Origin of the sequence: Dechloromonas hortensis, assembly GCF_009469765.1 — a bacterium.
GTDB lineage: Bacteria > Pseudomonadota > Gammaproteobacteria > Burkholderiales > Rhodocyclaceae > Azonexus > Azonexus hortensis.
In genome coordinates this window covers 1-57671 of sequence record NZ_SSSQ01000006.1, presented here as the reverse complement: position 1 = coordinate 57671, position 57671 = coordinate 1, and the positions used below count along the sequence as shown (strand labels likewise).

Below are 57671 nucleotides of genomic sequence, written 5' to 3'. Positions count from 1 at the left end.
TACAAGTCGTTGGCTGTTGCAGTGAGCCAAAGCCGCTGCAAGGCAATCCCTGCCTGAAGGTAATCCATCAAACCAGTCGGTGCAGTTCGGGGTTGCATTAGGATATGCGCGGCACAAGAAAAACCGGGAATAAAATCAAGCTGTATGCGCGGAGCAATAGTTCCCAATAGATATCGATTGAAAAACTGGACTCGCCCCCAACTCCCCATTACCCATTTCATCAACTTAGCCGTAACCGGGTCAACACCAACAGCCTCCTCCGGCAAGCGGTCTTTGCTATAACGCTCCCCCCACTCAATTATCTCGCGATGGACCAAGTAAGCTTCAGGCGACCTCAGCCGAATATCCGCGCTATCCCAGAGAAGTTTAGCAACCTTCAATCGCTCAATTGCCCCCTCAAAAAAGCGCAAGGAATAATCCTTGCCAACAGCCTTTTCAAGACTACGTCGCTGAAGAGAGCCTAATGGCTGCGTCCGCATCGGCCGGCGCTGAACGACACGCTGTTCAATGTAGGGAAATAAAGGGTCTGGCTCCAAATCCGGCATATTGCGGAAGGTCACATCATAGACCGGAGCATCCTCTGGAGATCCGGCCCGAATCGTCCAATCGATAACATGGTAAAAACCAGTGGCGGCAATTCGGAGCGTTTCGATAAGTGCACCGTGAGCCATCTGACTCGGGCGACCGTTAAAATCGTATACGACATGTTTTCTGGTATCAAAACCGTGAATTGCAACTTGGTCCTCCCCAACAATCTCGAAACGCCATGGTTGAGTATTGTCGCCACTAGGAGCCCAGCGTGCTAAGTCAAGTATTTGAGCTAAGGTATCTCGATTCATTTTTATCTACCTTGGGCCATCTTCGCCAATTGCCCTCTAACCAAACTACGCATCAGACGCTGTAATGGATTTTTGTATCCACCAGGGCGCCAAGTACGCGAATATTGCATGCGGTAAGCATCGAACTGACTTCCCCAAGGGGCATATTTCACCCCGCCTCTGCCCAGCAGGAGCTTCAAAGTTTCCACAGCCGCCACCCCAGCACAAAGCTGGCAAGCAGCAATACTAGAAGGCCCACGACGCTCGGTCAGATTTACTCTGGTGGCGTCGACCACATAGCCTCGCTGAAGCATCGCAGGGGACAAGCCAACGAGAAATCGGATAGCCATCTCCTCCTCATCGCACCCATTGAATCCAAAGTAATCTTCATATGGCATTCCTCCCGGCCCGAATGCCAGCAATGCAACTCCCAAGCCAAGTGGTGCAGCGGTAACAATTGGAATTCCCTTTTTCTCACAAGCAGAGAAGGTTGCACGACGGGCTGAAAAAGCAAAAAAATCTAACCCATCTACATAGACATCCACCCCATCCAAAAAACTGTCAAGGGACTCGATTTTTACGCCGTCAGGAAATAACCGGAGATCAACCTCCGGGTTGATTTCGCGGGCCATATCGGACAGCACATCAATTTTCGGCCGACCAATCGTGCTGACTACGGCCCCCACTTGACGATTGAAATTGACAATATCAAACACATCGAAATCAGCAATCGAGAATTGTCCAATCCCAAGGCGTGCCAAGGTCAGCAAATGAACTCCACCCACCCCTCCGAGCCCCCCGATAGCCACCCGAGATTGTCGCAACTGCTGCTGCTCGCTCTCTGTTACCCAACCGATATTTCTGGAAAATGCCTCGTCATAATTAAAGACTCCCATCGCGCCTCCAGATCAAGTGTGTTTGGTATTAGAATCAATGCAACTACATTACCCGAAGCTTCTAACGGCGCCAATGAGCAATTTAATTACGGAGTTACGGATTGCCATCCGAAACCTGAGGCGCAATAGAAATCGGACCTTGGTGGCCCTTCTGACGGTTGCATGTGGTGTTATTGCATATCTGCTGGCAGGTGGTTTTATCGAATGGATCTTTGCCAGCATGCGCGAATCCACCATTCGCTCGCAGTTGGGACACATTCAGATAGTCAAGCCGGGATACATGGATAAAGGTATTGCCGACCCGTACAATTTTCTTCTACCAGCGAACTCAAGCGAACTGCAAAATATCGAACGAACCCCCGACATCGTCAATGTCGCCCAACGCCTTGCATTCAGCGGCCTGCTTAGTCATGGAGATGCAACAATCAGTTTCATCGGCGAGGGAATCGAACCCGAGCGCGAATCCGTAATCAGTGATCAAATTCATATTCGCACAGGGAAAAATCTTGAAAAATCGGATGAAAAATCAGTTCTACTAGGCGAAGGCTTGGCAAAGAATCTGGGGGTTTCAGCGGGAGACATGGCCGTCCTACTGGTAACCGCTGCTAACGGCACCCCCAATGCTATTGAAGTCAAAGTTTCGGGAACTTTTTTTACTGCAGCCAAGGAGTTTGACGACACCGCACTGCGCCTCCCCATCGACTTGGCTCGAAAATTGATGCGTGTACAAAGTGCAACTAGCTGGGTTCTTCTTTTGAACAATACAGAAAAAACAGCACAGGCCACCAATCAACTTCGCCAAACACTCTCCAGTAAAAACTTTGAAGTGATTCCGTGGACCGATCTAGCAGATTTTTATAACAAAACTGTCATTTTGTTTGGCAAACAGGTCAACCTGATGAAGCTTATCATCGCGGTTATTATTATTCTGACCATATCCAATACCCAAACCATGAGCGTTCTGGAGCGCACAACAGAAATTGGCACAATCATGGCTACGGGATCGCGGCGTTCCGAAATACTGCGTATGTTTATCATTGAAGGGGTCTTAATAGGAGCCATTGGCGGTCTAATAGGAGTTGCCCTGGGATACGGAGTTGCTGAAACTCTTTCGATTATTGGAATCCCCATGCCCCCACCACCAGGGATGGATACTGGCTTTACCGCAGCGATTACTGTCACGACAAATCTAGCGTTGGATGCCTTACTTCTAGCCTTAGTTACAACACTAATTGCCAGCATTATGCCCGCATGGAAGGCTAGTCGAATGAACGTAGTCGATGCCCTACGGTGCAACCAATGAACATCCGTACTTTTGGAGGATTTTCGCTTGCACTGCGCAATCTGCTACGTCACCGGGCGCGCACTGCCGGAACGCTGGCTGCAATCAGCCTTGGCGTCGCCAGCCTTATGCTGGCCGGAGGATTTGTGCAGGACATTTTCGTCCAACTTGGAGAGGCAACCATCCACTCTCAAACGGGGCACATCCAATTAGCACGCCAAGGCTTTTGGGCAACGCGCACACGTACGCCAGAAAACCACATGATCGAACAACCGAATGATATCAAGCGTTCTTTAGCAACATTTCCCGGAATAGAACAGATCGTTACTCGAATTAACTTCTCAGGGATGCTAAACAACGGCAAACGCGATCTAGGAATAATTGGTGACGGCATCGAACCTGACGGTGAAGCAAAAATCGGAAGCTTCATGCGATATATAGAAGGGAGAGCCCTAACGGACAATGACACGGATGGGATTGTGGTTGGCCAAGGGGTAGCGCGCACCCTGAATCTAAAAATCGGAGACCGAGTAACGCTTCTGATCAGTTTGGCTCAAGGCGCTGTTAACACACTAGACTTTGAAGTGGTTGGCATTTTTCAAAGTTTTTCTAAAGAATTCGATGCTAGGGCTGTACGTATTCCAATGGCTGCGACACGAGAATTACTCGATACTCAATCTGCACACTTATTGGTTATCTCCCTTTCCCAGACGGAGAAAACCGACATTGTTGCACAAGCCATTCGAGCGCAAGCCAATGTGAGCGGCCTTGAACTTTTGACTTGGCGTGAACTATCTGACTTCTATGAGAAAACAGTTCAACTCTACGATGCTCAATTCGGAGTGTTGCGCCTAATCATTTTTTTCATGGTCTTACTTAGCGTTGCCAACAGCATAAACATGACATTGTTTGAAAGGACCCGAGAATTCGGAACATTGTTGGCTTTAGGGGAAACTCCCGGGAGCGTATTTGCATTGATCATGACTGAAAGCGCCTTACTTGGTTTATTTGGAGCGTTACTCGGCGTCACCATCGGCTTTGTTTTTGCCTTCATCTTTTCAAGCATAGGTATTGAAATGCCGCCTCCTCCCAACTCAAATCTGGGCTACACAGCACAAATTCGCCTAGATCTTACGATGTCACTAACTTCAGGGGGAATTGGTTTTTTGGCAGCCTTTCTGGCCTCGGTTCTACCTGCTCACCGAGCATCAAAACTGAACATTACCGATGCTCTCCGTCACGGAGTGTAGTCTGCTGTGAAATAGTTCCTCAGGAACACTCTTTCTTTCACGTAATCTGCGCCTACTTTCCGCTATTATTATGCTCTATTGATTTACTTGAGCAGGCGCTCCTGCCACATGATTGAGGGAAAATTTATGTCAAAGACTCGTCAAACCGCCTTGTCGCTTTCCCAGCTTTTCTGGATAGCGCTTGCCGCAGCGACATTGGGAGCCTGCTCCAGTCATCCACCAGCTCCTAGCGCAGCGGCTTCGGCCGACTATAGCTACAAAATTGGCCCCGGCGACAATCTCAATATTGTAGTCTGGCGCAACCCGGAACTCTCCATGTCGGTACCGGTTCGCCCAGATGGCAAAATCTCCGCCCCGTTGATTGACGATCTCAATGCCATGGGCAAGGACTCCACAAGCTTAGCTCGCGATATCGAGAAGGAACTCGGAAAATTCATTCGCGACCCTGTGGTAACAGTCATCGTCACCGGTTTCGTTGGTCCGTACAGTGAACAAATCCGTGTAATCGGAGAGGCGGCAAAGCCACAGATCTTGGCCTACAAGCAGAAAATGACAATCCTTGACGTAATGATTGCAGTCGGGGGGATTACTGACTTCGCCGACGGCAATCGCGCGACAATCCTGCGCACATCTGAAAACAATGCCCAATACACGGTAAGACTAAAGGATCTCGTTAAGCGAGGCGACGTTTCCGCCAACGTCGAAATGAAACCTGGCGATGTTCTAATCATTCCGCAAAGCTGGTTCTGAACATCCCAATAAACCAAAGCCGTCCGCCCCCTCCCCCTAGGACGGCTATTCGTTTGGACTCATAGATGGAAGAGATTCTCCGCCAGGCTTTGGTTATCCTACGTGCGACGTGGCAGCATCGCCGACTGGGAATGCTGGTTGCCTGGGTGGTTGGTGCGATAGCTGCCGGTGTGATTTTACGCATCCCTGACAAATATGAAGCCTCGGCCAGAATATTTGTCGATACCCAATCAATCCTCAAGCCATTGATGTCAGGTCTCGCTGTCCAGCCAAATGTCGAGCAACAAGTCATGATGCTTAGTCGGACATTGATTAGCAGACCCAATGTCGAAAAATTGATTCGCATGGCCGATCTCGACCTAAACCTCAGCGGTAAGGGTGAACGGGAGGCGCTGATGGAGCGCCTGACCAAAACCCTGACTATCTCCAGCGTGGGTCGCGATAATCTCTATACCATTTCCTATAGAGATAGCGACCCTGGCAAAGCTCAACGTGTAGTACAAGCGCTAGTTTCAATTTTCGTCGAATCCAGTCTTGGTGACAAACGCCAAGACTCTGATTCTGCTCGAAAATTCATCGATGAACAGATTCGGAATTACGAGAAAAAGCTGCAGGATGCAGAGGCGCGCCTTAAGGAATTCAAGCTCCGTAATGTGGATTTATATACCGCAGATGGGAAAAACAGTACGGAGCAATTATCAGAGCTCACCAACATGCTGAACAGTTCCCGCCTAGCACTACGAGAGGCCGAGAACTCCCGGGATGCTATGCGCCGCCAGATTGTCGGTGAGGAACCTGTTTTATTACCGGAGGCACCCGGTGCGGACTCAGGTGTGTCGCTTCCGGAAATAGATGGGCGGATAGATACACAAAAAAGAAACCTCGATAATCTCCTGCAACGCTACACAGATCAGCACCCGGATGTTGTTGGCGCAAGGCGCCTAATCAAAGATCTGGAGGATCAAAAACGCCAGGAACTCGTCGCACGAAAGAAGTTCGCTGCCGCGAACCCAGGGTCTTCGGTAAGTAACAACCCCGTATATCAACAACTGAAGGTTTCTTTAGCGGAGTCTGAGGCCAATGTTGCCTCATTACGCGCCAGGGTTTCTGAATACGAGTCACGCTATCGGCGCGCGGTTGACTTGCTGAAGACTCAACCACAACTTGAGGCTGAATACACTCAACTCAATCGTGACTACGATATCCACAAAAAGAACTACGAACAATTGGTCACCCGTAGAGAGTCAGCGGAATTGTCTGGTGACTTGGAGTCGGCAGGCTCGGTTGCAGATTTTCGTCTAATTGACCCGCCACGCGCCTCCCCCAACCCCGTTGCCCCCAACCGTCTGATTTTGCTACCTACAGGCCTTGTTCTTGCACTTGTTGCGGGCCTTTTCGCAGCCTTTGTGGCCAGCCAGGTTCGACCGGTATTTTTCGATGGAAAGACATTGCGCGATGTCACGGGACTTCCTTTGCTCGGAACTGTTTCCTTGATCCCCAACGAAGCACGTCGTGCCAAAGAGCGTACTAGCCTTCACCGCTTCTTGTTGGCTACTGCGGGTCTTGTTATTGCGTATGGTGCAGGTATCGCGATGCTAACTTTCCTCTCTCAACGCGCTGCCTGAGGTAACTCGATGAGTCTGATTGAACAAGCAGCCAAACGTCTTGAGCAACTCCGGCAAGCCGGTGTTGAACTTCCAGAAGACAAACCTGAATTACAGCCCCCCCCGCGCCTCCATCCCCCACAAAACACGGATAGCATCGAGAGTGAGTCATCAGCAAGCCGGCAGTCCGACGCGACTATTTCTAACGTACCAAGCCATCCGCGAGGCAAGCGTGTTGACCTCAACCTTGAGGCGATAGCAGCCTCTGGTCTTCTGGTTCCTCATGCAACCCGCAGCCAGCTAGCAGACGAATACCGAGTGATAAAGCGCCCCCTAATCGCAAATGCGATGGGACGGTCGGCCACCCAGATTGCCAACGGGAATCTGATCATGATTACCAGCGCCTTGCCAGGTGAAGGTAAAAGTTTTACGGCCATAAATTTGGCCATCAGTATTGCGATGGAACTGGACAATACGGTAATGCTGGTCGACGCAGATGTTGCGCGCCCATCAATTCTGAACATGCTGGGCCTCCCACCGGCCCCCGGCTTGCTGGATGTTGTCGACAAAAATTCCGTTGACATCTCCAGTGTATTAATGCGAACCAACATTGACAAACTGTCTATCCTTCCCAGTGGTACGCAGCACCCTCGTGCAACAGAACTACTGGCCAGCGATGCAATGGTTCGCTTACTTGATGATATGTCCCGGCGATACAGCGACCGGATCATCATTTTTGACTCCCCTCCTTTGCTACTCACGACCGAAGCTCGTGCTTTAGCAACACATATGGGGCAAGTTGTAATGGTGGTCAATGCGGCGCAAACGACCCAAGCTGCTGTTAAACAGGCTGTTTCGACTATCGATGCCTGTCCAGTCAAAATGATGGTTCTCAATCAATCCCGCCAAACAGCCGGAGATGGATATGGTTACGGGTATGGCTACGGATATGGATATGGAAATGAGAGCTAGGAAAAATATTAAATCTGTACAGCCAGCATCGATTATTGGACTTTGTTGCTTTTGCTCACTAGCTTTCGCTCAAAGCGTTAGCACTGGTTCAGATTCCGGTTCTGCCTTTTCTGCCACAAATGCCTCTGCTGCCACCCAAACGCCACCTTCTGCTTTAGGAAACTCGACATCACAAGGGCGGGCCTGGGTCATTACCCCCAGAATCGGGGTAACCGAAACCTACAGCGACAATGTAAACGTCAACGCCAGCAACAATAAGAAGCAAGGGGATTTTACAACTGAAATTTCCCCAGGCATTCGCGTGGAGGCGAGAGCCGCTCGCCTAAAAGCCTATCTGGATTACACCTTGCGCGGATTATTCTATGCACGAGAGTCCGGCTATAATCAAACGCAAAACTCGTTGAATACATTCGGTACTTTTGAGGCTGTCGAGAAATGGCTATTTCTTGATTTCAGTGCTCTGATTGCACAACAGGCAATCTCTGCCTTTGGTCCTCAATCCCCCAGCAATTCGACAATCAACAATAACGTCACGGAAACCGCCACCTACAGGCTTTCTCCCTATATTCGTGGCCAGGCGGGAGGGCTCGTTGACTACTTGCTACGCTACAACCTTTCGACAACGCGATCTGATGCATCAGCTGTATCGGATACCAACATATCCGAGTGGACTGGCCAACTTCGTGGTTCTACCCCATTTCGAAACCTGAAATGGACAATCGATGGCAGCCAACAGAGCGTCGATTACACACGCGGGCGTGACACTGATTCCGAACGCATTAGAGGGATGCTGACTTATTCACTATCCCCACAGTTCAGAGTTTCGGCCAGTGCCGGACAGGAGTCGAATAACTATGCCTCATTGGACCAAAAAACCAATGACACCTATGGTTATGGCTTTGACTGGAACCCGACTGAGCGCACTCAGATATCTGCTTTCAAGGAACGTCGTTTTTTTGGTGACGGTCACAATGTTAGCTTTAGTCATCGTTTCCCGAGGAGCAGCATCCGTTTCTCCGACACAAGAGATGTTTCGGTTTTACCGAACCAGTTCACCACCGTCGGCTTTGGATCGGTATACGACCTGTTTTATCCCTTGCTGGCGAATGTCGAGCCTTATGCCAGCATGCCTCCCGGTGCGAAAGAAAGTGCCATTGCCAACGCCATCTACAGTCTCTTTGGCGTTCCGGCAAATACTCAAGTCACGAGTAGCTTCCTGACCTCCCGAGCCACTGTCCAGCGCAGGCAACAACTTGGTTTAACGCTCACGGGCATTCGAAATACGATTACGCTGATGGTTAGCCAAGGTGAAGATCAGTCTGCCTTGGCATCGGCAAGCAGCAATGATGACTTTTCACAAAGCAATATTGTTCGGCAGCGGGGTTTTAGCTTGAATTACTCACACCGACTCAGTGACATTTCCAATCTGAATGCGCTTGCCTCGCGCCAGGAAAGCACTAATTCCGGGACCATCACAGGCACGGGAAATCTCAAGGCCACAACAACGATCTACCAGATTAATCTATCTACCAAGCTTGGCGCCAAGACCACTGGAGCGCTTAGCGCACGCCGTTCAGAATTTGACAGCGCCACCAACCCCTATACGGAAAACGCCATCATCGGAAGCGTTTTCTTCGTGTATTGACCATATGTACGAAGCATACTACGGCTTAAAAAACAAGCCCTTCCAGCTAAACCCCGACCCGTCATTCTATTTCGGCAGCCGGCAACACCGTCGAGCCACAGCCTATCTTGAATACGGCATGCATCAGAATGAAGGCTTCATTGTCATTACAGGGGAGGTTGGCGCTGGAAAGACCACGATAGTCCGCGGATTACTTGAAAGCCTGGACCCGGAAAAAGTTGTTGCCGCCCACTTGGTCAGCACCCAACTTGATGCCGACGACACCCTAAGACTGGTCGGTGCCGCTTTTGGGCTGCGGACCAAGGATGTCTCCAAGTCTGACATTTTGATGTCACTTGAAGCCTTTCTGATCAGTATGACAAGCAAAGGAAAGCGTTGCTTGCTAGTGGTCGATGAAGCCCAGAATCTTACGGCCCGCGCCGTGGAAGAGCTACGCATGCTTTCAAACTTTCAGTTTGGGAACCACGCACTTCTACAAAGCTTCTTGATTGGGCAGCCAGAGTTCCGAGGCATCCTGCAAAGCCCGCACATGATGCAATTTCGGCAACGTGTCATTGCTGCCTGTCACATAGGCCCATTGGATGTTGCCGAAACGCAGGCCTATATTGAGCATCGTCTGAAATGCGCGGGCTCAACGGGCATTCCCAAGATTTTGCCGGCAGCTTATGAAGCGATCTTCAAGGCGAGCAGCGGTATCCCGCGACGTATCAATTCGGTTTGCGACCGGCTTCTGCTCTCGGGCTATCTAATCGGGAAAAAGGAGTTCAACGACTCTGATGTAGACGAGGTTGCCCGTGAAATTTATGAGGAAACCCTCGGCGATAGTACGCCCCTCCCAGCGGGCTATACGCCCGCGGTACCGCCCTCACCCTCCCCGTACACCAATCTCAACCTCCCCCGCTTTAGTAACACAGGGGAAACTTATGAAGACCCGGTTGCCTTGCTTGCCACCCTGAATGTCGAGCAATTTGGTGAGCGTCTTGCGCGCCTTGAACGCAGCCTTCTGCAACTGGAAAAAATCAATACCGCGACCTTGGGGCTATTGCAGCAGCTAGTCAGCAACGATATTCAGTTGAAACCCGCCGCAGTCCAAACAGAGAATACAAATGCCTGACCTTTGGCCAGTTGAACTCGGACCTGTTATCTGTGTAGTCGGGGCTCGTCCGAATTTCATGAAGATTGCCCCGATCTTGCGCGCCTTCGCAGCGAATCAGCCGGCCATTCCGACACTTCTTGTGCATACCGGGCAGCATTACGACCATGAGATGAACGACAAATTGTTTGAAGATTTGCGTTTGCCACTCCCCGACATCAACCTCGGTGTCGGATCAGGGTCTCATGCGGTGCAGACCGCCGAAGTCATGCGACGATTCGAACCGGTACTAGATGACAATAAGCCGTCCTGCGTTCTCGTTGTGGGTGATGTCAATTCGACGCTGGCCTGTACCCTTGTTGCAGTAAAGAAGGGCATTCCGGTTGCTCACGTCGAAGCCGGCCTGCGTAGCAATGACCGCAGCATGCCTGAAGAGATCAACCGCATTCTGACCGATCAGATTGCAGATCTTCTGTATACGACAGAAAGAAGCGCCGCCGACAATCTGGCCCGCGAGGGCATTTGTTTGGAACGCGTACGTTTTGTTGGCAATGTGATGATCGACTCTCTGCTAAATAATCGCGAATTAGCGCGTTCACCGGCGGACTCAATCCGCGCCACCGGCGCCAACCCTCAAATTATCGAGGGAACAATGGGTTATGGCGTGGTCACCATGCACCGACCGTCCAATGTTGATCAGCCAGAAGTTCTCACCGCGTTGCTGAAGGTACTTCGAGAAATTTCAACATCTATTCCCTTGGTCTTTGCCCTTCATCCAAGAACAAAAGCCAATATCGAACGCTTCGGACTGGCGGAACATATCGACACAGAGCGCATGATCATGCTGCCGCCGCAGGGCTACCTGGAAATGCTCGGGCTGATGGCCGAGGCTCGCATGGTATTGACAGACTCTGGCGGTCTTCAGGAGGAAACAACAGCGCTTGGGATACCCTGCCTGACAATGCGCGAAAATACCGAACGCCCAATTACGGTCGAACAAGGCACAAACACCATGGTCGGACGTGATGTTGTAATGATTCGACACCATGCTGCCGAAACACTTTCTGGACGCGGCAAGAGCGGACGGATTCCGGAACTTTGGGATGGCCACGCCGCCGAGCGGATCGCCGCTGATCTCTCCGAATGGCTGCTTTCCCGACACGGCAATGAAGTTCACTGATTGTTGCAGACGCCCATGCAAGCTCACCCAGCCAGCAATGCCCTGACCATTGATGTAGAGGACTACTTTCAAGTCTCTGCATTTGCGCCACATATCCCGCGTAGCGACTGGGCAATTCGTGAATGCCGCGTTGAACGCAATGTCGACCGCATCCTGGCAATGCTTGACGATCACCAAACCAAAGCAACGTTTTTTACCCTGGGCTGGATTGCCGAGCGCTACCCTGAGGTTATCCAACGAATTGTTTCCGGCGGTCATGAGTTAGCCAGTCATGGCTACGGGCATGAACGGGCAAGTGACCAAGGGCCGGAATCTTTTTTTGCCGACATTCAGGTTGCCAAGCTGATTCTTGAGGACCTCGCCGGTTACGAAGTCAAAGGCTATCGTGCCCCAAGCTTCTCGATTGGGGAAAAAAACTTGTGGGCCTTTGAATGCCTGGAGCGAGCAGGATACCGCTATAGCTCAAGCATTTACCCTATTCGCCACGACCATTACGGGATGCCAAATGCTCCCCGTCACGCCCATAAAATAGGCAACCTGCTGGAAGTTCCGGCAACTACTTTGCGTTTCTTCAACCGTAATTGGCCAGCCAGTGGCGGTGGGTATTTTCGCTTGATGCCCTATGGTCTATCGCGCTGGATGATTCGCCGCGTCAATGCAGTAGACAAACTTCCTGCAGTCTTTTATTTCCACCCTTGGGAAATCGACAGCGAGCAACCTCGCATCCCCAATATCAGCAGCAAAACACGTTTCCGCCATTACGTAAACATTGGCCAGATGGAGCATCGTCTGCGCCGTCTGCTGGCCGATTTTTCATGGACCCGGATGGATCACCTATTTCTTGGCAAGGCCTGATTCATCATGATCATCAAGCAGCTATCCCCTTCCGACCTAGTCGATGTGCAGCGCTGGGATGAGTTTGTCTTCGCCTGCCCAAGTGCCACGTTCTTTCATCGCGCCGGCTGGCAGAGCATTCTGCACGAAGTTTTTCGCCATCCGACCTACTTCCTCTACGCTGAAGATGGCGGCGAAATTCATGGGGTATTGCCGCTGGCGCATGTTAACAGCCTGCTTTTTGGCAATGCCCTGATTGCCCTGCCCTTTGCGGTCTACGGTGGTGTCGCAGCTAAAAACAAGGATGCCTTGCAGGCACTGGAAGAGGCAGCCAAGGCGCTCGCACAAAAACTTGGTGTCGGGCATCTTGAGTTCCGCAATATCGAGCCACATCACACCAATGATTGGCCGACCCAGGATTTATACGTTACTTTTCGCAAGGAAATCCTGCCTGAAGTTGAACAAAATATGCTCGCAATTCCACGCAAACAGAGAGCCATGGTCCGCAAAGGGATCAAAAATGGCCTTGTTAGCACGGTCGACCGCAGCAGTGAGCGTTTTTTCAAACTTTTCGCCGACAATGTGCATCGTCACGGCACTCCGGCACTGCCCAAGCGCTACTTCGATAGCTTGATGCGTGTTTTTGGTGATGATTGCGAGATCCTGACCGTTACCTCAGCCGATGGTCAGCTCTTGAGCAGCGTTTTCTCGTTTTACTTCCGTGACGAAGTCCTGCCCTATTACGCCGGAGATGATGAAAGCGCCCGCAACCTGGCAGCAAACGACTTCAAGTATTGGGAATTGATGCGCCGTGCTTGCGAGCGGGGCCTCAAGGTCTTTGATTACGGCCGCAGCAAGAAAGATACGGGCCCCTACGCTTTCAAGAAAAACTGGGGTTTTGAACCCCAACAACTACATTATGAATACTGCCTTTACAAGCGCGACAGCATTCCCCAGAACAACCCGAACAATGCCAAGTACAAACTGTTCATCGAAGCCTGGCGGCGCATGCCGATAGGACTCGCCAACTGGCTGGGACCGCATATCGTCCGGAATCTTGGCTAGGGGGATAGATGGCCAATATTCTTTATCTTGTCCATCGCCTGCCTTACCCCCCCAACAAGGGGGACAAGGTACGTTCGTACAATCTTTTAAAGCACCTGCTCAAACAGCACCGGGTCTTTCTTGGCACCTTCATTGATGATCCGGAAGATGAGCCGCACATTGCGACACTACGGAGCATGTGCGCCGATCTCCATGTCGCCAAGCTCAACCCACGCATGGCCAAGATACGCAGTCTCAATGGCCTCCTTGCCGGAGAGCCGCTAACGCTTCGCTATTACCGCGATGCGGCGCTGCAACACTGGGTGGACACGACCTGCCGATTGAACAAAATCGATGCCACGGTAGTTTTTAGTTCGGCCATGGCTCAATACATCGAAGACAAACGGCGCATGCCGGTGCTGATCGACTTTGTCGACGTCGACTCAGCCAAGTGGGCGCAGTACGCCCCCAAGCATCGCTGGCCAATGTCCTGGCTCTATCGGCGTGAAGGGCAACAACTGCTTGCCTATGAACGGCTGATCGCCGCCCAGGCAGTGCGCTCATTTTTTGTCACTGATGCCGAAGTTGCGCTCTTCAACCACTTGGCACCTGAATGCGGCGTGCGAACCGAAACCATGTGCAACGGCGTCGACACCGACTACTTTTCCCCCTCGCCGGAACGCACATCCCCTTACGCCGCAGAGGAAACCCCCATCGTATTCACCGGGGCGATGGATTACTGGCCGAATGTCGATGCCGTATCCTGGTTTGCCAATGAGGTATTCCCCGCCCTGCGCCAACGCCGGCCAGACGTTCGTTTCTACATTGTCGGTCGTTCCCCGACACCTGAAGTCCAAGCACTGGCCAACGAACATATCGTCGTCACGGGTACAGTCCCGGATGTACGGCCCTACCTGCAACATGCCAGCATCGTGGTCGCACCACTGCGCATTGCCCGCGGCATCCAAAACAAGATTCTCGAAGCCATGGCCATGGCTCGCCCGGTCGTCGCGACGACCGACTGTGCGGCTGCGGTCGACGCTGTCAAAGGCACGGAATTGCTGGTCGCCAGCAACGCAATCGAGTTCATCGACACCATTGATTCGCAGCTGGCTTCTCCTGTGACAGGCAACACCATTGGCGAAGCGGCTCGCTCTCGGGTGGTTGCACACTGCAGCTGGGATGCAAACATGAATCGTATTGATCCCTACCTCTCACGCCAGTCTTCTTCATGAAGGCCCTTAGCTCCCAAAATGGCACGCAGTGGCTGCAAGCTTGGGAGCTAGTATTTCATAGGGGAAGCAAACTGCATTTCGGAATGCCCTCCCGGGCGAAAGCAAGGCGCCCATCAATTGACATATTCGATGGTGAGCAATGAAAAGTGATACCCGACCGCTTGTCGCCCACGTGATGTACCGCTTTGATACAGGTGGTCTGGAAAATGGGATAGTTAACCTGATAAACCACATGCCAGCCGACAGCTATAGGCATGTCATCATAGCGCTGACGGAAGTCACTGATTTTCGCCATCGTATAAAGCGGGACGATATTCAATTTGTTTCGCTGCACAAGCCACCAGGCCACGGTATATGGCTGTTTCCAAAACTTTTCCGGCTTTTTCGGCAGTTACAACCAGCGATTGTCCATAGCCGTAACCTGGCGGCGCTTGAAGTTCAATTGCCTGCCTGGTTGGCCGGTGTTCCGGTCCGCATTCATGGAGAACACGGTCGCGACGTTGGCGACCTGGATGGCTCTAATATAACTTACCAGCGCGTCCGACGCTTTTATCGCCCATTCGTGAGTTATTACCTCGCACTTTCGCGAGACCTCGCCCAATATCTGAACGGTATAATTCGCATTCCTCAGAACAAGGTGCTCCAAGTTTACAATGGCGTTGACTGCTCGCGTTTTCATCCAGGCCAACCGGATCAATCCATTCCCGGTTGCCCGTTTACTCGTCCGACTCACTGCTTGCTGGGCACAGTAGGTCGTATGCAGACAGTCAAAGATCAGCCCACTTTGGTCCGGGCTTTCATTCGTGCGCTAGAGATGGAGCCTCAACTGAAAGAACAGATTCGCCTCGTCTTGGTCGGTGATGGGCCGTTGCGTAAAGAGTGCCAGCAGCTACTCAATGCCGCGGGCCTCGACCAATTGGCCTGGCTTCCTGGCGAGCGCAATGACGTACCAGAGGTCATGCGAGGACTGGACTGCTTCGTCCTGCCCTCGCTGGCCGAAGGTATATCCAACACTATCCTTGAAGCCATGGCTTCTGGCCTGCCGGTAATAGCAACCAATGTCGGCGGCAATGCCGATCTTGTTGTGGCGGAGCAAACCGGGGTTCTTATCCCGTCAGCGGATCCTGAATCGATGGCTAGGGCGATCATCCGGATGGCCAAACAGGCCGACACCAGGCAATCAATGGCGCTTAGCGGGCGTCGCTTGGTCGAAGAAAAGTTCAGCATGAATGCCATGGTGGCAAGTTACCAGGGCACCTACGACAAACTATTGCATCGCAGCAGTGTGAACCTCAGGCCCTGACAGGAAAATCCCATGTGTGGCATTACCGGAATTTTTGACACCCGAGGTAGAAGCGACATTGATCGTACGGTACTGCACCGCATGAACGAATCGCAGTTCCATCGAGGCCCGGACGAAGGCGGTCTGCACGTCGAACCAGGCCTTGGACTTGGTCATCGCCGCCTGTCGATCATCGATCTGTCCACTGGCCAGCAGCCGCTATACAACGAAGACCAGAGTGTTTGCGTCGTCTTCAACGGCGAAATTTACAACTATCAGGAACTCATCCCCGAACTTCAGGCACTTGGTCACGTTTTCCATACCCGCAGCGACACTGAAGTCATTGTGCACGCGTGGGAATCCTGGGGGGAACGCTGTGTAGACCGCTTTCGCGGCATGTTTGCCTTCGCTTTGTGGGACCGTAATCAGCAATCGCTATTTCTGGCCCGCGACCGCCTTGGTGTCAAGCCGCTGTACTACGCGCTCCTCGATGATGGAAACTTTCTTTTTGGCTCGGAACTAAAATCGCTTCTGGCTCATGGTGGCCTCAAGCGCGAGATCGACCCTTACGCCATCGAGGAGTATTTTGCGCTGGGATATGTCGCGGAACCGCGCGCCATATTCAAACAGGCCAGGAAGCTTCCTCCTGCACATACGCTGCTTTTGCGCCGTGGCCAAGTTGTTGGCCAACCGAAGGAGTACTGGGACGTCCGTTTCTCCCTCGACAACCCAATCAGCGATCGAGACGCCTGCGCCGAGTTGACTGCCCGACTTGAAGAGTCGATCCGGCTGCGGATGATCTCCGAAGTCCCGCTCGGTGCATTTCTCTCTGGCGGCGTTGATTCGAGCGCGGTCGTTGCCATGATGGCCGGTCTCTCGAAGACTGCGGTCAACACCTGCTCGATCGGCTTTTCCGACCCCGCTTTCAACGAAACTGAATTTGCCAAGACGGTGGCTGATCGTTATCAGACCAATCATTATCTCGACATGGTCGAAAGCGATGACTTCGATCTGATCGACACGCTGGCCCGCTTATACGATGAACCCTATGCCGATAGTTCGGCAATCCCAACCTATCGGGTCTGTGAACTGGCACGCAAGCATGTCACTGTAGCGCTCTCCGGTGATGGTGGAGATGAGAGCTTTGGCGGCTATCGCCGCTACCGCCTGCACCTTATGGAAGAAAGCATGCGTTCTGCGCTGCCACTGGGTTTGCGGCGCCCACTTTTTGGCACACTTGGCAAACTCTACCCCAAGGCTGATTGGGCACCACGAGTCTTTCGGGCCAAAACAACCTTTGAAGCCTTGGCGCGGACCTCAGCCGAAGCTTATTTCCACAGCATGTCGCTAATTCGCACACCGATGCGCCGGCGATTGTTCAGCGACTCACTGAACTCGGCTCTTGGCGGCTACAGCGCACTCAACGTGTTTCACGAGCACGCCAAGAAAGCAGGCACGGACGACCCGCTCGGCTTGATTCAATACATCGACCTCCATACTTACCTCATCGGCGATATCAATACCAAGGTTGATCGCGCCAGCATGGCGCACTCCCTGGAGGTACGTGAGCCACTGATGGACCACCCACTGGTTGAATGGCTGGCCACACTGCCGTCACATCTCAAAATGCGCGGAAGCGAAAGCAAGTACCTGCTGAAGAAAAGCATGGAGCCATTATTGCCGCCAGATATCATGTACCGCCCCAAAATGGGTTTTGCCGTTCCGCTCTCCCGTTGGTTTCGTGGGCCGCTGCGTCAACGTGTTCGCGACACGCTGCTCAAAGGACAGATTGCCGAGTCAGGATGGTTCAATCCCGAGGTCATCAAGAAAATCGTTGAACAGCATGAGTCCGGACTAGGTGATCACAGCACACCAATCTGGACCCTCCTGATGTTTGATGCATTTATGCGTTGCGTCATGAACGATCCTGCCGCTATCTGATCGAGCATTGCATGAAGATTCTCTACCACCACCGTACCGCCTCCAAGGATGGCCAGGCGGTCCATATCGAAGAGATGGTCGACGCACTGCGAGCCAACGGGCACGAAGTGCTGGTCGTCGCGCCGAACGTTGGTGAGCAGGGCGAAATGGGCGGCAAGGTCAGTTGGGTTCACCACCTGAAGGCTGCCCTACCCAAAGCAATCTATGAACTGCTCGAACTCGCCTACTCACTGCACGCCTATCGAAAGCTGCTAGCGGCCGCTCGCGAATTCAAACCCGATGTCATTTACGAACGCTACAACCTGTATCTACTGGCCGGAACGATGCTCAAGCGCAGGATGGGTATTCCACTCTTGCTGGAAGTCAATTCCCCCCTTGTCTTCGAACGCTCCCAGCATAGCGGCGGCCTCGCCCTGCCCTGGCTTGCCAAATGGGCGGAAGGCACAGCTTGGCGGAGCGCTGATTATGTGCTGCCAGTAACCCATGTACTTGCCGAATACGTCAAAGCCTATGGCGTGCCTGATGAACGAATCTCGGTGATTCCCAATGGAATCAACGAAAAACATTTCGCATCGGCCCCACATATTTCAACCGCCAAAGCACAGATTGGTTTGGCAAACGCACTGGTACTGGGCTTTACTGGTTTTATTAGGGACTGGCATGGCGTTGATCGCATTATCGACTGGATGGCGAGCAAATATGCTCCCGAAAACTCGCACCTTTTGGTGGTTGGCGATGGCCCTGTGCGCCAGGACCTGGAGGCCCAGGCCCATCGTCTTGGTGTCGGAGACCGGGTCACCTTCACCGGCGTGGTTCATCGCGATGCCGTCCCCGGACTCGTTGCCGCCTTTGATATTGCCTTGCAACCCGCAGTGACCTCATATGCTTCACCACTAAAACTGATGGAATACATGGCGCTAGGCAAAGCCATCATCGCCCCACGTGCGCAAAACCTGCTTGAAATTCTGAAAGATGAGCACAACGCCCTCATGTTTGATGCAAGTTCGGCGGGCGATTTGCAGGCAAAACTAACGCAGCTATGCGACAACGCGGATTTGCGCTCCCGTATAGCACAAGAGGCATACAAGACGATCACCTGCCAGGAACTCACCTGGCTAGGTAATGCCCGAAAGGTCGCAACGCTCGCTCAGCAATGCAATGCGTGCAACGCATCTGATCAAGGCAGACAAGCGTGAACGATGCGACTCGGCGTCCAATCCGGACCCTTCTCTTTTCAACCCTGTACCCAAGTGCAGTCAGACCGATTCATGGCCTTTTTGTTGAAACACGTCTTCGCGAACTGCTGCAAACAGGTCAGGTGGAAACCAAGGTCGTAGCACCGGTCCCCTGGTTTCCATTCAAGGGAAAGAAATTCGGCGTCTATGGAAAATACGCCGAGACGCCAAAAATTGAACACAGAAACAGCATTGATATTTTTCACCCGCGCTACTTGCTGCCCCCAAAAGTGGGGATGAACATTGCACCATACTCATTGGCACGCTCAGCCCTGCCAGTCATAAGAAAAATCATTCGCGACGGTTTCGATTTCGACCTGATCGATGCCCACTACTACTATCCAGATGGTGTAGCAGCCGGAATCATTGCCCATGCACTGGGGAAGCCATTTGTCGTTACCGCTCGCGGCAGCGATCTGAACCTGATTGCGCAATATCCAAAACCACGGCGTCGGATCCTTGAAACAGCGAAGCAAGCAAAGGCTTCAATTGGCGTCTCATCTGGTTTGATGCAAGTACTCTCATCACTGGGAGCCGAGGCCAGCAAATTACGTATCATGCGCAACGGGGTTGATCTGGAGCGTTTCCAGCCGATTGAGCAAGCGAAAGCGCGAAACAGGCTCGGCCTTCCCAATGATTGTCGCATTCTGTTATCGGTCGGCAACCTGATTGAATTGAAGGGCCACGATATTGCGATCAAGGCTCTGGCAAAGCTGAATAACAATGAACGACTTGTTCTGGTCGGACATGGCCCTGAGCGTTCGGCACTTCAAGAACTTGCAGACAAGCATCAACTCTCCGAGCGTGTGATGTTTGCTGGCCAGGTTCCAAATGAAGAACTGGCATACTGGTATAGCGCTGCCGATGCGCTGCTACTGTGCTCCAGTCGCGAGGGATGGGCCAATGTTCTCTTGGAGTCGATGGCCTGCGGTACACCGGTCATTGCGACCAATATTCCTGGCACGAATGAAGTTATCAGGCATAACGCCGTTGGACGCTTAATGTCCAGACGCGACGACGAAGCCTTGCTTGCAGCCTATGCCGACCTTTTTTCAAAACCTATCGACAAAATTGCCATCAGGGAATACGCCGAGCAATTCGGCTGGGATGTTACAACACAAGCCCAGATCGAACTTTTTCAAGAAATTTCGAGGTCTCGATGACAAACCGGGGACTTATCGATAATGCGTGACATCGCGATTGTGATGCTCTTTGCCAGTGGGGCCGTCATGGCGCTCCGACGGCCATATATCGCCGCGTTGCTTTGGGTCTGGGTTGGCTTGATGAATCCTCACCGGCTGGGATGGGGATTTGCATATTCCCTTCCCCTGGCAATGATTGCAGCAGGGACGCTGTTTTTTTCGATGCTCATCAACCCAGCACAGGTTCGCTGGACAATGCGCTTTCCCGTTCCACTTCTCCTGACCTTTGTTGGCTGGATGGGGATTACAACCGCATTGGCGGTCTTTCCAGACGAAAGCTTCGAGAAATACATATTTGTCCTCAAGGTTCTTTTAATGCTGCTCCCTGTCGCCGCGGTAATACATACCCGTGAGGAAATTCTGGGATTCATCGTAGTTGTAACCGGTTCACTGGCATTCTTTGGTATCAAAGGTGGGATTTTTACCGCTCTTACGGGAGGAGGATCCCGCGTATGGGGGCCGCCGGCCAGCGTCATTGAGGGGAACAATGAATTGGCGGTTGCCCTGATCATTACCGTGCCACTCCTCTACTATTTGGCGACCCAATCGGCACTACTTCGCGGGCTACCGTTTATATCGAAGATTCCCGAGAAGTGGTCAAAGCGTTTCCTGTATAGCGCCATGTTCCTCTGTTTGCTGTCAGCCCTCGGCAGTCACTCCCGTGGAGCCCTACTGGCCATGATCGCCATGGGCAGCGTTCTCTGGTGGCGAAGCAAATCCAAACTGGCATTATTTGTCGTTGCCATGATCGTCGGCGTAATGGCGGTGGCGTTCATGCCAGAAGAGTGGACATCACGCATGAATACCATTCAGACCTACGAGGAAGACGACTCCGCGCAGGGGCGAATAAACGCCTGGACAATGGCGGTGAATATCGCCAACGGAAATCCAACTGGCGCCGGATTCGTCACCGACTCTCCGATCATTTATCAGAAATACGCCCCCAATCCGAATTTCGTGATTGTTGCCCACAGCATCTACTTTCAGGTTCTTGGCGAGCATGGCTATATCGGGTTGTTCTTATACCTTGCCTTTTGGGCGGCAACCTATTCCCTCGCCGGCAGGCTTTCAAGGCTATCAGCCGGACATGAGCAACTCGAATGGGCTCACACCCTCGCCTCCATGACCAAGGTCAGCTTGATTGGCTTTTGTGTGGGAGGCGCCTTCCTGAGTCTGGCCTACTGGGATATGCCGTATTACATTTTAGTCATACTGCTATGCACGGAACGTTGCGTCCAAGAGGCTTTAAACCAGAGTAGCAAGGTTGCGCCAAAGGCAAAGGAAATCATGCCCAAACAACGTCCATCAAACGCAATGTCGACACGACGCGGACAGGACGCTCCATTATGCTGATGGGAAACATGCGGTCAAACTCAACTCATCCGGAGAACAATCAAGGATCAACTTTGTCCAGGCAGTTCGCCTGGGTTGGCCTGTTCCTCGTCTGGGCAAGCGTTATTTTTGCACTACGCGAGCATGTTCTCCTGGTTGTCGAGTCTTGGGAAAAACTACCATCGCATGCTCATGGCTACGTTGTCTTGGCTGTAGTTGCCTATTTTTCCTGGAAAAAGCGTCATATCTTAAGGCGAGTTTCCTTCGCACCATCCTATGCTGGTATGGTGGTTTTCTTGTTGTCTGGCGCGGCAGCATATGTCGGCGAACTCGTCTCGGCAGCGGTAGTTGCGCAGTTTGCCGTCGTCTTCATGTTAATCGGATCAACCTGGGCCGTTCTTGGATATCAAGCATTCAGGAATCTCCTTGGTCCACTAAGCTTCCTTTTTTTTGCCATACCTTTCGGCCATGACATCCTGCCGATCTTGATGGACTGGACCGCAAATGCCACCGTAGCCGGGCTGCGTGCCAGTGGCATACCGGTGCTTCAACAAGACAGGCACTTTGTTATCCCTAGCGGCAGCTGGTCGGTCATTGAAGCATGTTCTGGGATTCGTTACCTCTTTACATCATTCTTCGTCGGGTCGATCTTTGCCTATCTGACTTATCAGCGCTGGTATAAACGCCTTGTCTTTATCGCGGCGATGGTTCTCCTTTCACTGTTTGCGAACTGGCTGCGCGCCTACGCCATTGTCTTGATTGCCCACCTAACGGACAATCAATGGGGCCTCGGTCTGTCGCATCTTGCATTTGGCTGGGTCATATTCGGCGTTGTCGTTATAACCGCATTCATGATCGGCGACCGCTGGCGTGACCCCTCTCCTGTCGGTGATGCAACGCCCCAAGTCAGACAGACCGCCCTTCCCCGCATCTTGGCTGCCGCACTAATAACATCAGCAATAGCATTCGGTTGGCGCCTCGGGGCTGACAACATGGTCAATCATGTATCAATTGAGCCATTACCGCTGCAACTTGATTTGTCCCAGTCACTGGGCAAACTTCCCACAGTTCAGCCTGGATTGGCAATGCTTGAACCATCTTTTATAGGTGCCACAGCAATTCATCAGGGCGATTATCTCTATGCGGGTGAGGTTGCAAGGATTTACCTCGCCTATTACCGCGATCAAAAGCAAGGCCAAGAGCTGGTCAATGTTAAAAGCCAAATTGAATCTTCAAAAACCTGGGAATGGCGAGGAAATAGAAAGCTTCACGCGATAAGCAGCCTGCTGCCTAGCCTGAAGACGGAAAAGTACACTCATGCTGACACGGTTGCGCTGGCCACAACCCTGTATTGGGTTGGCGGTTACTTAACGCAAAGCGAAGTCCGCTCAAAATTTTTTCAGGCATTTAATCTGCTGCGCGGCCAGGGTGACGACGGTGCAGCAATCGTGATATCGGTCTCTGCCCATACGGAAGAAGAGGCAAGCCCGGCCCTTGAGGCGTTGATTCGTGATCTATTACCAAGCCTTCTTAGCGATCTCGAGCAAACGATGCAGCAGACCAAGCGATTGAATTGAGCCGAGACTTACGCCATGAATACTGCCACTGCAAAGTCTTGTTTACTTGTCGCCAACATTTTTGCCCCGATACATGGCGGCTCGGCAAACGTGTATGGAAGCCTCTGCCGACTCTCGCCACCGCATACAATGGTTGCCCTTGCGGCTCGCCATAACTATGACCTGAACGAGCCCATCGCTGGCTGGGAGGAATATGACAAAGCTTGTTGCTATCCGGTTCATCGCCTTGAACTATTACGCCCCCCAATCCTGCCGCCACCTGCCAACAAACTGATTTCTGCTTGGCGTTTACTCAGCATAGACTTTCCGATTGCATGGCGTCTCGTCCAAAAGACCCTGCAACTGATCAAGCAATATAACGTCAGTGTGTTGTGCATCGGTGAACTAAACTCCTCTGCTTGGTTGGGTGAACTGTGCCGCCGCTTAACAGGTTGCCGTCTGATCTATTACATTCACGGCGAAGAGATCACGACGCGTTTCGATGCCGGATCCTTTGGCAATAAACGCTTCAAGTATTTAGCTCGGGCAGACGCCATAGTTGCTGTTAGCAGTTTTACAAAAAATGCCTTATTAGCATTAGGTTTGGCATCTAATCGGGTTCACCTGATCGAGAACGCCGTAGATACCACACGTTTCTCTCCAGGATGTATCGACCAATCCTTTGTCCAGCGTTGGAACCTTACCGGAAAACGCATCGTCGTCAGTATTGGAAGACTCATCCCTCGCAAAGGGTTTGATCAGACAATACGTGCCTGGCGTTCTGTCTTGGGCGAACATCCGGATGCCCACCTGCTGATCATCGGCGCCGGTCCCCAAAGAAAAGAACTGGAAGAACTGATCGTAGAATACGACTTACAACAAGCAGTCACTTTGACGGGCCCCTTATCCGAAAGTGACCTGATTTCAGCCTATCGCAGCGCCGAATTCTTCATCATGCCCAACCGGACCATGCCAGATGGTGATACAGAAGGCTTCGGGCTGGTCTTCCTGGAAGCCAATGCTTGCGGCCGTTCAGTAATTGGTGGTCGTGCAGGTGGGGCAGTAGAAGCAATAAAAGACGGTGAAACAGGCTTGCTGGTCGATGGAAACTCAGTTCACCAAATTTCTGATGCGATCAAACGCCTGCTCGACGATGACCAACTCCGAAAGCAAATGGGGCAAGCCGGACTCGCTCATGCCAGAGCAAATAGTTGGACCACTCGTGCCGCTCAATTCCATTCCCTTTGTAAAAGCCTGGCAACCTAATTCACTCTCATGCACAACGCCCCCCCACGAACCCTGCTGGTGATCGCCGGAGAATTTCCGCCACTGAAGACCATTGGCCGCATCAGGACCGTCAAGTTCGTCGAGCAACTTCGAGCTCACGGTTGGGAAGCCGTGGTCGTTACCCTATCGCCATCCGGCCAAGAGCCAAATTTCGATCCCAAACTACTTGATGAAATTGCCGAAGGCATGGACGTCATTCGACTTCCTCTCCCAGATATCGAAGCAAAAATTGCTGACTTTGCAAAACTGCTGCTAGGCCGGAAGAAAAATGTATCGTTTACCAAGGAGCCAACAACTCCTGCAAACTGCCCCCCTCAACAAATTTCAACCCCTTCGCCGCAGTCAAACCTGCTCGATTGGGCGCACGGGATTGTTCGCAAACTACTCAGAAACTTTGTTCACGTACCGGACAACTACCTGCCATGGGCGCGAGTAGCCACCGAAGAGTGCATCAAGATTTGCGCGGCACGCAAAATTGATGCGATATACACCACGCTTCCTCCATTTTCGAGCGCTTACGTCGGACATGACTTACGCCAGGCAACGGGCCTGCCTTGGATTGTGGACTACCGTGATCTTTGGTTTGGGGATGTCTTGCGAGAATGGCTGCCTGAGTGGAGAAAACGTCTCGAGCTAAGAATAGAAAAGCGGCTACTAAAGGCAGCAGACGTCATCGTTACCGTCTCTGAGCCGAAAACGGCTTATATGCAACGCCTCCACCCAGACCTCAAAGCCAGGTGGGAAACACTGACCAACGGGTACGACACAGATATTTACAGCAATCGCGAACGCACCCGTCAACTCGGGCAAGGAACGATTGAGTTCGTTTATACCGGCCGACTCTTCAAGAACAGGCGAGGCTATGCCTTTGCCGAGGCCTTGGGGCGAATCCATAAAACCGACCCAAGGCAAGTAGAAAATATCCGGGTCCGCATACTTGGTGGTGTAGAAGCAGATATCCGGGCACGCTACGACGAAATACTGACCCGCCACGGCATCGGCCACCTTTACGATTTTGCGGGAGACGTAAGTTACAGCGCTGCAATGGATGCGCAGATCAATTGTGACTACCTGTTATTGATTGTCGATACTGGTGAAACATCCGACGGGGTGATTCCCGGAAAACTGTTCGAATATGTCGCTGCTCGTCGCCCGATTTTCGCCTTGTGCGACCCCGGTGCAACTCAACAAATCATTGAGCGTGCTGGTCTGGGCAAGGCCGTTCCGGCAGAATCGATTGATGCCTGCGAGATCATGCTGCGTGAATGGCTGGCACGACCAGCACCGGAAAAAATGGAAGCCGATAACGACTACCTGAGTCAGTTCGACCGCCGCGAAATTACCCGACGTTTGGCTGCCCTGCTTGACGAAGTTGTCGCCAGTCATACTCAAGGCTGCTGATGATTACCCGACTAAAACACCTGACCAAGGATCTTCTAACAAAAACCATCTGGGCTTATGGTCCGGATGAGCTTGTCCGTCAAATTCGAAAGTGTGGAATCGAACCGGGAGCCACCTTGGTCGTTCACTCGTCATGGCATCAGCACAATGGATTTCGCGACAAGCCTGCAGATCTGATCAAGGCATTAAAAACTGCGGTGGGTAATAATGGCCTGCTGGTTATGACTTCAATGCCGTATCACAACATGAGTTCGGCGGAATGGTTGGCAAAAGGTAAACCGATGAATGTTCGCCGCAGCCCATCAATGATGGGCTTGGTCTCAGAGGTGTTTCGCCGTTCAGAAGGGGTCCACCGCAGCCTTAGTGCGACACACCCTTTGCTGGCTTGGGGAAAGGATGCGCAAGATTTTATTTCTGGCCATCAGCATACTGACCGCCCGTTTGGCCGCCAATCTCCATTTGCCGAACTACTTGAGCGGAACGCCTTAATCCTCGGCTTCGATGCCCCCTTCTCCACATTCACCTTCACCCATTTTGTTGAAGACCACCTAGCAGATAGCTTGCCGACTCCGCTGTATGAACCCGAACTGCTCGCTGGCAAGGTAGTCGACTATGACGGCAACGAAAGCACACAATGGCTACGTGTAATTTCCCCATTGGCCAATAAACAACGCCGTGAGGAACGACTCATCGCGCAACTAGAGAGTAGCCAGGTATTGCACAGAGGGCGCATCGGCAATACCGCCCTGGTCTGGATACGCACTCAAGCATTGCTAACAGGCGCTCAGAAACTTGCCAGTGAGGGCGCCCATTTCTTTGACCGCCCTTGAATGGTCAACTCATTCACTTCCAAGGAAAGCGTATGGGAATCGCTGAAACCATCCACCTGAAACGACTCGTCCTGAAAGATAGGCTTGGGCTCGGGCTAACCTCCCCCACCGACAATCGAATCCACCTCGATGCAGCCATCGCTTGGTTGAAGCATGCACAGGATGTCACGGGCAATAACGGTGTCGCTCAGACCTATCTGGTTCGCTATCAACGCTGGGCCCCTTCGTACCCGGAAACAACTGGCTACATCATCCCTACCTTCTATCGCTATGCGGCGCTTTCCGGCGACGATGATGCCCGGGCCCGTGCACGCAAGATGGCTGATTGGGAAATCGAGATTCAGCACTCAAGCGGAGGCGTTTTGGCCGGCGCACTAGGCGACTCCGATCAGCCAACTATTTTCAATACCGGACAGGTTATCTTTGGCTGGGTACGCGCATTTGAAGAAGAAGGTGATGAGCGTTATCGCCAGGCTGCGATAAGAGCTGCCGATTGGTTAATCGAAGTCATGGATGACGATGGATGCTGGCGAAAATTTGGCTCCCCGATGACCGGCAAGCAGATCAACACCTACAACACCCGCTCTGCTTGGAGCCTGGCACGCGTATTCGATATTACCGGTGATCACCACTATCTCAACGCTGCTCTCAAAAATGCCGATTGGGCCATGAGTCAGCGCAATGAACTCGGCTGGCTGGCCGAGAACTGCCTTCAGGACAGTACCCAACCCTTCACCCACACCATTGCTTACGCGATGCGCGGGCTGCTCGAAATTGGCATAGCTGCCGAACGGGAAGACCTGATTGTCGCCGCGCGTACTATCGGCGACGCGATGCTGGCAGCACTGCCCCCCGATGGCAAACTCCCAGGACGCTTCAACAAGAACTGGCAACCGACAGTTACCTGGTCCTGCCTTACGGGAGACTGCCAACTCGGCATTAATTGGGGGCGCCTATTCAAAACGACCGGTGACCACAAATATCGGGAAGCCGCCTCAAAAGTTCTAGGCTTCGTCAAAAAAACCCAACAACTAGTTGGGCCAAACAACGACACCGTCGGTGGAATTAAGGGATCTCACCCCATCAACGGCGGCTATCACCCGTGGCAATACCCAAACTGGGCAACAAAGTTTTATGCTGACGCATTGATGATGGATATCGCGAACTCAAGCCAAACCCGTTATGGCTTGACCGCTCATCCAGATAGAAATGACTGAAATGGCAAAAGACGAACCGGGAAAAGTACTTCTATATCTTCCCTGGGAGTTCGATATGCTGGGCGGGGTGGACGTTGTTGTCGAACGTCTATGGCGCGGGATGGAAAGCCGCTTCCCCGGTATGGCAAGCATTGGTATTCAAGACTGGATACACCGAGGAGAAAGAACTGACGAGCAAGGCAGGAAATTTCTACATTTGAATCTGCCAGCCCCCCCATCAGCTCATGGTCGCCTCCCCTTCAGATATATCGTCACCTTGCTGCGTCGCCTCATTAGCGCACAACATGACTTGCGAATACACAATATCACTACGGTCAACGTTCATTTCCCGACATTAAATGCTTATCCACTGGCTTTGCTTAAATATTTTGGCCTGTGGCGCGGAAAAATTGTTTTGTCATTTCACGGATCTGATGTATCCGCTATCGTTAGGAATAGCCCCCGTTGGAAAACCATTGCAAATCAAACAGACAAAATTACAGCTTGCTCAGCAGCTTTGGCTAAACGTATCGACGACCTTGAGTTGTTCCAACATAGCGTACAAGTGGTTCATAACGGTATAGATTGCAAAGAATTCCTAGCCCATGACGACAACTGCAATATGGCTGACAAAACGCCTTATATTTTAAATGTAGGTAACTATGTCTCCCACAAAGGACAGGATATTCTCCTTAAAGCCTTCGCCATGCTTTCTTCAAAACATCAAAAATTTAATCTTATTTTTGCTGGAGGCACGAGCAGCGGAGAATGGCTAATCCATTTAAAAGCTACAGCAGAACAACTGAACATCTCTAATAGAGTTTTTTTTCTGGAAAATCAACCTCAGAGTGCCATAGCTTCGCTCATGCGACATTCGAGTTGTTTGGCCCACACCGCCCATAATGAGGCATTTGGTTTGGTATTGATTGAAGCAGGTGTATGTGGCACAGCCATTATTGCTTCTCGCGTTGGCGGAATTCCAGAAATCATCACATCCCAAGAGTTTGGATTGCTCTTTGACGACAATGACATTAATGGGCTATCGAGGGCAATTGAACATGTACTGGATCATCCTGAGGAGGCAAAAATTCGAGCCCTGAGATTTCGAGAAAGGGTTAATTGCAAATTTTCAGCTGAAAAAATGGTTTCAGATTTTTATCAGCTAACGAAAAAAACAAACACCGTTTAAATATAAGCGTATGGGCTCATCCAAAAAATCAATCATTCTACTTTCACCACATGTGCCAGCGATTGCAGGTCATGGTGCCTCGATGAGGGTTGGCTCACACTTAGAAATTCTATCTCGATATTATAGAGTTCACTTACATATCCTAATTCACGAGGGGGGACGCCCCACCAAAATCGATGAAAATTTCATAAAAACCCACACCGTATCTTTTCACGAATGGAAAATTGCTCATACAAAAACACCAGACTCCCTTCTCACAGGCATCCTAGATGCAATAAAACCTTACCCACGCCTAATCAGGGAATATCCAACTAATCTTGGAAACGAAATTTACCATTGCATTCCAAATTGTGAAAATATAGCAAGGATTCATTGCTATCGACTTGGCCTATCAGCAATTGGGGAGCGCATTGCAAAAAAAATCGGTCTACCATTAAGTCAGTTAGTCATAGATTTAGATGATTACGAATCAGAAAGTGCAATACGCACACTGAAACAGCAGCAAAATATACAAGGCCGATTGCTAACCACATTTTCAAGAATTGATACTCTAAAGATAGGGCATTACGAAAAATATGCAGCCAGCAAATTTGGCACGCTGTTCTTATGCTCAGAAACGGACAGAAAAAAATTTACAGCCAATAATATCGGCGCAAAAGTCCACGTGGTTCCCAATGGGTATCGTATCCCAGAAAAAAAACTCCCCTCCAGCCCTGAAGGCAATAAAACAATTTTATTTGTTGGCTCCCTTAACTACCAAGCCAATATTGATGCAATAGAATATTTTGTAAGAACTGTGTGGTCTATCTATTTGTGGAAATCTGGTTACAAAATGACTATCGCTGGGCGAGAGGCACCAGACTCATTACGTAAGCTATGCCAAAGCTATGAAATCAACCTCATTACAGACCCCCCGGAAATAGAGCCTTTATATCGTGACTCAGCATTATTAGTTGTTCCTATCCGGATTGGTGGAGGAACACGAATTAAAATACTTGAGGCTTTTGGCTATGGCCGCCCAGTAGTGGCCACACGGATTGGCGCAGAAGGAATTGAAGTTGAAGATGGCGTTCATTTGCTACTGGCTGATGAACCTCAAGCTATTGCTGAGGCTTGCATACGAATTTTAAACCACCCCGAGGTAGCCGAAAAACTAACCAATGCCGGACGGCAACTTGTAGAGAAATCATACTCAATGAAAATGATTGAAAATGCAATAAATTTAGGATACGAGGGATTATGATTTAGCAAAACAAAAAACCATAGCATGCCAGACAAAAATTAAATATATTACCAACAATACGATCACACACAAATCAATCAACACATCAAAAACAATCCGTGTCCATTAAAATAGCATTACTCCATTCATTCATAGAAAAATATGTAACGCTTTGTTTACAGCTAATTACCACCGCCATTGTCTCGCGACTAATAACCCCTCAAGAATTTGGAATATTTGCACTCGCACTTAGCATCACGATGCTAGTCCAAGTGTTTAGAGACTTAGGCGTTGGGCAATATTTGGTCCAAGAGCGTAATTTAACCAATGACCGGATGCGAGCGGCCTTAACAATTTTGTTTGCCTCATCAATAATTTTGGCATCTATTGTATTTTTTACACGGAATATATTAGCCTCATATTACTCGAATGAAGACTTAGCCAACTTACTCCTCATAATTGCCCCAAATTTTCTCGCAATGCCTCTTGGTGCATTGGCATTGGCAAAATTCAAACGTGACATGCAATTTAACAAAGTAGCCTTTGTTGGCGTTGCCTCCGCGCTATCGACTGCCATCGTCACGATACTTCTTGCACTTAATAATTTTTCATACTTTAGTTTAGCTTGGGGAATGCTAGCAGGGTCTGTTGCAACAGTAATATCTTGCTTTGCTCTCCGACCAGAAGGACTCCCACTCACACCTGGACTACGAGAAATTCGGCATGTTATTTCTTATTCTGCATTAGCCACTTTCAACGGATTGCTAGAAACCTTGGAGGATCGGCTAAGCGCATTACTTCTTGGAAAGTTTAGCGACTTTAATAACATTGGGCTTTATGAAAGAGGTAGTACATTAGCTCAGATATTTCAGCGAGTAATAATGCAGGGCGTTTGGGGCGTGGCAATGCCTGCCTTCGCAAAAATCTCTCGCGATGGATCTGGCACATCTGGCCTTTATGCCAGAGCAGTTGGTATGGTTTGTGTTGTTGGTCTGATATTTTTTGCTTGGGTTATTATCTACGCAGACACCATAGTGAAAATTTTGCTCGGCGACAATTGGTCTGAGGCTACCCTGATTGTTCAATTAATTGCCTTCGGAGGCATATTCAGCCTGCCAAACTATCTTTCTGGGAGCCTCCTAATAGCGACCGGACAGATCAAGCTCCAAACATTAGTCACCACAGTGCTGCGTGGTTCGTCCATGCTAGCAATAGCAATTGGGGTCTCCAATGGCGCAAAAGGCGTTGCAATATGCTTAATAATATCCTCCTTGCTCTCGAACCTATGGCTACTTTGGCGGCTTAAAGATTATTGCGCTCTTTATCAGGTCTTATACGAAGTACGAAGAGCTCTGTTAATATGCATCCCCGCTCTTTTTATCGCCATTATCCTACGCAGCAATTATGAGAAAAACATTCTCTTAGACGGAGTTGGGTTCGTGCTTAGTCTAATCACTTGGGCTGCCTGCATATACTGGACAAAGCCTCCTCTCTGGGAAGAAATTATCGGCCGAAACCGCCAGTAAATAAAATCTTCGACAAAATCTGCGGGTTAATTATCTTTTGAAGAGGTTGGATCACCCGCCCCCACATGAGCATCACTACGATGCGGTGGGGGTATGTTTATTTTGTATCCAGATTTTTCAATTTTTTGCCTCAACGATGGGAAACTCACACCCGAGCCATAAGCTCGCTGAGCGTAATCGACCGCTTTTTCCCAGTTTTTCATATCCGCATACAGCAACCCAAGATTGTACTGAAAATAACGGTTATCTTCCCACTGCGGCTCTGCCAGCAGATATTGTTCGAGAGCCTCTTTAAATTTTCCATTTTGGTGCAGATGAATAGCGTATGCAAAACGAACATTTTTATCGTTTTCTTTAAACCGTATGGCCCGATCAAAAAAGCAGTAGGCAGATAACCTTGGCGTATAAATTGTCGCTGTATTTTGAGGCAACTTTCCACCAGCCATCTTTTCCAGTCGGGAAATAGAAACCAAAGCCTCTGTGTGATTTGGGAACATCCGGAGTGTATAGTGAATCTCAGCCGTCAACTGATCGATAGAATATCGCTTTCTATTTAAACTTCTAACATCTGAGTTGAAATGGACATTTTCAACTCGCTTTATCCGCCCCATCGGGTCAGCTCCGGTAGAAGCTGAACTTGATGGGTCAGAGTAATCCCAAGGCCCAATATCGCCGTAGTTTTTCAACTCGCCACAGTCCTCGACAGCGGAATAGGATGGGATACTCACGGATGCAAGCACCAGAAAGGTAAGTGAAAAGAGTTTGGACATGGGGGACCTCGTTATTGGCTTTAACTGCTATTTCTACCAGAGCACTTTTCATCACGCCCGCGTAACCATTGTTCAAGCATGATAGCAATCCAAATCATCTCTCCATAATAGCCAGGGTGTTCGCGCAAATGCATGAATATCTGATCGACAAACTCTGACTTAAATATCTTTCGCTCAGCTAAGGCACGAACAGAGCTTTCCGCCAAATCTCTTAGCTCGCTGTTCTGGGTGACCCAAACACCGAATGGAAGACCAAACCCTTGCTTTTTCTTGGTAAGAATCTCATCGGGGAGAAAACCGCGTAAGGCCTCCTTGAAGAACCAGCGAAGCTTCAAACCTTTCAATTTATATTCGGTGGGAAGGCGCATCGAGAAGGCAAGCAAATCCGTATCAAGCATGGGAAAGCCAACGTCAATGCCGGCCAGCATTGTCGTACCAACGACTTTAGGAAGATCGCATTCAGCCAGGGTGTATCGCCAGTCAAACGCTAATTCCTTATTTGTGCGCGCTGCTGAACTTGTCTCTACCCAGACCTCTCTCTGCTGCGCGACAGGCTCTGCCAGATCAATCCCTTCCAGGAAGCCTGCGGTAAACACATCATGAACGCCAAAACGGAATAGGAGGTTGTAGGTCTGCGTCCGATCCGGTAGCGGCACCTTCGCTTGGCGAATATAACTCGCGCCTTTTCTCAACAGAGGCAGTTTCCCTAACGGCGACCCGAGCAGCAGGGGCTCAAGCAAAGTCTGGCGCAGTGCCGATGGCAGCTGATCATAGAAACCGAATACTTTTTGCTTGGCATAACGCGTATTGCCGCCGAACAGTTCATCACCACCATCGCCGGCAAGTATGCGCGTAACCCCATCCTCCTGAGCCATTTTTGCGCAGTAATAGGCCGGCAAAGCTGATGAGTTACCGAAGGGTTGGTCGTAGAAGCGCGCGACATCGGGAATACTTCGTACGAGATCTGCCGGTGTCACGTAGTACTCGTGGTGGTCGGTATGAAAATGGCGGGCAGCTATGCGGGCATACTCCATTTCATCGTAACCTTCGGCATCAAAGCCGATTGAATAGGTGGCAGCAGCTTGCCCCGAGACCTGCCCGATCATTCCCGCTACGGTGGAGCTATCTGTTCCGCCACTGAGAAAGCAGGCCGGTTTGCTCCCATCCAATTGGCGACGCACGCCCTCTGCCAATAGATGCCTGAACTCAGTACGAAGCTGGTCAAATGAAACCTTTTTTTCCTCCTGGAAATCAGGTGTCCAATAACGTCCGAGTTTTAGCTGACCGTTCTCAAAAATGGCGTAATGCCCCGGTGGTAAGCGATAGACATTTTTGAAGATGGTTCTAGGAGAAGGAATAACGTGAAAATATAGATAGTCGAAGATGGCTTGAGCATCGATTTCTGTATGAGCATCAGCCAACTCATCTGCTCTGGAGGCAAAATGAATCCGCTCGCCCGCCACCCGGTAACACAGGCTGCGTACAGCGAAACGGTCGACCGCAAGTATGGTGCGACCATTGGAGTCAGTGAGGCCAACGGCAAAATCTCCAGCAACATCCTTCACTCCGCTGGCGCCATCTGTCGCAAAGAGCTTTTCCCAAGCAGCCAAATTCCCTTCTGTGCGAGCAAGACCGGCCAACTCGCCTGTGGAAAATTGGGGACGACCTGTTAATAGTGCATTTTTATCAGTGCTCACTGGAAGTAATTCCTTGGCAATTATTGGCATCATGCATTCAGACTCCCTGCTGAGAAACCTTCTCACCCATCTGGATCATCTTCATGCGGCAGTTGTAAAAGATGAAGGACTTAATGCTTGCTATTTGGGTGCCTGATAAAAAGCCCCAGTAGCAGCAGCAAGTAAAAGAGCGTGGCCACTCGGGGAACATCAAGCAGGCTATCGAACATGCCCACAACACAGAAGCCGGCAAGCCCTCCTGCCACAGCGGGGGCAATCGAGTGGCCCGCCGCCTTTCCCCAAGCCAGGCGGAAAAATGCGGATGCCAACATAAGCAACAGTACGACCAACCCTAACCCTCCCTGCTCGAACAGGATGTGCAGGAAAATATTCTTCATATGCCAAGGCATATGGTATTTGTCTGACGATGAAAACCAGTGTGTCAGTTCGTTATCGAAATTGCCATTGGCAAGCAATTCCAGGCCGTTGTTTTGTAAAGCCAGGTTGTCAAAATCAGCAACTCCGCCTCTGGAGAGCATCGCAATAGAAAAAACAACGAGCTCCGGGGCATACCACGCCCCACCGCCCGGCAAGTCCCCCTGCAGATCAACCTCCATCTGCTGCCACCTGCCGCCCTCGCCTTTTGCTTCAACCTGACGAGCAACACATCGGCCTTGATAAAGCAGGTGCTTGGCGCAAACCTCAAAAGCAAAAACGACATCTTTTTCAGCACGAACGTTGAAGTTCACCCGGTACACGCCCGGTTCCGGCCTAATACGCTGTGTAACCCGAAAGACCTCACCCCATCCATTAATATGACGCCCACCAACGAGGCGTAAATATGCATTACCGGAGGGATCGGATTGCAAATGAAAACCGCCGGGATACTCACTTTGGGGCGCTGCAAAGAAGTATGTTGCAGGAACTCGCCCCAGACCTTTACCCAACCACCAATCGGCGCCTTGAAGTTGGCCAAGCCCAGTCTCCCAATGCTGCAGACGATAATCCAGATCCTTGTTCGTCGTTGAAAAGCGATCAGCCATGTATCGCCCACCAGAAAAAATTGCAACGATCGCCGCCAGTAATGCGAGGAAAACCGCAATCGATAGCTGTGAGCGAATACCACACTGCGGCAGAGTCCGGCGACTAGCAACGAAAATCCCACAAAGCAACGTTACGCAAGATATAGCCATGCTCGCAATAGCATCTTCCCCGCCCCAATGCCAGGCGACCAACACGCCACTACTTAGCATCGAAACATAGCTGGCAACGAGCAAGCCAGGAACAATTGCAGAGACGCCCCGCCATCTCCAAACAAGACTTCCTGCGGTCAACAGTCCAGAAATGGAAAAAACCAGATATGCACCTTTCGGCACACAGATGGCCAGCGCCAAGCCAATCATCGAAGACAGCAGCCCCAGAGATATCCCGCGCCACCAAGTTGCACTAGAGACTGAAGCCAGAGCAAGAGCTATGGGGTAAAAGAGTCCGCTGGCCACCAGAAATGCAAACATTCCCCGATAACCGGAAGTATCAAATATCCAATATGCAGCAATGGTGAATAAAGCCACGCCAAAAAATGCAACGGTAAGATCACTTTTCTTAACGAGCAAGAGCAAATTAGCAGACCGAATCTGGCGCATTGAGAGCCATATGCTTACCCCCAAGGCAATCGGAATTGCAGCATAGACACCGCGCGAAAAGGTGGTCAGGCAGGCGTAACAGGCCAAAGCAAGAGCTGTAACAACGAACGCAAGGTGCCAGCGCGATTTGGCGAAAACCAACTCCCGAGCGGCAAAAGGCACGGTCAAGGCCAGAAAGCCATCAAGTGCGGCGCCGCCTACATGCATTTCCCAAAATAAAGCGGTCGTTCGATAATCCGAAGAAAAATCCAGTAAACCAAGGAAGGCAACGCGCTCCCAGATCGTTGCGAGTGAGACAAGACAAAGACCAGCTGTCATCCCCAAGCCCAGCAACAAAAAATTGCTACCCCCTTTCCTATCCTGTGGAGGAGGGATCAGACAAAGTGGGAGGAGTAAAACAGCCAGCAAAAATGGCTTTGCCAAGCGGATACTGTTCATCGACTCGTAGTAGCCATGAAACCAGGAAAAGATGAATCCGCCGCTATCCACTACGCCACGGAACAGCGAAATCAGGACTGACACCAACATGGCAAGGAGCAACAAGGCGCCCGAGGATAGCTTGAGTCGATGAATCTCGTGAATGGGCGAGCGGAATGCCAAGGCATACCGAAGGTATGCACCGCCAAGCAGAAGGAGCACAACGAGATCAAACTCCTCGAAAGTGATCCAACCGGTCCACGGAGCAAGATCGACAACCGGCAGCATTGCCGGAACAAGGAAAAAAACGAGGGGTGGGTAAAGCGCAGCAGCAAAAAATGCAGCGAAACAAAGGCTGCCCAAAAGCCACTCGTTCCGCATGGGGTGATGTAAAAACAAAAAAACTGCTGCGAGGACTGAAACAGCCCCCGCGCAGAACATCACCACACGGAGCAGGAGAATATTTTTCCCGGGCATCTCAACTCAGCTAAAAAGAAGCGCCCAACACTAAAATCAGACTCTGCGCTTCAAATACCGGCAAAAATTGGCCACAGCAAAACACCAACGCCAACCGTGAAAACCTTCATGCGTCAGCTTGCGAAACACGCAAGCCAGAACAGCTTTCAGGAAGCCAGCTTGGCGTCGACAAACGCAATGAGCGAACCGAGGGTTGCAAAAGTACTGCCCTCTATTTCATCGTCATCTACGGTAAAACCGAAACGGTCTTCAAAGCTGGTTATCAAGGCAACCACCGCCATTGAATCGAGTTCCGGGATAGCCCCCAGCAGCGGGGTGTTCAACGAGAACTCTGCTGAACGGCCATTCAAATTTAGAATTTCATCCAGAAGGGACAGCACTTCTTTTTGGGTATTCAAACCTTGCTCCAGATACATCAGATTTCAGACGCAGCATTATAGGCACAGAATGCCATTTCGACTGTGAGATACTCCACATCGTCATACCTTGGCCCATGGCAGAATCACTCATCATGCGCGACTCAATACTTCTTCCCGAACTAATTTACCGTGCTACCGACCGTGACTCGAGCGCGCCAGCGCTCACCTTCGGCAAATCAACACTTTGTTATGCCGAGTTGCAGGATGCAGTAAATCGGTTTGCCAGCGGCCTGCTCTCCATCGGTCTCCAACGCGGGGAGCGAGTGGCGATCTACCTTGAAAAACGCTTTGAGATGGTCATCGCCAGTTTTGGTGCACCGGCTGCGGGAGGCGTTTTTGTACCAATCAACCCGCTGCTTAAAGCCGATCAGGTTGCTTACATCCTTCGTGACTGCAATGTGCGCATTCTGGTGACCTCTCCCGAACGACTTGCGCTGTTGCAGGAAACACTGCCAAGCTGTCATGACCTCCGCCATGTTGTCGTTCTTGATCATGCCGACACCATTGCATCCGCCAACACGCTGAACATCTGTCGCTGGGGAGAGTTGCTTGATCAGCCGACACGCTCCGGGCATCGACTCATTGACACCGATGTATTGAGCATACTGTACACATCAGGCAGCACAGGCAAGCCCAAGGGCGTAGTCCTTTCCCATCGAAACATGGTGGCAGGTGCAAAAAGCGTTTCAAGCTACCTTGAAAATCACGCTGGCGACACACTGCTCGCCGCCCTTCCGCTCTCCTTTGATGCCGGCTTCAGTCAGTTGACTACAGCCTTCCACGTCGGCGCGCGGGTCGTTCTGTTGAACTACCTGCTTCCCCGTGATGTGCTGAAAGCTATCGAGCGTGAAAAAGTCACCGGCTTGACCGCTGTGCCGCCGCTTTATATTCAGCTCACGCAACTTGCCTGGCCGGAATCAACGACCGAACACCTGCGCTACTTTGCCAATACCGGCGGCCGCATGCCACGTGAGACACTGGAAGCCTTGCGTCGGCATCTACCAAAAACAAAACCATATTTGATGTACGGCCTGACCGAAGCATTCCGCTCGACCTACCTGCCACCAAGCGAAGTCGATAAACGACCGGACTCGATCGGCAAAGCCATCCCCAATGCAGAAATTCTGGTGCTACGCGATGACGGTTTTCCTTGCGCACCAAACGAGCCAGGAGAACTCGTTCACCGCGGCGCATTGGTCGGCCAAGGTTACTGGAACGATCCAGAAAAAACCGCCGAGCGCTACAAACCCTTGCCGGTCCACGCACCGGGCCGTGAGGCGGGGCTTGTTCTACCAGAGATTGCAGTTTTCTCCGGCGACACCGTCCGGATGGATGAGGATGGCTTCCTATACTTCATTGGGCGCCGCGATGAAATGATGAAAACTTCAGGCTATCGAGTCAGCCCGACTGAAGTGGAAGAAATCCTCTATGCGACCAAGATGGTAGGCGAATGTGTTGCTTTCGGAGTTGATGACGAACGCTTGGGGCAAGCCATCCAAGTAATCGCCACAGCCCCCCCGCAAGGGCATCTTGATATCACAGCACTGCTCATGGAGTGTCGAAGTCGGATGCCGGCCTACATGGTCCCCCAAGGCATCGAGATTCACACAGGCCCGCTACCACGCAACCCCAACGGGAAAATCGACCGAAAAATACTGTCGACCGCATGGATCGAGAAAAACGCATCTTAGATTGGTGAACATTCGCTTCGCATCCGCCCCCGGCCCCGGCCCTTGGGTAGATGCAAGCTCATCGATCAGCTTTCCTTGGAACCCCAAAGAATGTCAAACCAAGCCCGCCCGCTGCCCACGCACCCCCCGATGAAACAGTTTTCTATTGCGAATGATCAGTTGGTAATCAATAGCATTCCATTAAAACTACTTGCAGCTCGGGTTGGACAAACACCGTTTTATGCCTATGACCGCCAACTGCTTCGCATGCGCGTTGAACAATTGCGCAAAGCGCTGCCTGCATCGATAAAGCTCCATTACGCGATGAAGGCAAACCCTCTACCAGCAGTGGTAGGTTTCATGGCAGGCTTGGTCGATGGCATTGACGTCGCCTCTGCCGGAGAGTTGAAGATTGCACTGGATGCGGGCGCCTCTGCGCAGGAGATCAGCTTTGCCGGGCCGGGAAAGCGGCAGATCGAACTCGAGCAGGCCGTTGCCGCAGGGGTACTAATCAATATCGAGTCTTTCCGGGAGGTAACCGAACTATCTTCGATTGCCAAAAAGCTAGCGCTACCGGCAAGAGTTGCTGTCCGCGTCAATCCGGATTTTGAACTGAAAGGCTCAGGGATGAAAATGGGGGGCGGCCCCAAGCAATTTGGTGTCGATGCCGAATGTGTGCCGGAATTGCTCTCTGAAATCGGTAAGGCAAATCTACAGTTTGAGGGCTTTCACCTGTTTGCCGGATCACAAAACCTCAAAGCCGAATCGATCTGCGAGGCGCAGCAAAAGTCCTATCAACTCGCACAGGCCCTTGCCAAACACACCCCTTCACCGGTCAAATTTCTCAACTTGGGCGGTGGTTTTGGCATACCCTACTTTCCTGGCGAGCGCCCCCTAGAACTGAATGCAATTGGCGACAACCTTGCACAGTTGGCCAGCCGAGCCAAATCCGAGATGCCCGAAGCGCATATCGTTATCGAACTAGGACGCTATCTGGTCGGGGAAGCAGGAATTTATGTTACCCAAGTCGTTGACCGCAAGATTTCACGAGGACAGACCTTCCTTATCGTAGACGGCGGCTTGAATCATCATCTGTCAGCCTCCGGAAACTTCGGCCAGGTTATCCGGAAAAACTACCCGGTCGCGATCGGCAACAAAATGGATAACTGCAATCTGGAATTAGCTTCCGTCGTTGGCCCGCTATGCACGCCACTCGACCTGTTAGCGGACAAGATGGAATTGCCTGTGGCCCAGCCGGGCGACTACGTGGTGATTTTTCAGTCAGGCGCCTACGGAGCCAGTGCCAGCCCCCAGCGCTTCCTGGGACACCCGGAGGTTATCGAAGTACTTGTTTAGGCCAGGTAGAGCGTCGCATGCTCAAGATCCTCATGCGTACGCCCTTTTTGTAGTGCATTGACAAATTTCCGCCAGATCAGGTCCGGCTCGCCAACACGAAAGCCATAAAACCCGTTAAAACCATTCGCATGATCACGGACAGCGAGCGCCTTGATCACTGACACTTCGGACTTCCCGAGGCGTACCGTGGCCGAACTCCAGATATTCAGCGGCAAGTCTTCCTTGGCATATGCCTGGAAACCATATTCGGATACTTCAATAACCTGAACTGCGAATTCGCACTCCTGACTCCCCGCCTCATCAAGGCGAAGATGCCCGGGACAGCGAACAGAAAAACGCTGGTGCTGTCGCGTCAAGATGCCCTCTCCGCTATCGGGTAGCGCAGGCAGGATATCCCGATAACTCGGTAAGTCATATATCGAATGCAGCAAGACCCTTTTCCGCTGATCCAGGCTGGCAAAGCCATGCGTTCGAACATTAAAGAAATAGTCAAGCAACTCAGGCGTCAAAACCGGGTCGTTCGTAGTGAAATAACGACGATTTGGAAGCATCAGGTTAGGCAAGCAAATTTTAGTGAAATACTGATGCAGGTTTTTACGCGGCGACTTTTTCGCGTAAACCCTCTCCAATACAGTCGGAGCAAACCGCAGATCAAGTGAAGCCCCAACAGCAGGCGCGCCATTCGCAAAATCGTAGTTTTCGACCACATTCGCCACCAAACGCTCGAAAAACAACAACGATTCGTACATTTCTATTCGATTTGGGTTTACCGCAATCAATAAATGGCGCGTATCAAAGTATTGTGTGGCGTACTCATACATGAATTTCATCAGTGGAAAAAGAATCGCTCCACCGGTCTTGCGAAATCTTGGGTGAACCGCCAAGGCGGACACTTCTGCAAGGTTCCCCTCATTTTGCCGGACACCGCTGAGATCGAAAATTTTCTGCAGCGGAAAACCGAAAGCGCTCTCGCGAATCAGGGAGATGGTACCAACCACCTCCCCATCCCACTTGGCGCACAGCGTAGTTGTCGACGGCAAAGCGTGGTAAATGGTTACTCTCATCCCCGAAGGTTGAGCCTGCATGAAGCCACTCTCAACATACGCGTCATGCAGCAGTCGAAAGCATGCTTCCAACTCCTCCTTTGTCTCAGCGATTTTTAACTGCAGACGCTCACTCGGCGCGGGATCGCAATCAACAAAGGAACGGTAAACCGCAAACCGGGCCTCTTTTGGCAATGCAGCAATCATCTTGCGAATGCTTTGATGCACTAACCTACGTAACGCTTTGACAGGATTATTAGCCATCAGCGACACCTCGTTGTGCCAAGCAGAATCTCGGAGCGATGTCAGTGTTATACACCACTCTTTGTTTGAGTAGATAGCCAGAGAGGATCACAATGCAAGCAGGTCTATTACTTTGGTTGTAGGGCTTTTAATGACTGAACTCAGTACAATGCGCAATTGTCATAGTGAGATTTTTACTCATTGAGCTGATCGTCGCAAATGACTGATATTACTCAGAATGACCGTGAAAAACCTCATTGAATTTATGACGTACAACATTCCAGATGATAAAGCGTTGGAATGTGAAGTCGCCGTGAAATAGTACACAGGCAATATGTGCCATGACTCGTAGAATCATTTCAGACGACTTGCTGGATAGAAGGGGCATGATCTACGAGAAGGCATTGCCCACTAAGTAGGGGTAACTGATTTTGCAGGGCATTGGCATTTACGGGATGAGTTCGGAGGTAAGCAATGGTCAAAATCTTTAGTCACTGGTTCAGTTGGCGCAGCTTGATACAGATGATCTTTGACCTCTCATTCATTATTGTCGGGATGCTCATCGCCTTCATGTGGATCAGTAGCGGCCTTCCGATCAATCATAGTCACCTCCTTCTATTTGCCGCAATCCTTGGCGTCACGATGCTAATCGTCAATGGCTGGCTAGGCTTTTATCAACGGATACACAACCGTACCGTCAGCGAAAGCAGAGCAAGAGCCGTGCTGTCGCTCTATTTAGCCGTACCACTTGCCTACGCGGTTTTTGCCTTGCTTCCGGTAACCGACATTAGCCGGGAATTTGCTCAACTATCCGCAATGTCCGCAGTATTTGGCATGTTGGTCAATCGCGTCAGTGCCTCTCATAGAAATAGCAGCACACTCGTCAGCCGTCGCATTCTGATATTTGGCGCTGGCTCTCAAGCTCTATCCGTCAAACGCGCCCTCGCAAAATCAGATCCATCAGCCGAAATTATTGGTTTCATTCCTAGCCCGAATGAAGAGGCGCATGTTGTCCCGGAGACACAGATTCTCTCCCGGAGCAAAACCCTGACTGATACTGCGATTGCTCTAAGAGCCAATGAGATTGTGGTAGCCCTGAGCGAGCGCCGTGGCGGATCAATGCCACTCCGCGAACTGCTTGACTGCAAGCTGCACGGCATACGTGTAATGGATCTGGCCAGCCATTTCGAGCAAACGCTAGGGCAAATCCGCCTCGACTCTCTCTATGCTGGCTGGCTTATTTTCGGCGACGGTTTTCGCCAGGGAACCCTGCGAACCGTCATCAAACGTTTATTCGACATTGTCTTCGCCTCGATCCTGATTATTCTCGCAATGCCTGTAATGCTGGCTACTGGCATCTTGATAGTCGCGGAAAATGGATTTCCATTGTTCTATCGCCAGGAACGGGTTGGTCTAAACGGCCGCTTGTTTAATGTCATCAAGTTTCGCAGTATGCGGCGTGATGCTGAAAAGGATGGCAAACCGATCTGGGCCAAAGCACAGGATGATCGCGTCACCAAGGTTGGAAAATTCATCCGAAAACTACGCATTGACGAACTTCCTCAACTGTTCAGCGTTCTAAAAGGCGATATGAGCCTCGTTGGTCCTCGCCCAGAACGCCCATTCTTTGTCGACCAACTAACCAAAGAAATTCCTTTTTATGCCGTTCGCCATAGCGTCAAACCGGGGGTCACTGGCTGGGCGCAAGTACGCTATCACTATGGTGCTACCGTTGAAGACTCAGCTGAAAAACTGCAATACGACCTCTACTACGTTAAGAACCACTCTCTTTTCCTGGACATGGTCGTTCTATTCGAAACAGTTGGTGTCGTCTTGACAGGCAAGGGTGCTCACTAAGGCAATGCCGAGGCGCAATAGCGCGATGGCCTAGATACCTCTCAATGGAAAACCAACCGGCATCACTGATCGCCTGGAGCTTCGGAATTGCAGCCAGTGGCTATCTGCTGTTTGCTGTCTACTTATTTTCACTTGGAGCGGAATGGCGCCATAGCACCCGCCCTCGCGCATTACTGTTGGCCATGCTCATTTCGGCTTGCTGGGCAGGCCTAGGAACGGCCTTCGCACTTACCAACTCGCCCCTCCTTCTACTTGCCAACACACTCGCCGACTTTCTTCGCTATGGCTGCTGGTATGTTTTTTTGATTCTCCTTCTCGCGTTTGACAAGAGATCGGGCGAGACAACACGGCCCTCGCTAGCTTCATGGCTCACGCCCGCCTGCTGGGTTGCAGTCATCAGCGGCATTGCGTTGCATCTCGCACTAGGTTTTAGCCTGATTTCGATAGAGCATTGGGCAAGAACAGTACTTTTCCAAGCATTGCTGATGATACTTCTCGGCCTGATCCTGGTTGAGCAATTGTTCCGAAACGTATCAGAAGACTCTCGATGGAACGTAAAGCCGCTCTGTCTCGGTCTGGGTGGCCTTTTCATCTTCGATTTGTATCTCTATTCCGACGCATTGATGTTCAACCGGATTGATCCAGATGCCTTAGCCGTCCGTGGCTTTGTCAATACACTGGTCATTCCGCTTTTCATAGTCTCCACCTTACGAAGCCGCGACTGGACCTCCAAAATCCGCCTCTCACAAAAAGCCGCCTTTCATTCAGCAACACTGCTAATTGCCGGCCTGTATTTGCTGTTCATGTCGGGTATTGGTTACTACGTTCGCTATTTTGGTGGTGACTGGGGCCGGGCACTCCAATTGGGTTTGCTTTTCGCTGGGCTATTAGGTCTAGGCTATTTAGTAGTTTCCGGGTCAATGCGCGCCAAATTGCGCGTTCTGGTCGGCAAGCACTTTTTCAGCTATCGCTATGATTACAGGGAAGAATGGCTACGTTTCACGCAAACGCTATCCACCCAAGACTCCCCCCAAGCGATGGGACAACAAGTCGTTCGTGGTTTGGCCAACATGGTTGAAAGCCCTGGTGGCGGACTCTGGTTACTTGACTCTGGGCGCAGCGTTTTTTGCCAAGCAGCGCGCTGGAACATTCCTGTTGAAAGCAGCAGAGAAGACTTCGACTCCCCTCTAATCCAATTTCTTTTGACCAGTGGCTGGGTCATCAACCTGGAGGAGTACCGTTGTTTTCCGGGCCGTTACGGTCAACTCGATATTCCGGCGTGGGTTTCAAACATTCCAAACGCATGGCTTATTGTCCCGTTAATGGTGGGTACCGAGATCAATGGCTTTGTGGTCCTGACAAGTTCACGAACCAAAATCGACATTAATTGGGAAGTCAACGATTTGCTGCGCACAGCCGGCTGTCAAGCAGCGGGTTTCCTCGCCAAGATGCAAGCAACCGAAGCACTGCTGGAATCAAAGAAATTTGATGCATTTAACAAGATGTCGGCGTTCGTCGTACATGATCTGAAAAATATCGTCACACAACTATCCTTGATGCTGCGTAATGCTGAACGCCATCGGGACAACCCAGAGTTCCAACAGGACATGCTGATGACGGTGGAGCACTCGGTCGAACGTATGCGGCAACTCATGATGCAATTAAGAGAAGGGGCAACACCACCGGGCACCCCTTGCGGCGTGAATCTTCCAGATGTCATTGAACGGATACAACGGGGTAAAATCAACCAAGGCCGATTATTGGAAATACGCCTCCATGAGCGGCTAACCACTCGCGGCCACGAAGAGCGCCTCGAAAGGGTCATCGGCCATCTTGTTCAAAATGCTCTGGATGCGACCGATCCGAGCGGGCGAGTTTGGGTATCGCTGGAGAAACGAGGAGACAGGGCGGCCATAGAAGTTGGTGATACAGGTCACGGCATGAGCCAGGAGTTCATCCGGAATCGTCTCTTCAAACCATTTCAAAGTACCAAACAATCGGGAATGGGAATCGGTGCCTTTGAAAGTGCGCAGTACATTAAAGAACTAGGTGGGGAAATGCTGGTTGATAGTGAAGAAAACCATGGGACAAGAATCACAATGATTTTGCCCCTCTTCGATCTGCGAACCGAGTCCGACTTAAAAGAAGGGGATGCTTCGTGAGCACCGAAAAGCGCCGCCCTTTACTTATCGTCGAAGACGACCCGGCCCTTCAAAAACAATTGCGCTGGTCTTTTGACCAATTCGAGACGTTGACCGCAGATGACCGCGAAAGTGCGCTACTGCAGATTCACCGACACAGTCCGCCGGTCGTGACCATGGATCTTGGACTCCCCCCCGATGCAGACTCGGTCTCCGAGGGATTTCGCCTACTGGAGCAAATCGTATCCACCGCTCCGGAAACCAAAGTAATTGTACTAACCGGGCAAAATGATCGTGCCAATGCGCTACGTGCAATAGCCCTCGGTGCCTACGATTTTTTTGCAAAACCATTCGAACCGGAACTACTGACATTAACGATTGACCGTGCATTCCGCCTATTTGATCTCCAGCAGGAAAACCGACGCCTGCAGGAAATGCAACATCCCGCAGCTCTTGCCGGATTGATTACTCGCGATGCTGAAATGCTGCGTGTGTGCCGCACCATCGAAAAGGTAGCAAACAGCAATGCTACTGTCCTTCTACTTGGCGAAAGCGGGACTGGCAAAGAAGTTCTGGCGCGGGGGTTACATGACAGTTCGCCCCGAAGGAAAGAGCGCTTTGTAGCCATCAATTGCGCAGCTATTCCAGACAATTTGCTTGAAAGCGAACTTTTTGGTTACGAAAAAGGGGCGTTTACCGGGGCAGCCAAGACCACGCCAGGAAAAATCGAAACAGCCCATACCGGGACCCTGTTTCTGGATGAAATCGGTGATCTGCCGCTATCCTTGCAATCTAAATTGTTACGGTTCCTTCAAGAGCGCATCATTGAGCGCATTGGCGGACGCCAGGAAATCCCGGTCGACGTTCGCATTGTCTGCGCCACACACCAAGATCTTAGTACGCTTATAAAAGAAGGTCGCTTCCGCGAAGACCTCTATTATCGGCTTGCCGAGATAATTATTATTATCCCCCCCCTTCGGCTGCGCAAAGGTGACCCGGCACTACTGGCACACGCCTTTGTCAGGCGTTTTGCCGCAGAGCAAAATTGCGGCAATATGGTACTTACAGAAGATGCTATTCGGGCAATAGAGGCCCATTCATGGCCAGGCAATGTACGCGAGCTTGAAAACTGCATAAAACGTTCAGTAATTATGGCTGATGGCTCGCAAATTACACGCGAAGACATAGGTCTCAATCACGCTGCAGAAGATGACAGTGAGTTTATTGACCTACGCCGTGTACGCGACGAGGCCGAAAGACGTGCCATTGTTACAGCGCTTGGGCGAGCCAATGGCAACCTCATGCGAGCATCAGAAATTCTAGGGATCAGCCGCCCTACTCTGTATGACCTGATGCATAGACTAGGCCTGAAATAACCACCTTCAGCGAGACCACGATTATGAATAAAAGAACCCTTTTTCGGTCTGCAGCATTCTCGACGCTCCTGCTGACAGCCCTGACTGGCTGCAGTGGCGACAAGCCGGAAACACTTATCGCATCAGGGCGAGATTATCTTTCCAAAAACGACAGCAAAGCTGCTGTGATCCAGTTTAAAAATGCTCTTCAGCAAAACCCTAATCTCGGTGAAGCCCGCTTCCTTTTGGGTAAAGCCCTACTCGAGAGCGGCGACGCTGCAGGTGCAGAAGTCGAACTTAGGAAAGCCCACGAGCTCAAGTTCTCGCAAGAAGAAACCATCCCCTTGCTTGCCCGAGCCTTGCTCGGCACCGGGCAAGCAAAAAAAATCAGCGACGAATTCTCAAAACTGGAGCTTCCTTCGACCGAGGCATCTGCCAACCTAAAGACGACATTGAGCGCAGCTTATCTAGTCCAGGGAAATCGAGAAGCCGCTCTTGCTGCACTGAAAGCTGCATTAACTGCTCAGCCTGATTACGCACCAGCTCTGTTGGCAGACGCCCGGTTAAAAGCTGCGAACAGCGATTACGAAGGCGCTCAAGCCATTGTCGACAGCATTCTCTCCAAAACAGCCAATAATCACGAGGCACTTTTTCTCAACGCTTCGCTCGCTGCAGTCCAAGGCAATCAAGAAAAATCGCTGGAACTGTATCGCAAGGTGACGGAAGTCAAAAATGACTTTCTGCCAGCTCATGCCGCGATTATTTCCATACTCATGCAGCAAGGGAAAACAGATGACGCAAACAAGCAGCTTGATGCACTCAAAAAAATAGCTCCAAAACATCCGCAGACCATCTATTTGGATACTCAACTCACCTATCAGCGGAAGGACTACAAAATCGCCAGGGAGTTGGCTCAACAACTCTTGAAGCTCACCCCGAATAATCCGAATGCTCTCCAGATTGCAGGAGCCATCGAATACCAACTTCGCTCCTACATACAAGCGGAGTCCTATTTAAACAAGGCACTGCAACAGGCACCGGACATGCTTCTAGCTCGTCGCCTGCTTGTCTCCAATTACTTGCGGACAGGACAAGCGGCCAAAGCAATGAGCACACTCTCACCTGTGCTCGGACGCATCGATAAAGACCCCACCTTGCTTACTCTGGCTGGACAAACTTTTCTCCAGAATGGCGATGCCAAGAAAGCGGAAGAGTTTTTCGCCAAAGCCAACCAGCTTGATCCCAGTGATCCAGCGAAGAGAACGTCACTAGCCATTGCGCATATGGCTCTTGGCGACATAAATACCGGCTACAACGAACTGGAAAAAATATCGGCATCAGATAAGGGCATAACTGCTGACCTGGCACTGATTGCAACCTACTTACGACGGAATGAACTGGACAAGGCCCTCAAGGCCATTGACAGTCTGGAGCGCAAGCAACCCGACAATCCAGCCACCTACAATCTGCGAGCGCGCACGCAACTGGCCAAGAACGACCTCGCTGGAGCGCGCATTAGTTTTGAAAAAGCGTTATCAATCAACCCTGCCTTCCTTCCTGCCGCGGTTAGTCTTGCCGCAATGGATATGGTGGACAAAAAGCCTGATGACGCCCGCAAACGCTTCGAGAGAGTACTTGCTGCGGACCCTAATAATCTTGGCGCACTAATCGCTCTTGCTGATCTTAAAAATGCATCAGGGGGCAAACCCGAAGAAGTTGTAGTACTAATTAACAAAGCAGTTGAAACCAATCCGACCGAACTGGCCCCCCGTTTAGCCTTGATCGAGTTTTATCTGCGCAGCAAGGAAACGAAAAAGGCCCAGACAGCAGCTCAGGAAGCGTTAGCAGCGATGCCAGACAAGCCTGAGTTACTTGATGCCGTGGGCAGAACACAAAGAGCTGCTGGCGATTCGAATCAAGCCTTGGTTACCTACGGCAAGCTAGCAGCACTACAGCCAGCCTCGCCAGTTGCACACATGCGGATGGCCGAAATACATATCGCCAACGCCAACAAGGATGATGCATCAAAGAGTCTACGCAAGGCCCTCGAAGTCAAGCCAGACCTTCTTGAAGCCCAACGAGGCTTGATCCTGTTGGCGCTGGAGAACAAAAAACCTGAAGATGCCTTAGGGTTAGCTCGAGAAGTTCAAAAGCAGCGCCCCAAGGAGCCGACGGGCTTCATACTTGAAGGTGATATTCACGCATCAAGCAAGCGTTGGCCTGAAGCCATCGCAGCCTATCGTGCAGGGATAAAGCAAGGAGCCGCTCCAGAACTCGCTGTTAAACTTCACTCTGCACTATTAGCCTCTGGCAACACCGTCGAACTAGAAAAATTCTCAAACACTTGGGTAAAAGAGCATCCGAAAGATATTATCTTCCGTTCCCATTTAGGTGATGTAGCAACTGCACGAAAAGACTATCCAGGCGCAATTCAGCATTATCGGGCAGCACTTGAGATACAAGCCAACAACCCTCTCGTCCTGAACAATCTGGCCTGGGTTTCGGGACAAATGAAGTCACCCAAAGCGTTGGAATATGCGGAAAAGGCCAATCAATTGGCGCCCAACCAACCACCATTCATGGATACCTTGGCGATGCTTCTTGCAGAAAAGGGCGAAACAACCAAAGCCATCGAAATTCTGCGCAAGGCGTTGGTTATTTCCCCTGACGCGGCTGCGATAAAACTTAATTTAGCAAAAATACTGGTCAGTTCAGGACGAAAAGATGAGGCACGTGTTGAGCTAAACGCATTAGCCAAACTCGGTGAAAAATTCCAAGGGCAAGCTGATGTAGCCCGCCTACAAAAAGAACTTTAACTACTTCCCTTTATTCCAAGAGCTCAAAGATGAAAACAATCGCTGTCGTTGGACTTGGTTATGTCGGACTTCCTTTAGCAGTCGAATTCGGCAAAAAGTTTCGTACTATTGGCCTAGATTTATCTGCAGAAAAAATTGCAAGCTACAAGCAGCATATAGACCCAACAGGCGAAGTCAGTAGCCAAGACCTGAAAGAAGCGACCCTTCTGGAAGTGGGAACCGATACAGCGTGTCTGAAAGAAGCTGATTTTGTCATCGTTGCCGTCCCCACTCCGGTAGACGATGCCCACCAGCCGGATTTCAGCCCTCTGGTCAGTTCCTCCCGTGCCGTGGGCCAAAATCTTAAACAGGGTGCGATCATTGTTTTCGAATCGACCGTATATCCGGGCGCAACGGAAGAGGTCTGTATTCCGATCATTGAGCAGTACTCAGGCAAGAAATGGAAAACGGATTTCTTTGTCGGCTACTCTCCTGAACGCATCAATCCTGGTGACAAGGAACGCACTGTAACCAAGATCGTCAAGGTAGTTTCTGGTGACACGCCGGAAACCCTTGCTACCGTTCAGGAGATATACGCCAGCGTAATTACAGCGGGTGTCTTTCCGGCCTCGTCGATCAAAGTTGCCGAAGCAGCCAAAGTGATTGAGAACACCCAGCGCGACCTCAATATTGCACTGATGAACGAGTTAGCCATCATATTTGACCGAATTGGAATTGATACTCTTGAAGTCCTGCAAGCAGCTGGAACCAAGTGGAATTTCCTACCCTTCAGACCAGGCCTGGTTGGTGGTCACTGTATTGGTGTTGACCCATATTACCTGACCCATAAAGCACAAAAATTAGGATATCACCCCGAGGTTATCCTTGCCGGCCGTCGAATTAACGATGGCATGGGCAAATTTGTTGCGGAGCAGACCATAAAACAGTTGGTACGCAGAGGGCACCCAATCAAAAACTGCCCGATCATCGTTCTAGGTCTAACCTTTAAGGAAGATTGCCCAGACCTTCGAAACTCCCGTGTCATTGACGTTATCCGTGAACTCGAATCCTACGGTGCTCAAGTTGTAGTTCATGACCCAGTCGCTGACGTAAAAGAGGCGCAACATGAGTATGGTGTTGACCTAGTCTCCTGGAATGACCTTCCCAAAGCGGCTGCCATTGTTGCTGCTGTAAATCACAAAGAATTTAAAGAACGTGCAAGCGCGGATTTCTTATCTAAACTGGAAACAGGTGGGGTAATCACCGACGTGAAAAGCATGTTTGATTCTGCTGCATTCAACGCCGCAGGAATAAGCGTCTGGCGACTCTAAGAGGAGTACGGCATGACACACTCAAGGTCAATCTGTGACAATTCAAAACCTTGGGTACTGTTTGCTCTATTTCTAGGCAGCATCTCATTCAGCCCGGCATTCGCAGAAAATCGCAATGCCGATCTCGCCTTATCATTAAGGCTCGAAGGGCGTACTTATGAACATGGTGATGGTGTAAAGCGCGATCCCGAAAAAGCCATCCAGTTATACTGCGAAGCAGCGCGTCTTGGCGATATTGAAGCACAATACAATCTTGGCTGGATGTATGCCAACGGACGAGGCATTCAGAGGGATGATGCAACTGCCGCCTATTTTTTTAGCATGGCGGCAAAGCAGGGTGATCCACTTTCCCTACGCATGCTTCGCCAAGTAGGCGACCCAGTTTCAAAAGTACCTGAATGCCTTTTTGACAGCGATGGTCATGACATTTTGGCCAAAGCGATTCCTGAACACAAAAAAGTCATGGATTTGGTGCTTAAGCTTGCCCCGGAATATGGGGTCTACCCTCGACTGGCAATGGCAATTATCCGTGCCGAATCAAATTTTAACCCGGTTGCTGTATCACCAAAGAATGCACAAGGCCTGATGCAACTGATCCCGGAAACAGCCGAACGATTCAACGTCAGAAAACCGTTTGACCCCGAACAAAATATCCGAGGAGGACTCTCCTATCTACGCTGGTTATTGGCCTACTTTAAAGGTGATGTGACACTGGTTGCCGCAGCATACAATGCTGGGGAAGGAGCAGTTAACCGATTCGCAGGTATTCCTCCGTATCCTGAAACTCAGGGCTACGTAAAGCGGATTCGAGATATATTCAAACGAGAGGACCACCCCTTTGATCCAAGCGTTACGCCCCCCTCACCTGAGTTGCAGAAAATCGCTTTACGCAGGTTGATGTGACGAAACTGAACTCATCGGCAAAAGGAATATTTCTTGCATTAGTTTTAATGCAACCAATACTCGTTGCAGCTGAAATTGCTGACTTAATTGAGCAAATAAAACCCTCGATCGTCGTCGTTGGTACCTATAAAAAAACCAATAGCCCACAGTTTATTCTACGTGGAACCGGGTTTGTCATCGGCAATGGAAATCTGGTAGCTACCAACGCTCATGTTGTACCAGAAATCACAGACCTTGATTCAGCGGTACTTGCTATCCAGGTCAAAAATAGCAGCGGAGTTCCGCAGCTAAGACAGGCTTACTTGTCATCTCGCGATCGCGATCATGATCTTGCGATTTTACGAATCGATGGCTCCGCCCTGCCCCCGCTCAAACTTAGAAACTCCGACTCGGTTCGCGAAGGGCAACTAATCGGTTTTACCGGCTTCCCTATCGGGGGCGCACTCGGCTTCTCACCGGTAACTCACCGCGGGATGATTTCCTCGATCACTCCAATTGCTCTGCCAGGGGGGAATGCACAGCAACTCAATGAAAAGGTCATCCGTCGCATAAAAAACGGAACGTTTAATATTTTTCAGCTTGATGCTACTGCCTACCCCGGAAATAGTGGCAGCCCTGTCTTTGACCTTGAGCACGGTGAAATCATTGGCATCATCAATATGGTCTTCATCAAGAGTACAAAAGAAGCCGTTCTGAGCCAGCCTTCCGGCATAAGCTATGCTATTCCCGCCAATCATCTAAAAAACATGCTGGAGTCTCAGTAGATTACTGAGCATCAAGCTTCTTGTTCTGAGTATTAAATTGGTTCTCTTTGGCGGGAGTTTTTATTGCCTTGTGGAGTAAATGCCAGACCAACAATCTCACTGGCATTTTTATCCAATGCGATCTTATGTAGAGTGCTTTTCTTGCTAGCCATGTCCCTCCGGTATGAGTACTGGCGTGATTCGGGCGCAATGCCCTCGTATAGCAAGCATTCATCAGCCATCTGAAAACCCATGATGGACATATTGCCTTCAACTCAGCGACAACACTCTGGGGGCATGGGGTATTAAAAATACGCATGGAGAACACCAAGGCATAATACAGAGGACGGAGCAATCCCAATTCTCTGGCCCTTGGGACAAGCCCGAACCAAAAACTCTGCTCAACACCAAAATGGCGGAGCATTGTATCCAAATCGGCAAGATCGCGTAAACCGTTGTCAAGTTCCCCCTCATGGAACAAGTGCGCAGCGCTATGCAAAACCATATCAGCCGGTTTGAGAACGAAAATATTGTGAAAGCCATTTACAGGCAAGGGACAATCCAGCAGCGCTTGCGTATTAACTTGAATACGAGCAGTTTCCGGCAAAATCCCATGATGGACGTCGATAGTTGTTCCGCGACGAACATGCAACATCGGCGGAATTTCGTGCATCCATTTCCGGTAATACCGCTGGTCGTACTCGTCATGATGGCTTCCCTGCCAACCATGGATCATTAACGCACTCTCAACATCGATAATTTCGCTCTTACGAACCAGGATATCGACGTCTGAAAATGTACGCCCCCTTGAGGATGGAAGTCCGGCCAAGACATAGGCAGCCCCCTTCAACAGAATAATATCCACGCCGATGGTGCGTAATGCCTCGGAAATACGGGAAACCTCCCAATGAATAGCCGCATTCTGGCGCTCAGCCATCTTTAGTGCGGAAAGTAGATGCGCCTTCGGTGAGGCAGGGAGCAAGGACATCAAGCCTGAATCTAAAAGCAGAACAGCTAGTTTTCCAAGCAAGTTCGCCCGACGTCCTTGACGAATTAGCAAATCCCAGCCACTGGGATCCAGCGACAAAACCGCCCGGGGATCCCGCAAACATTGAACAAGCACGCCTTCGTTACCCATTGATGCGACGGGCCAGCAAATCATCAAAAACACGCTCGGCATCGCTTAAACGACTATAGGTAAATTGGAAGCATTCACAGCTATCAACCAAGTCGCCAACTGCCTCAAAGCCTTCACGACCATGAACGTTGTAGTTGAAGGACTGCTCTGCAATCAGCATGAATGCCTTACCTTTGCTCAATGGCTCAAGCAAAGCATCGGCATCCACCTGATAGTGCGGCAAAATTATCCAGGCTGGTCTGGCCGGAATCTTGACCTGTTGTACGCTTTCCGATGGTGGCCGAAGCAAGGCAACCGTACCTTTGGTTGTATCTGGAACAGGTGATGTGATTTCTGCCGCCGGCGTATGAGCCTGTATTATCGGAATTGACTGGTTTTTTAGGCTAACCGGGCGTGCCATACCGTAGAGTTGTTTAGTTTCAAAATCATAAAGTGCCAACTCATCGGACAACAAGCGCCAGCCACGACCTATTAGCGCTGCACATAAGGTGCTTTTCCCCGAACCGGGAGGTGCAGGCATCACCACAGCCACCCCCTGCCGCTCAATAACAGCAGCATGAACAATCAAAAAACTATGGCTATGGGCTGCCACACACCAGTTGATCCCCCATTCGAGCATCGGAAAGGCTTGATCAACAGGAAGTGGAATGAAAGACGGGCGGCCGTCGAAATAAAACCGGGCCAGTGGCCGAAACCATCGCCGAACACCGCGCTCGTATGAAACCTCGACATGGAAGTCGGAAAAACAATTGGAATCCAGAACCGTGAAGTCCTGATATATCCGGCCAATATCCTCGGCCAGTTCCGATATATCGGAACGAACTCGAACCACAAAGGGAAACATGTCTATGCATAACTCTCCGCGCTGGAGAATCGCAAAAAGAGCATGTTTGGAAAGCTCGGAAACCTTCAATTGGCTACTGCATCAATCAGGTCAGCACACTGGAGTTGAACAAATGCGGTATCAACAGCAGTAGAAATCATCTCTTGGTCATCGTCAGAAAAACGCTGAAATAACGAGAGTTTTAATTCCTGCAAGCTTGCAGGCGAACTTGCCAGAAGTTGGTAGAGTTCGTGAGCAACAATACTGAACAAGTGAGTGCTTCCGTTGCGAGGATCATAAACAACTGCGAGATCCTCATCTTCAAAAACACGGAAAACCAAGTCCGTGCTTTGCAAAAAAAACTTCGCCTCGGGCATCTGACTTAGCAAATGAACATTGGCCGTAACGACTATTAAGGTCTGACAATCCAGTTATTGAACAGATAGTCCTTAATCTCCATCGGCCCCCAAGTCACGCTCCCCATATTCGAGGGTGAATAAGAGCCACTTGCCATTCTTTGAAGATCCTGGAGCGTCAGACATTTATCAAGGTCATTCGGCGTGCCCAATGGAGCCAGAAGAATATAGTTCAATTGAGCAACGATCGTATATTTCTGAAGATCGCTCCCCAAATTCAACACTTCTGTGATTTTAGCATCGTCAGTCAAACCACTCGGCCGGGCCAAGCCGGACACTGAGGTGAACAATTTTTTTACCGTTACCTTGGTGAAATCAAAATAGATCCTACCTTGACTGTCAGTCGACGTAGTCGAACTATCCTTCAATGCAGGAAACTTGCTTTTGAGCTTGGCCCAAGGCTTGCCAAAATTATTTCTCGACTGATTCGCTACCCAGTTTGAAATAGTCCAGGTTTCGTCAGCATAGGAACTGTGCCCATCGTTCGTTTTCAGGCTGGTATTCGGATTAATAAGTTCAGACCCCCAGGCTGAGGGCGATTTGCAGTGCCAAGCCAAAACAGGCCGACTTACCAAGGTCACCGCTATTACTGACGCACCTTTCCTGAATAAGCGACGACGGGAACGAGCAAGGCCAATTTTATCTGGCGATTCCGACACGAGGTCAGCGGCTCCATTTTTTTCTAGTTCGGTTTTTTTATCGTCCATGACCCTACCCTCACCTTTCACCCAACCATTGCTATTTAGGCCAAGAATATCAAACATCCAACCCAGTTGCTGTGATCTTTTTCACATAAATAACAAACAATTCAGTAAGCCAGGCATCTCAGCAAATCAACAAAAACCAAGTAACAAAAAAAATCCAACAAATTGATTCAATGCAATAAAAAGAAAAACTCAGACAAAAATTTCAAAGCTGGCAAAGGCACTACGAATTATTTCGGGATGTTTCTTAAATCAGCAAATACACTCTGGCAGAAAAACCCTATACTTAAAAAGCCCTATCATGCCAGATACATAAACCACATAGACCTGCTGTTATTTGTTGTAACCCAGTGGATTGGCTGACTGCCAGCGCCAAACATCCTGGCACATCGTGTCAAGACCATGTATGGCCGACCAGCCCAGTATTTTTTGTGCGCAGGAGGGATCCGCATAGCACGCAGCAACGTCGCCAGCCCGTCTTGGAGCAATACGGTAGGGAACTGGATGTCCTGAAGCTCGTTCAAAAGCGGCTACTACCTCCAGCACGCTATGGCCCTGCCCTGTACCGAGATTGATCGGAGTTGCCCCATTCAGAGATGGCAACGCATCCAAGGCTGCGAGGTGACCTTTCGCCAGATCTACGACATGGATGTAGTCCCTCACTCCGGTGCCATCGATCGTCGGGTAGTCATTACCAAAAACCGCAAGTTCCTGACGCCGCCCGACCGCAACCTGAGCAACAAAGGGCATCAGATTATTGGGAATACCCTGCGGATCCTCTCCGATAAGCCCGCTAATGTGGGCACCGACCGGATTGAAATAGCGTAGAAGGGCAATTTTCCAGCGTGAATCGGCCAGCGCAATGTCGCGCAACATATCTTCGATAACCAGCTTCGAGCGTCCGTACGGGTTAGTGGCCTGCAACGGAAAATGTTCAAGGATCGGTACCGTGTGCGGGTCACCATAGACCGTTGCCGAAGAACTGAATACCAAATTGAAAATATTGGCTTCAGCCATCGCTTCAAACAGGCGCAAGGAGCCCAGGACATTGTTGTCGTAGTAACGCATCGGTTGCTCGACCGACTCGCCCACTGCCTTCAGCCCGGCAAAATGAATCACCGCAGATATCGGGTAATCCCGGAAGACAGCCCTTAATGATTCGCCATCCCGGATATCCCCCTCAAGCACAGTGGGACGTTTTCCTGAAATTCTCTCTATCCGGTCAAAGACCTTTGGCGAACTATTCGAAAAATTGTCGAATATCACGAGTTCATGTCCGCTGGCCAGCAATTCAATCACTGTGTGTGAACCAATATAGCCAGCGCCGCCTGTCACCAAAATCATTTGTTAGTCCTCGTTACCGACTTCCCTGAAGCGGCATCACATACAAAGATAAAAATCTAATTTTGCCTGAGACAACGGCTCCAGCCAACATTTAATGCCAAATAGAAATATCGAAATCTTGGCAAATGCTGGGGGCATCACGCAAAAACCAAGTAAAGGAAGATCGCCAAAACAATCTGGCGTGCCCGGAGGCACTCGAACTCTGGATGAGTCTCCGGGACGCCTAGAAAACACTCAATTCACCCGTTAACCGCGGCCAGAGCGTTCCTCCTTGTTTGAATTCGAGGGGCTATGTCCAGCCACCGGCCTCTGGACTATGCCTCCCCCCCATTTTGCGACTTCAGTGCCGACTTGATGCTTTCCTCGCCGACATCCGGGCAAACCTTTTCGATGAAGGCGTGGGCATAGCTGCGCAGATAGGTCCCCCGGCGAACGGCAATGCGCGTGGTATTGGACGGAAACAGGTCGGGAACCTGAATGAGTTCCAGGCTGCGGTCCTGTTCCTTGTCGTAGGCCACCGAAGCGACGACCCCGACGCCCAGGCCAAGGCTGACATAGGTCTTGATCACGTCGGCGTCGATGGCCGACAAAACGATATCGGGAAC

The 57671-nt window shown here is 50.7% G+C and carries 46 protein-coding genes (1 of these 46 running past the window's edge); 33 read left to right on the top strand and 13 right to left on the bottom strand.

Annotated elements, in window-relative coordinates; translation table 11 throughout:
• Both GH663_RS11310 and GH663_RS11305 read right to left on the bottom strand, forming a co-directional pair.
• Positions 1-839, bottom strand: partial view of a nitroreductase family protein gene (locus GH663_RS11310; RefSeq protein WP_153131851.1) — the 5' portion only. It extends 232 nt beyond the left edge of the window; 839 of the gene's 1071 nt are visible here — the first part of the coding sequence; its start codon is at positions 837-839; the stop codon falls past the left edge of the window.
• A gap of 2 nt (positions 840-841) precedes the next feature.
• A complete protein-coding gene (locus GH663_RS11305; RefSeq protein ID WP_153131850.1) occupies positions 842-1714 on the bottom strand; it encodes a ThiF family adenylyltransferase in 873 nt (290 codons plus the stop codon).
• 142 nt (positions 1715-1856) lie between these two features.
• Between GH663_RS11305 and GH663_RS11300 the strand changes: the two genes are divergently transcribed.
• The 24 genes from GH663_RS11300 to GH663_RS11185 all read left to right on the top strand — a co-directional run bounded on the left by GH663_RS11300 (position 1857) and on the right by GH663_RS11185 (position 31802).
• Positions 1857-3017, top strand: coding sequence for an ABC transporter permease (locus tag GH663_RS11300; RefSeq protein WP_281349784.1), 1161 nt, complete (start codon positions 1857-1859; stop codon positions 3015-3017).
• A complete protein-coding gene (locus GH663_RS11295; RefSeq protein ID WP_153131848.1) occupies positions 3014-4246 on the top strand; it encodes an ABC transporter permease in 1233 nt (410 codons plus the stop codon). Before GH663_RS11300 ends, GH663_RS11295 begins: the two co-directional genes overlap by 4 nt.
• Before the next feature lie 126 nt (positions 4247-4372).
• Positions 4373-4996, top strand: coding sequence for an XrtA/PEP-CTERM system exopolysaccharide export protein (locus GH663_RS11290; RefSeq protein WP_246181565.1), 624 nt, complete (start codon positions 4373-4375; stop codon positions 4994-4996).
• A 65-nt stretch (positions 4997-5061) separates the two neighbouring features.
• A complete protein-coding gene (locus GH663_RS11285; RefSeq protein ID WP_153131847.1) occupies positions 5062-6621 on the top strand; it encodes an XrtA system polysaccharide chain length determinant in 1560 nt (519 codons plus the stop codon).
• A 9-nt stretch (positions 6622-6630) separates the two neighbouring features.
• Positions 6631-7572 (top strand): XrtA-associated tyrosine autokinase, encoded by a 942-nt coding sequence (locus tag GH663_RS11280; protein ID WP_153131846.1) that lies wholly within the window; start codon positions 6631-6633, stop codon positions 7570-7572.
• Entirely contained in the window at positions 7520-9217 is a 1698-nt protein-coding gene (locus GH663_RS11275; RefSeq protein ID WP_153131845.1) for a TIGR03016 family PEP-CTERM system-associated outer membrane protein, read from the top strand. Before GH663_RS11280 ends, GH663_RS11275 begins: the two co-directional genes overlap by 53 nt.
• A 4-nt stretch (positions 9218-9221) precedes the next feature.
• A complete protein-coding gene (locus GH663_RS11270; protein WP_153131844.1) occupies positions 9222-10331 on the top strand; it encodes an XrtA/PEP-CTERM system-associated ATPase in 1110 nt (369 codons plus the stop codon).
• Complete coding sequence (gene wecB, locus GH663_RS11265) at positions 10324-11490, top strand: non-hydrolyzing UDP-N-acetylglucosamine 2-epimerase (protein ID WP_153131843.1); 1167 nt, start codon at positions 10324-10326, stop codon at positions 11488-11490. Before GH663_RS11270 ends, wecB begins: the two co-directional genes overlap by 8 nt.
• Positions 11491-11505: 15 nt before the next feature.
• On the top strand, positions 11506-12345 hold the full coding sequence (locus GH663_RS11260) for an XrtA system polysaccharide deacetylase (RefSeq protein ID WP_153131842.1): 840 nt from the start codon (positions 11506-11508) through the stop codon (positions 12343-12345).
• A gap of 6 nt (positions 12346-12351) precedes the next feature.
• Positions 12352-13389: a FemAB family XrtA/PEP-CTERM system-associated protein gene (locus GH663_RS11255; RefSeq protein WP_153131841.1), complete on the top strand. Its 1038-nt coding sequence runs from the start codon at positions 12352-12354 to the stop codon at positions 13387-13389.
• Between the two features lie 8 nt (positions 13390-13397).
• Positions 13398-14603 (top strand): TIGR03087 family PEP-CTERM/XrtA system glycosyltransferase, encoded by a 1206-nt coding sequence (locus GH663_RS11250; RefSeq protein ID WP_153131840.1) that lies wholly within the window; start codon positions 13398-13400, stop codon positions 14601-14603.
• Between the two features lie 139 nt (positions 14604-14742).
• Positions 14743-15906 carry a TIGR03088 family PEP-CTERM/XrtA system glycosyltransferase gene (locus GH663_RS11245; protein WP_153131839.1) on the top strand — a complete coding sequence of 388 codons (1164 nt, stop codon included), beginning with the start codon at positions 14743-14745 and terminating at the stop codon, positions 15904-15906.
• 12 nt (positions 15907-15918) lie between these two features.
• Complete coding sequence (locus GH663_RS11240) at positions 15919-17826, top strand: XrtA/PEP-CTERM system amidotransferase (protein WP_153131838.1); 1908 nt, start codon at positions 15919-15921, stop codon at positions 17824-17826.
• An 11-nt stretch (positions 17827-17837) separates the two neighbouring features.
• Complete coding sequence (locus GH663_RS11235) at positions 17838-19022, top strand: glycosyltransferase family 4 protein (protein WP_153131837.1); 1185 nt, start codon at positions 17838-17840, stop codon at positions 19020-19022.
• Positions 19019-20224 carry a glycosyltransferase family 4 protein gene (locus tag GH663_RS11230; RefSeq protein WP_211371128.1) on the top strand — a complete coding sequence of 402 codons (1206 nt, stop codon included), beginning with the start codon at positions 19019-19021 and terminating at the stop codon, positions 20222-20224. Before GH663_RS11235 ends, GH663_RS11230 begins: the two co-directional genes overlap by 4 nt.
• A 21-nt stretch (positions 20225-20245) precedes the next feature.
• The gene (locus tag GH663_RS11225; protein ID WP_153131836.1) at positions 20246-21616 is read left to right on the top strand and encodes a putative O-glycosylation ligase, exosortase A system-associated; all 1371 of its coding nucleotides are present in this window, start codon (positions 20246-20248) and stop codon (positions 21614-21616) included.
• Complete coding sequence (xrtA, locus tag GH663_RS11220) at positions 21610-23172, top strand: exosortase A (RefSeq protein ID WP_153131835.1); 1563 nt, start codon at positions 21610-21612, stop codon at positions 23170-23172. Before GH663_RS11225 ends, xrtA begins: the two co-directional genes overlap by 7 nt.
• Positions 23173-23187: 15 nt before the next feature.
• On the top strand, positions 23188-24417 hold the full coding sequence (locus tag GH663_RS11215) for a glycosyltransferase family 4 protein (RefSeq protein WP_153131834.1): 1230 nt from the start codon (positions 23188-23190) through the stop codon (positions 24415-24417).
• 9 nt (positions 24418-24426) lie between these two features.
• On the top strand, positions 24427-25839 hold the full coding sequence (locus GH663_RS11210) for a glycosyltransferase (RefSeq protein ID WP_153131832.1): 1413 nt from the start codon (positions 24427-24429) through the stop codon (positions 25837-25839).
• A complete protein-coding gene (locus GH663_RS11205) occupies positions 25839-26669 on the top strand; it encodes an AAC(3) family N-acetyltransferase (protein ID WP_153131830.1) in 831 nt (276 codons plus the stop codon). Before GH663_RS11210 ends, GH663_RS11205 begins: the two co-directional genes overlap by 1 nt.
• A gap of 32 nt (positions 26670-26701) precedes the next feature.
• On the top strand, positions 26702-27886 hold the full coding sequence (locus tag GH663_RS11200; RefSeq protein WP_153131828.1) for a glycoside hydrolase family protein: 1185 nt from the start codon (positions 26702-26704) through the stop codon (positions 27884-27886).
• A gap of 1 nt (position 27887) precedes the next feature.
• The gene (locus tag GH663_RS11195) at positions 27888-29054 is read left to right on the top strand and encodes a glycosyltransferase family 4 protein (protein WP_170291404.1); all 1167 of its coding nucleotides are present in this window, start codon (positions 27888-27890) and stop codon (positions 29052-29054) included.
• Positions 29055-29064: 10 nt separating this feature from the next.
• Positions 29065-30297 (top strand): glycosyltransferase family 4 protein, encoded by a 1233-nt coding sequence (locus GH663_RS11190; protein WP_153131825.1) that lies wholly within the window; start codon positions 29065-29067, stop codon positions 30295-30297.
• Positions 30298-30395: 98 nt separating this feature from the next.
• Complete coding sequence (locus GH663_RS11185) at positions 30396-31802, top strand: oligosaccharide flippase family protein (RefSeq protein WP_170291403.1); 1407 nt, start codon at positions 30396-30398, stop codon at positions 31800-31802.
• 26 nt (positions 31803-31828) lie between these two features.
• On the opposite strand, the gene GH663_RS11180 is transcribed toward GH663_RS11185, so the two are convergent.
• The 4 genes from GH663_RS11180 to GH663_RS11165 form a co-directional block, all read right to left on the bottom strand.
• Entirely contained in the window at positions 31829-32572 is a 744-nt protein-coding gene (locus GH663_RS11180) for a tetratricopeptide repeat protein (RefSeq protein WP_153131821.1), read from the bottom strand.
• Between the two features lie 20 nt (positions 32573-32592).
• A complete protein-coding gene (locus GH663_RS11175) occupies positions 32593-34302 on the bottom strand; it encodes an asparagine synthetase B family protein (protein WP_246181564.1) in 1710 nt (569 codons plus the stop codon).
• 77 nt (positions 34303-34379) lie between these two features.
• Positions 34380-36785 (bottom strand): hypothetical protein, encoded by a 2406-nt coding sequence (locus GH663_RS11170; protein ID WP_153131819.1) that lies wholly within the window; start codon positions 36783-36785, stop codon positions 34380-34382.
• 146 nt (positions 36786-36931) lie between these two features.
• Positions 36932-37201 (bottom strand): acyl carrier protein, encoded by a 270-nt coding sequence (locus tag GH663_RS11165; RefSeq protein WP_343029829.1) that lies wholly within the window; start codon positions 37199-37201, stop codon positions 36932-36934.
• A gap of 95 nt (positions 37202-37296) precedes the next feature.
• Here GH663_RS11165 and GH663_RS11160 point away from each other — a divergent pair, with 95 nt between their 5' ends.
• Together GH663_RS11160 and GH663_RS11155 are read left to right on the top strand one after the other, a co-directional pair.
• Positions 37297-38895, top strand: coding sequence for an acyl-CoA ligase (AMP-forming), exosortase A system-associated (locus GH663_RS11160; RefSeq protein ID WP_153132000.1), 1599 nt, complete (start codon positions 37297-37299; stop codon positions 38893-38895).
• A 90-nt stretch (positions 38896-38985) separates the two neighbouring features.
• Positions 38986-40230 (top strand): pyridoxal-dependent decarboxylase, exosortase A system-associated, encoded by a 1245-nt coding sequence (locus tag GH663_RS11155; protein ID WP_153131817.1) that lies wholly within the window; start codon positions 38986-38988, stop codon positions 40228-40230.
• On the opposite strand, the gene GH663_RS11150 is transcribed toward GH663_RS11155, so the two are convergent.
• Positions 40227-41537, bottom strand: a complete 1311-nt coding sequence (locus GH663_RS11150; protein ID WP_153131816.1) for a GNAT family N-acetyltransferase — start codon at positions 41535-41537, stop codon at positions 40227-40229. The genes GH663_RS11155 and GH663_RS11150 overlap by 4 nt on opposite strands.
• 453 nt (positions 41538-41990) lie before the next feature.
• On the opposite strand from GH663_RS11150, the gene GH663_RS11145 reads away from it, so the two are divergent.
• Genes GH663_RS11145 through GH663_RS11115 form a run of 7 tightly spaced genes read left to right on the top strand, consistent with a single transcriptional unit; the run spans position 41991 to position 52662 of the window.
• Positions 41991-43373 (top strand): TIGR03013 family XrtA/PEP-CTERM system glycosyltransferase, encoded by a 1383-nt coding sequence (locus GH663_RS11145; protein ID WP_153131814.1) that lies wholly within the window; start codon positions 41991-41993, stop codon positions 43371-43373.
• 44 nt (positions 43374-43417) lie between these two features.
• Entirely contained in the window at positions 43418-45535 is a 2118-nt protein-coding gene (prsK, locus tag GH663_RS11140) for an XrtA/PEP-CTERM system histidine kinase PrsK (RefSeq protein WP_153131812.1), read from the top strand.
• A complete protein-coding gene (gene prsR, locus GH663_RS11135; protein ID WP_153131809.1) occupies positions 45532-46890 on the top strand; it encodes a PEP-CTERM-box response regulator transcription factor in 1359 nt (452 codons plus the stop codon). The genes prsK and prsR overlap by 4 nt, the downstream gene beginning before the upstream one ends.
• 23 nt (positions 46891-46913) lie before the next feature.
• Entirely contained in the window at positions 46914-49685 is a 2772-nt protein-coding gene (gene prsT / locus GH663_RS11130) for an XrtA/PEP-CTERM system TPR-repeat protein PrsT (RefSeq protein WP_153131808.1), read from the top strand.
• Positions 49686-49714: 29 nt separating this feature from the next.
• Positions 49715-50995: a nucleotide sugar dehydrogenase gene (locus GH663_RS11125; protein ID WP_153131806.1), complete on the top strand. Its 1281-nt coding sequence runs from the start codon at positions 49715-49717 to the stop codon at positions 50993-50995.
• A gap of 12 nt (positions 50996-51007) precedes the next feature.
• Positions 51008-51898, top strand: coding sequence for a transglycosylase SLT domain-containing protein (locus GH663_RS11120; protein WP_153131804.1), 891 nt, complete (start codon positions 51008-51010; stop codon positions 51896-51898).
• Positions 51895-52662 carry a S1 family peptidase gene (locus tag GH663_RS11115; RefSeq protein ID WP_246181563.1) on the top strand — a complete coding sequence of 256 codons (768 nt, stop codon included), beginning with the start codon at positions 51895-51897 and terminating at the stop codon, positions 52660-52662. The genes GH663_RS11120 and GH663_RS11115 overlap by 4 nt, the downstream gene beginning before the upstream one ends.
• A 1-nt stretch (position 52663) precedes the next feature.
• Here the strand turns inward: GH663_RS11115 and GH663_RS11110 are convergent, their stop codons facing one another.
• The 6 genes from GH663_RS11110 to GH663_RS11085 all read right to left on the bottom strand — a co-directional run.
• Entirely contained in the window at positions 52664-53803 is a 1140-nt protein-coding gene (locus tag GH663_RS11110; RefSeq protein ID WP_246181578.1) for a nucleotidyltransferase domain-containing protein, read from the bottom strand.
• Positions 53772-54692: an HprK-related kinase A gene (locus tag GH663_RS11105; protein ID WP_153131803.1), complete on the bottom strand. Its 921-nt coding sequence runs from the start codon at positions 54690-54692 to the stop codon at positions 53772-53774. Before GH663_RS11105 ends, GH663_RS11110 begins: the two co-directional genes overlap by 32 nt.
• A complete protein-coding gene (locus tag GH663_RS11100; RefSeq protein WP_153131801.1) occupies positions 54689-54979 on the bottom strand; it encodes an HPr-rel-A system PqqD family peptide chaperone in 291 nt (96 codons plus the stop codon). Before GH663_RS11100 ends, GH663_RS11105 begins: the two co-directional genes overlap by 4 nt.
• Positions 54980-55014: 35 nt before the next feature.
• Entirely contained in the window at positions 55015-55725 is a 711-nt protein-coding gene (locus tag GH663_RS11095) for a hypothetical protein (protein ID WP_153131799.1), read from the bottom strand.
• Positions 55726-56055: 330 nt separating this feature from the next.
• Positions 56056-57066, bottom strand: a complete 1011-nt coding sequence (gene galE, locus GH663_RS11090) for a UDP-glucose 4-epimerase GalE (RefSeq protein WP_153131797.1) — start codon at positions 57064-57066, stop codon at positions 56056-56058.
• Positions 57067-57380: 314 nt separating this feature from the next.
• Positions 57381-57671, bottom strand: a 291-nt coding sequence (locus GH663_RS11085; protein WP_246181562.1) for a LysR substrate-binding domain-containing protein, incomplete at its 5' end; no start/stop codon positions are given.

Excerpts from the sequence above, each read along its gene's own strand:
- GH663_RS11190 (WP_153131825.1), top strand. The coding sequence starts at position 29,065 with ATGGGCTCATCCAAAAAATCAATCATTCTACTTTCACCACATGTGCCA.
- GH663_RS11195 (WP_170291404.1), top strand. The coding sequence starts at position 27,888 with ATGGCAAAAGACGAACCGGGAAAAGTACTTCTATATCTTCCCTGGGAG.
- GH663_RS11120 (WP_153131804.1), top strand. The coding sequence starts at position 51,008 with ATGACACACTCAAGGTCAATCTGTGACAATTCAAAACCTTGGGTACTG.
- GH663_RS11255 (WP_153131841.1), top strand. The coding sequence starts at position 12,352 with ATGATCATCAAGCAGCTATCCCCTTCCGACCTAGTCGATGTGCAGCGC.
- GH663_RS11295 (WP_153131848.1), top strand. The coding sequence starts at position 3,014 with ATGAACATCCGTACTTTTGGAGGATTTTCGCTTGCACTGCGCAATCTG.
- GH663_RS11180 (WP_153131821.1), bottom strand. The coding sequence starts at position 32,572 with ATGTCCAAACTCTTTTCACTTACCTTTCTGGTGCTTGCATCCGTGAGT.
- GH663_RS11250 (WP_153131840.1), top strand. The coding sequence starts at position 13,398 with ATGGCCAATATTCTTTATCTTGTCCATCGCCTGCCTTACCCCCCCAAC.
- GH663_RS11125 (WP_153131806.1), top strand. The coding sequence starts at position 49,715 with ATGAAAACAATCGCTGTCGTTGGACTTGGTTATGTCGGACTTCCTTTA.
- xrtA (WP_153131835.1), top strand. The coding sequence starts at position 21,610 with ATGCTGATGGGAAACATGCGGTCAAACTCAACTCATCCGGAGAACAAT.
- GH663_RS11270 (WP_153131844.1), top strand. The coding sequence starts at position 9,222 with ATGTACGAAGCATACTACGGCTTAAAAAACAAGCCCTTCCAGCTAAAC.
- GH663_RS11160 (WP_153132000.1), top strand. The coding sequence starts at position 37,297 with ATGCGCGACTCAATACTTCTTCCCGAACTAATTTACCGTGCTACCGAC.
- GH663_RS11245 (WP_153131839.1), top strand. The coding sequence starts at position 14,743 with ATGAAAAGTGATACCCGACCGCTTGTCGCCCACGTGATGTACCGCTTT.
- GH663_RS11155 (WP_153131817.1), top strand. The coding sequence starts at position 38,986 with ATGTCAAACCAAGCCCGCCCGCTGCCCACGCACCCCCCGATGAAACAG.
- galE (WP_153131797.1), bottom strand. The coding sequence starts at position 57,066 with ATGATTTTGGTGACAGGCGGCGCTGGCTATATTGGTTCACACACAGTG.
- GH663_RS11210 (WP_153131832.1), top strand. The coding sequence starts at position 24,427 with ATGCACAACGCCCCCCCACGAACCCTGCTGGTGATCGCCGGAGAATTT.
- GH663_RS11285 (WP_153131847.1), top strand. The coding sequence starts at position 5,062 with ATGGAAGAGATTCTCCGCCAGGCTTTGGTTATCCTACGTGCGACGTGG.
- GH663_RS11235 (WP_153131837.1), top strand. The coding sequence starts at position 17,838 with ATGAAGATTCTCTACCACCACCGTACCGCCTCCAAGGATGGCCAGGCG.
- GH663_RS11110 (WP_246181578.1), bottom strand. The coding sequence starts at position 53,803 with ATGATTTGCTGGCCCGTCGCATCAATGGGTAACGAAGGCGTGCTTGTT.
- GH663_RS11290 (WP_246181565.1), top strand. The coding sequence starts at position 4,373 with ATGTCAAAGACTCGTCAAACCGCCTTGTCGCTTTCCCAGCTTTTCTGG.
- wecB (WP_153131843.1), top strand. The coding sequence starts at position 10,324 with ATGCCTGACCTTTGGCCAGTTGAACTCGGACCTGTTATCTGTGTAGTC.
- GH663_RS11175 (WP_246181564.1), bottom strand. The coding sequence starts at position 34,302 with ATGATGCCAATAATTGCCAAGGAATTACTTCCAGTGAGCACTGATAAA.
- GH663_RS11205 (WP_153131830.1), top strand. The coding sequence starts at position 25,839 with ATGATTACCCGACTAAAACACCTGACCAAGGATCTTCTAACAAAAACC.
- GH663_RS11225 (WP_153131836.1), top strand. The coding sequence starts at position 20,246 with ATGCGTGACATCGCGATTGTGATGCTCTTTGCCAGTGGGGCCGTCATG.
- GH663_RS11170 (WP_153131819.1), bottom strand. The coding sequence starts at position 36,785 with ATGCCCGGGAAAAATATTCTCCTGCTCCGTGTGGTGATGTTCTGCGCG.
- prsK (WP_153131812.1), top strand. The coding sequence starts at position 43,418 with ATGGAAAACCAACCGGCATCACTGATCGCCTGGAGCTTCGGAATTGCA.
- GH663_RS11165 (WP_343029829.1), bottom strand. The coding sequence starts at position 37,201 with ATGTATCTGGAGCAAGGTTTGAATACCCAAAAAGAAGTGCTGTCCCTT.
- GH663_RS11275 (WP_153131845.1), top strand. The coding sequence starts at position 7,520 with ATGGATATGGTTACGGGTATGGCTACGGATATGGATATGGAAATGAGA.
- GH663_RS11280 (WP_153131846.1), top strand. The coding sequence starts at position 6,631 with ATGAGTCTGATTGAACAAGCAGCCAAACGTCTTGAGCAACTCCGGCAA.
- prsT (WP_153131808.1), top strand. The coding sequence starts at position 46,914 with ATGAATAAAAGAACCCTTTTTCGGTCTGCAGCATTCTCGACGCTCCTG.
- GH663_RS11150 (WP_153131816.1), bottom strand. The coding sequence starts at position 41,537 with ATGGCTAATAATCCTGTCAAAGCGTTACGTAGGTTAGTGCATCAAAGC.
- GH663_RS11095 (WP_153131799.1), bottom strand. The coding sequence starts at position 55,725 with ATGGACGATAAAAAAACCGAACTAGAAAAAAATGGAGCCGCTGACCTC.
- GH663_RS11305 (WP_153131850.1), bottom strand. The coding sequence starts at position 1,714 with ATGGGAGTCTTTAATTATGACGAGGCATTTTCCAGAAATATCGGTTGG.
- GH663_RS11260 (WP_153131842.1), top strand. The coding sequence starts at position 11,506 with ATGCAAGCTCACCCAGCCAGCAATGCCCTGACCATTGATGTAGAGGAC.
- GH663_RS11145 (WP_153131814.1), top strand. The coding sequence starts at position 41,991 with ATGGTCAAAATCTTTAGTCACTGGTTCAGTTGGCGCAGCTTGATACAG.
- GH663_RS11215 (WP_153131834.1), top strand. The coding sequence starts at position 23,188 with ATGAATACTGCCACTGCAAAGTCTTGTTTACTTGTCGCCAACATTTTT.
- GH663_RS11200 (WP_153131828.1), top strand. The coding sequence starts at position 26,702 with ATGGGAATCGCTGAAACCATCCACCTGAAACGACTCGTCCTGAAAGAT.
- GH663_RS11100 (WP_153131801.1), bottom strand. The coding sequence starts at position 54,979 with ATGCCCGAGGCGAAGTTTTTTTTGCAAAGCACGGACTTGGTTTTCCGT.
- GH663_RS11240 (WP_153131838.1), top strand. The coding sequence starts at position 15,919 with ATGTGTGGCATTACCGGAATTTTTGACACCCGAGGTAGAAGCGACATT.